The following is a 53,735-nucleotide window of genomic DNA, read 5'->3' on the forward strand; positions in this document are numbered from 1 at the left end:
AAACGATATACCATTACGGCGGCTCTGCCTTATGCCAACGGGCCGGTTCATATTGGGCACCTGGCGGGGGTGTACATTCCTGCCGATATTTATGCGCGCTACCTGCGCTCGCAGCAGCGCGATGTGAAATTTGTGTGCGGCTCCGATGAGCACGGCGTTCCCATTACGATCAGGGCTAAAAAAGAAGGCATTACACCACAACAGGCCGTAGACAAATACCACGAAATTATTCGCGACTCGTTCCAGAACTTCAACATCTCATTCGATATCTACAGTCGCACCTCCTCTAAAACCCATGCCGAAACAGCTTCCGGTTTCTTCAAAAAACTGTATGAAGACGGCAAGTTTATAGAGCAGACCACGCAGCAGTACTTCGACGAGAAGGCGCAGCAGTTCCTGGCCGACCGTTATATTGTGGGCACCTGCCCCAAGTGCGGCAACGAAAATGCCTACGGCGACCAATGCGAAAGCTGCGGCACCTCCCTCAACGCAACCGACCTGATTAACCCCAAAAGTACACTAAGTGGCCTGAAGCCGGTGCTGCGCGAAACAAAGCACTGGTACCTGCCGCTGAACGAGTATGAGCCCTGGCTGCGCGAGTGGATTGTGGAAGGCCACAAGCAAGACTGGAAACCGAACGTATATGGCCAGTGCAAGAGCTGGATAGACCAGGGCCTGCAACCTCGCGCCGTTACCCGCGACCTCGACTGGGGCGTGCCTGTGCCAGCACCTGGTGCAGAAGGCAAGGTGCTGTATGTTTGGTTCGATGCGCCAATCGGGTACATTTCGGCTACCAAAGACCTGACGCCTGACTGGGAACTCTACTGGAAAGACCAGGAGACTAAGCTGGTGCACTTTATCGGGAAAGATAACATCGTATTCCACTGCATCATTTTCCCGGCTATGCTGAAAGCCCATGGCGACTATGTGTTACCGGCCAACGTACCAGCTAATGAGTTCCTGAACCTGGAAGGCGACAAAATATCTACTTCGCGCAACTGGGCAGTATGGCTGCACGAGTACCTGCACGATTTTGAGGGCAAGAGCGATGTGCTGCGTTACGTGCTGTGCGCCAACGCCCCCGAAACCAAAGACAATGACTTTACCTGGAAAGATTTTCAGGCGCGCAACAACAACGAACTGCTGGCTATACTTGGCAACTTTATAAACCGGGCGGTAGTGCTCACGCAGAAATACTACGAAGGCGCAGTACCTGCACGCGGCGAACTAACCGATCTCGACAACGAGGTGCTGGCACAACTGCAGGCTTTCCCGGCTACGATTGCTGACCTGGTGGAGCGTTACCGTTTCCGCGAGGCCCTGAGCGAACTGATGAACCTGGCGCGCCTCGGCAACAAATACCTCGCCGACACAGAACCCTGGAAACTGATAAAAACAGATGCCGAACGTGTAAAAACCATCATGAACATCGCCCTTCAGATTTCTGCCAGCCTGAACATTCTGATGGAGCCGTTCCTGCCAACTTCCGCACAAAAGCTGTCGGATATGCTGCAGAAGCCTGTTGGTAAGTGGGCCGAGGCCGGTGCCGCTGATCTGCTGGCAGTTGGGCATGTAATAGGCAAACCGGAACTGCTGTTCGAGAAAATAGAAGACGCAGCCGTAGAAGCCCAGGTGCAGAAACTTCTCGATACTAAAAAGGCGAACCAAGCCGAAAATGCCGTGGTAGAGCCAGCCAAAGACAATATTACTTTCGACGACTTCAGCAAGATGGATATCCGGATCGGAACCATTATAGAGGCCGAGAAAGTAGCAAAAACCAAAAAGCTGCTGAAACTGAAAATCGACACGGGCCTGGACCAGCGTACCGTGGTGAGCGGAATTGCAGAGTTCTTCAACCCTGAAGAGATAATAGGGCAGCAGGTAAGCATTCTGGTGAACCTCGCCCCACGCGACATCAAAGGCATCACCAGCCAGGGCATGATCCTGATGGCAGAAGATGCAGACGGTTCTCTGGCCTTTGTGCAGCCTGGTAAGGCGGTGAAGAACGGAGGGAAAGTGAGTTAGGTAATTTCAGATAAAACAAAAAAGCTGCATCAGAAATAGTGCAGCTTTTTTTATGGCCTTAGCTGCCTATAAGAAGGCAACACATGTGGCTGTCGAATTAACTTACCAGAAACTCCTGGGTGCTAATTCCAGTAAACTTCTGCTTATCATATCTTTGTTTCTCCATGGCCTGCACTACCAGGTACAAGCCAGTTGCCGACAGTACAGCCATACCACCCATGGCCCACCACAAGGTAGAGAACCCGAAGGCGCTGATAATACTGGTGCCCAAAAGTGGCGCTACCACATGTGCCGCCGCATAAGATATGGTGTACAAACCCATATAGGCTCCGCGGTTGCTGGCGTTGGAGCGCTCCACGGTAATGGTCGTCATGTAAGGCATAGCCAGAATTTCGGCAATACTCAGGAGCAACATAGCTATAAACAGGATGCTGGTGTGTGCCATCAGGTTTAAGCTGATAAACGACAGGCCCAGCAGTAAAACACCAGATGCCACAACCATTTTTCTTGGGAACTTCTCGCCCAGCAGGTATACCAGAATCATCTCCAGCAAAAATACGATCAAGCCATTCATGCCCATCAGCAAACCGATTTTTCCTTCAGAGAGTGCATACACCTGCTTGTAGTATAGCGGTAGTGTGGCGAGCAACTGAAAAAAGATGATGGCAAAAGTGCTGCAGAGCAAAACGAACTGCAGAAACAGCCAATCGGTGTAAGGAGACCTGGCTGCGCCTGTTGCCTCTTTCAGCGGTTGCTGTTCCTGCTGGGGCTGTTTTGTTTGGTTGCCCGGCTTCTGCCGAAAGTACAGGTAAAAGAATAAACCGGCTCCCATGCAGGTAACGCCATCGGCTATAAATAACCACCTGTACGACAAAGCCGCTAGCAAACCTCCCAGCGCCGGACCTATAGAAAAGCCAAGGTTAATAGCCATGCGGTTAAGAGAGAAAGCCCGGGTCATGTTCTCTGGTTTGGCATAATGGGCAATAGAGGCTGAGTTGGCAGGGCGCAAGCAGTCGTTTACCAGGCTCAGGATAAAAACGCCTGCCGCCAGGTATTCGAACTGACGCAGGTTCAGGAGCAAAAAGTAGAGGCTACCTCCCAACGTCAGGCTCACGAACTGCACTTTAAAATGGCCAATGCGGTCGGTGAGCCAGCCACCCAGGAAGGAGCCGCAAACAGAGCCAAGGCCGTAGATGCTGAGAATGACACCCGCCTCCTGCAGGCTGTAATTAAGCTCACCGATCAGGTAGACACCCAGAAAAGGCGTAACCATGGCGCCACTCCGGTTAATAAACATCACCAGCGACATCATCCAGGCTGGTCTGGAAAGTCCGCCAAAAGCGTTGCGGTACAGGAGAATAACTTTTTTCATAGTTTTTGTAGAACATAGGTATCAGGATTCAGGACATTTTTCTGTTAAAAAATAGATCAAACACAAAAAAAGTGCTTGTTCGCTCTTCTTAAGTAGGTAAGGCATAAAAAAACCTCACTTGCCAACCAGACAAGTGAGGTTTTTAAAAACTCCTTTGTAAGTGGCTATTTCGTATTATAAACATTCATGGTGCGCTCCATACCAATCGTGCCGAACGATATAACAGCTTCTGCTGCTTTCTCGATAAGCGTTTGCAGTTCCGCCTGCTCGTCGGTGCTGAAGGTGCTGAGGACATAATCTACCTGCCTTCCTTTAGAGAAACCATCGCCAACGCCAAAACGCAGACGCGGGTAATTGTTATGTCCTAATGTTTGCTCAATGTGCTTCAGACCGTTGTGGCCACCAGCACTGCCTTTGAGGCGCATCCGGATCTTGCCAAACGGAATGGCAATGTCGTCGGTGATAACAAGCATCTGCTCTGCCGGCAGTTTCAGGCTGGTGAGGTAGTGGCTCACTGCTTTCCCGCTCAGGTTCATGTAGGTGGTAGGTTTAACCAGCACAAAGGTTCGGCCCTTAGTCTTGATCTCAGCCACAAAAGAATGCCTGCTCACATCAAAGCTGGCCTCGTATTTTTTAGCGAGGTAGTCGAGCACCATAAAGCCAATGTTGTGGCGCGTGTCGGCATATTCGGGGCCAATGTTGCCCAGCCCTACAATCAGGTATTTCATGGTTGTGTCTTCTTTTTCAGGAGCTGTTGCCGCTCCCAGCCCAAGCATTTCTTTAATTACTTTAAACATGATCGCGGCGAAAATTAACTGTTAAATGCTAGATGTTATTGAGAATTGAAAATACTTTATTCTCTGTTTATACTCTTCGGGAGATTCCTTCAGGACGTCAAATCCATAAATTCGATGCTCTCACTCTCTCATCAAAATTATAAGGCAGTCCGTTAACGATCAACAACTAACAACCAGCAATTATTCAAACGAAAATGGCCTTCAGAAGCTTTTTTGTGTGATTTGCTCCAAGGGTGCTAACGAGTGAAAAATGCGGTCAAAAAAAAATCCTGCCCTGCAACGTGGCAGGACAGGATTTTTTTCCGTTGGAAAGAGGAAGCTTATTTTTTGCCACGAGCTTCTTCCATCTGTGCACTCTTAAGAGCACGCGGAATGGTAACTGTTGCGATTGGGGCACTAGGGTTAGAAAGTATTTCGAAGTTGTTAGGAACAACTTTGTTTACTTTAATAGACTTACCAAGCTCCAGATCGGAGATATCTACATCAATTGCATCTGGCAGGTTAGCCGGAAGCGCTTTGATTCTTAGCTTACGTAATTTTGTAACTAGTTTACCACCAAGCAGCACACCCGGAGAGTTTCCTATGAACCTTACCGGAACGTCCATTTTAACTGGCTTGTCGTCTTGCAGTTCCAGGAAATCGACGTGCAGGAGCATTTCGTTTACCGGGTGGAACTGTAAATCCTGAAGGATGGCTCTGTAGTGCGTGCCTTCAACGTTAAGGTCTACTTCATATACTTCCGGAGCGTAAACCAAGTCTCTGAACAGGATAGCTGGCGCATAGAAGTGAACTTGCTCGCCACCGCCATATAATACACCTGGTACAAAAGACTCGTTTCGCAGCTCTTTCGTAGTCTGCTTGCCGAGATTTGCTCTTTTAAACCCTATAATCTCTAACTTTTGCATAATATTTTTTTAGATAAATGTTTTGTGGGTGCAAAGGTAGGGTTTTAATTGTTAAATTGTTACATTTTTTGATAAATTGTTGAATGGCTAAACTGTTTAATTGTTGTTTCCTTAATCATTCGGGTTCAACAGTTAAGCCATCTACCAATATAACAATCCGTAAGCAACAATTAAATAAACAGCGAGCTGATGGACTCGTGCGTTACCACATTGTTAATGGCTCTGGCGAAAAGCTCAGCAAACGAAAGCACTTTAATTTTGGAGCAAGGCTGCTTTAGCCTGATCGTGTCTGAAACCACCAGTTCTTCGAGCACCGAGTTTTCGATGCGCTCATAAGCCGGGCCGGAGAGGAGCGGGTGCGTAGCTACTGCTCTTACAGTTTTGGCACCTTTATCTTTCAGTAACTCAGCTGCTTTCGTCATTGTGCCTGCTGTGTCTACCATGTCGTCTACGAGTACTACGTCCATGCCTTCCACATCACCGATTACCTGCATCGAGGCAATTTCGTTGGCGCGTTTCCGGTGCTTGTCGCACACTACCATTTCGGCTCCGAAGTTTTTGGCAAACGAACGGGTACGTACCACACCGCCCACATCAGGCGAAGCAAAAATAAGATCGTTGCCCAGGTTGAGGCTGCGCAGGTACGGCACAAAAATAGCGGAACCATCCAGGTGGTCTACCGGAATGTCGAAGAAGCCCTGAATCTGGCCGGCATGCAGGTCGCAAGTCATCAGTCGGTCGGCACCCACCGATTGGATGGCGTTGGCCACTACTTTTGCTCCTATAGATACACGTGGCCGGTCTTTGCGGTCTTGCCGGGCATAGCCGAAGTAAGGCATTACCACAATAACTTTATGCGCCGATGCTCTCTTGGCCGCATCAATCATCAGCATCAGCTCCATCAGGTTATCGGCAGGCGGGATAGTAGATTGTACAATAAAAACCTCTGCGCCACGCACAGACTCATTAAAGTGTACTCCTATTTCTCCGTCGCTGAAACGTGATACAGAAAGGTCTCCGAGGGGTAGGCCATATGCTGTGGCTATTTTTTCAGCCAGGTAAGTGGTGGCGGTTGCTGAGAATATTTTTACTTGTGGCATACTACTACTAAACGCTGAGGTGTAAGTTAGTTTTAGATGATTATGCCTGCAAATCTACAAAATAAGTGGCACCTGTTTTTCAAAAGCACAAGATAAATAAAGTTTGTGCTGTCAGAATGGACTTATGCTCAAGAAATTGTGTCGGGTCATTAATTTTTAGTAGAAGTTTAAGAATCAGAAGGCTCCTGGACAAAAAACTTAATATCTTTTGCAAAGAAGCAGTTTGTAAACCTGTTTTCGGTATTCCTGAAAATTAACCTGCAATCTGCAAACTGACGTATGACCTTGCTCGGGCTATGTTGGTAGTAGTCTGAAATATTTTTCCGGATGCTATTAAGTTAAGGATTAAACTCATAATTTTGAAGATGGGTAATTTTGCCAAATCTGTTTTACTACTGTTTTTCGCCTTTCTGCTGCCTTGGGCAGAAGAAATGGAGGGTGCAGGCGCAGATACGGCTCAGGCAATTGCTGGTAACACGGGCGAGCAGGTTATTTCGGCCAGTGTTGCAGGAAATGAACTGCAAAAAGTGCAGTTTTCGCCCAGACCCGCCGAAAGTTTTGTAAGTGCTCCGAACACTCCGGCTGCTCCTGGTGCTAAAGCCCAGTGGAGTGGCCTGTTGGGTGCTTCGCCTGCCTTAGAGCATTACCTGTGCCACCTGACCCGGCAATACCTTGCACGTGCCTCGGGCATCTGCCTCAGCCTGGCCAGTTGTGACATTATTTTCCCCTTCCATTATTTCTGGTAAACCCATGCTTTGTTGTTGAGGCACCTTTTTATGTGCTGCTGTGCCTGCACCCGTTAAGGCTGTGCCCTTAAAAAAGCCGTTCTGCTTCTGTATAATAGCTGCTCACCTAGCTATTCGAGGCGATTTTGTATCCTGATAGAGAAGGGTGGCTATAAGCGCATAGGCAGGTTCTAAATTAGAGTTTTAATTATAATACAACACTTGCAGCTGAGGCCTCACCAGGTGCCACCTTTGGCATTGTGCCCGCTGCACAACAAAAAATAAGCATGGATGTAACATCAATTATAATCGGATTAGCAGCCGTGGCACTCTTTATTGTGCCCATACTATATGTACAACATACCCAGAAGGCTAAAAAACAGAAGCTCCTGCAGGACTTCGAAGCGCTGGCCGGGCAGCAGAAACTCACTATCTCGCAGCACGATTTCTGGGATCCCTACTACACCATTGGCATCGACAGTACTCAAAACATGTTGTTCTACACCCTCCGGAAAGAAGGGCAGGAGCAGCAGCAAGTGCTGATCGACCTGGCAGCTATCAGCGCCTGCACTGTTAGATGCACGCACAGGGAGGCCAACGGTGAAAAAATTATAGAACGCGTAGACCTGGTTTTTACTAACCCGAACAGCAGGCCTGCAGAGAAAACACTGGAGTTTTATAACAGGGAGGTAAACCTGAATTTCAATAACGAACTCATGCTTGCCGAGAAATGGAAAAGCCTGGTTGTAACAGATAACCTGGCAACGCCTGGAGCAGGCAGAGGCGAAGCCTATAAAGTAAAGGAGAGCATGTAGTAATGTTGCTTAAGAACCGGGGCTAGGTGCTCCGGTTTTTTCTTTTCTGGCGGCTATCCTTGCTGCAACATGGGGAGAGCAGTAGAAACAGGCTAAAAACAAAAAAGCCCTCAGATCAGATCTAAGGGCTTTTTATGTTGTCCGACCAGGTTTCGAACCTGGACTCTTCTGAACCAAAATCAGACGTGTTGCCAGTTACACCATCGGACAAGTTACCGCCCAACTTAGAGTGGAAGCCCCGTCGTTGTTTGGTGATGCAAAGATAGGCAGACGATTTTAAACTGCAAACATTTGCTCAAAAATATTTTTGAATTTTTAGTCTGAAATCTGCTTTAGCGCCGTGTTGTAGTGCTTTTTGGGCAGTAAGTTAACCTTGGTACACGGCTTTTATAGGCCATTCTATACCATATAACTCAGTTCTAAATTAGTGAAAATCATGTGGTTGTTTTCATGTTGTTTCTCCGGGAGCTATTTCTTGTAGCTGCTGCTTCGGGGTAAGAAATTTTTTTCAATAATTATAACGACCAGGGGGGCAGTAGCTAAATCTGGGTGCTTGACTCCACAAATAAAATGGTTAGGGCGACCTGCATACAAGAAACACTGGCGTCTGAAAGTGAAACTGAAATACGCAGGACACAATTATAAGGCATTTTAACTTTCCGGAATTCGAATTTAAATAGCTTCGGGAAGCAGGACAAAAGTATTAAGACACAGGATGCAGGACTTTTTTAACAGAATTAAGATAAAATCGTGTGTCCTGCTTCCTGTAACATGTGGCAGTATGATTCAGATCACGCTTCAATCGCTACATAGCCCATTAAACAATTAAACCATAAAGTAATCAGCAAATTATTCTAATCAAAAAAGCCTTCCAACGGGTTTTAAGCTTATTTGATCCAAGGGTAAGTGCCAGTGTCTGGATTGGCTGAACCTAGAAAAGGGCAGTAGGTTCAGCACAGGAAAGTGACCAGAATAAAACCTGTTAATGACATTTTTAAATAATTCGAACTTTAACTAAATTCTTCGCCTAACTTGTCACCTCCTGTCCTTTTTCCCGTAAAGTATAGCTCCTATATCTGATAATCTGTATGTATTCTACCACAACCAACAATACCGACTTGGTCACTACTACCTGTGGCCGCCAGCTTGATTTAAGCAAGACCGAGCTTGTTATCGAGAAGTCGAATAGCCTTTTTAGCTATAATGTACATAAACTCAGTACAGGCGAGTATGTTATTGCTGAGAAGTTTTACGCCAACCCGTTTAACAACAGGTATATTTTGCTCAACGACGACCAGATAGAGCTCCTGAAGAACCTGTAATTAAGTAAAAGTTAAAAGTTAAGAGTGATGAGTTGCTGCACTTGCTGGCCCAGTTTCAGCAGGAGGGACTGTGCAGTATTGCGCCTGCTTAAGTCCGTTCAAATTAAAAGTTTTTGTGCTGGTGAGTAAGTGGCCGAAAGGTTGACCAGTAAATATGCCTTATCTCTAGCCATTACAAGATCTTGTCGGTGAGGTACATCTCCTTGAAAATGTGTGAATTCTGTGTAAACACTTTTGTCCTGTTATAAATGTCGGTACAACTTGCCGGGAATCAAGATTTGACTTTCCATTCTACCAGGATGAAGATAAAGTCTCGTGTCATGTGCCTTCCAACAGATGGCAGTATCAGGTCGAATTGCGATAAGTTATGTTGCAGCCTATCATCATTAAAGTAGTTACCTTGCAAAGGTTCAGCATTACTTAGTTTACCCTTGGCTCTTTTTCTCAAAAAAACCTTCCGGAGGCCATTTCTATTTAAATAATTCGTGGTTTCTGCACTCTGTTTCTAAGGCAAGTTTCTGCTTTTAGTTAAATGTATAAACAGCTAAATGCTGGCCGGTTTAGTTATAACAGGCAAAATGGGCAAGTTGGCAACCTGTATCGGAAGTTAAAGCAAGTTGCTTTAGTTATTAAGCGTCAAAGAGTTAATTTTTTTAGGTTCTTGCGTGGATTTGATAGATTTATGGGTTAGTTTTGCACCTAGAATTAACTCCATTATCAATAGCTAATCATTTATAAAAAGTCAAATGGCGAATATTGGCAGAATTACCCAGGTTATCGGTCCGGTGGTGGACGTTAGCTTTGTGGGTGACAACATTAAACTTCCAAATATTTTGGATGCCCTCGAAGTGACGAAAGAAAACGGTCAGAGAATCGTGCTGGAATGTCAGCAGCACCTTGGCGAAGATCGTGTGCGTACCATCGCAATGGACTCTACCGAAGGTCTTTCTCGTGGCACTGAAGTAATTGACCTGGGTGGCCCTATTAAAATGCCTACAGGCGAGGGCATAAAAGGACGTCTGTTTAATGTAATAGGCGAAGCCATTGACGGTATTCAACAGCCAGTAAGCACAGGTGGTCTTCCAATTCACAGAGGTGCTCCGCGCTTCGAAGATCTTGCCACTTCCTCAGAAGTATTATACACAGGTATCAAAGTTATCGACCTGATAGAGCCTTACTCTAAAGGTGGTAAAATTGGTTTGTTCGGTGGTGCAGGTGTGGGTAAAACCGTACTTATCCAGGAACTGATCAACAACATTGCCAAGGCACACGGTGGTCTTTCTGTATTTGCCGGTGTAGGTGAGCGTACCCGCGAAGGAAACGACTTGCTTCGCGAAATGATCGAGTCTGGTATTGTGCGTTACGGCGATGCCTTTATGGAATCATTGGAGCACGGCGGTTGGGATCTTTCTAAAGTTGACCTCGAAGAGCTGAAAGAGTCTAAAGCTACTTTCGTGTTCGGACAGATGAACGAACCGCCAGGGGCGCGTGCCCGTGTGGCGCTTTCTGGTCTTACAATGGCGGAGTACTACCGCGATGGTGAGCCAGGATCAAGCGATGCCGGTCGTGATATCCTTTTCTTCGTTGATAACATTTTCCGTTTCACGCAGGCAGGTTCTGAGGTGTCGGCCCTTCTTGGCCGTATGCCATCGGCGGTAGGTTACCAGCCAACGCTGGCCACTGAAATGGGTGCCATGCAGGAGCGTATTACCTCTACCAAGCGTGGTTCTATTACATCGGTTCAGGCTGTTTATGTACCTGCCGACGACTTAACTGACCCTGCTCCGGCTACTACCTTTGCTCACTTAGATGCTACTACGGTACTTTCCCGTAAAATCTCCGAGCTTGGTATCTACCCTGCCGTAGACCCTCTTGACTCTACTTCCAGAATCCTGACTGCCGACGTAGTAGGCGATGACCACTACAATACAGCTCAGCGCGTTAAAGAAATTCTGCAGCGTTACAAAGAACTTCAGGATATTATCGCCATCCTTGGTATGGACGAACTTTCTGAAGAAGACCGTCTCGTAGTTCACAGAGCACGCCGTGTACAACGTTTCCTGTCGCAGCCGTTCCACGTAGCCGAGCAGTTTACTGGCCTTAAAGGTGTGTTGGTTGATATCAAAGACACCATCAGAGGCTTTAACGAAATCATGGACGGACTACATGACAACCTGCCGGAAGCTGCCTTCAACCTTGTAGGTACTATCGAAGATGCAGTTGCCAAAGGTCAGAAAATGATGGCCGAAGCACGTTAGTATCAGTTAAGAGTTAAAAGTTATGAGTTATGAGTTGTTAAGGCAAACCCAGACTTTTAACTTTTAACTCTTAACTCTAAACTCTTAACTAAAGAAGATGTATTTAGAGATAATCACACCAGATAAAAAGGTATTTGCCGGAGAGGTAGATGCAGCACAGTTCCCCGGAACCAAAGGTTCTTTTGAGGTGCTGGACATGCACGCGCCCCTCATCAGTACCCTCGAAAAAGGCCGTGTACGCATTACCACCAAACAAGGGCAAGAGTTCTTTACCGTAGAAGGCGGTGTGGTAGAAGTGCTGAATAACAAGATTATCGTACTTGCCGAATCAGTAAGCGCATAACGATCTGTTTCATAATCAAAAACGCCTTCTGTTCTTTTGGAGCAGAAGGCGTTTTTGATTTATATACCTTCTCTTCCAGTAGCAGGCAGTGAGCAGGCGTAAATCTAATGCTGTTTATTTATGCTCTCCTTAATTACTTTGTCGAGTTCGTGGCTGCTGGTTGTCAGCATCTGACAAATGTTTTTTAAATTCTGGTCCAGGTCCATTTTCTCCAGAATTCTTACCAGGCCTATAATATTGGCCAGCGGCTTTCTTATAACATGCGACTGGTACCAGCCAAGATCTCTCAGTAGCTGTTCTTTTTGAGTCAGAAGTTCTTTGGTGCCCTCCAACTGTTCCTTCTGTTCTATGTACTCTGTAATATCGTAACCGATACAAAAAACGCCTAGCGGTTCCTCCTGCTCGTTTAGCATAGCTCTGTACTCCCACTGCGTCATAAAAAAACCACCATGTCCATCGTGCTTCCGAATTGTAGCCGGAAACAAATGACCCGGGTTCGCAAAGCACTTGGCAGATACTTCTATACAAACATCTTTATCATCGGGGTGCATGGTTATGTCGTTAGGCATCCCTAGTATAGGACCATGAATAGGGCCAAAGATTTTGTCGTAATGCGGATTAATGTAAGTAAACTGCCCCTTCATATTAGTGGTGATAATATAAAAAAAGGAGGAATCTTCCAGTAAGGCTTTAGTTTCGGAGAAAATAGTCATATAATGTTTGTACAGCAATAGGCTACGAATAAAGTAAAATTTCAGCGGTTTTATGTTGCACGGTAACAGGAGGTGTGTGCTATAACCGGAAGGTGTGTTCTGCTACACGTTCAGCTTTAGCTTGTATGCTACTGATGTTTAATTCTTTAAATGAATAATAAAGTCCTTTCTTGAGTTTGCTATAGAACAATATATTTAGTTAATACACATTATTTAAGTGTAAATACGGAGGCTGCTAGAGCATAGTTTTAGCCATAAAATATATTTTACTGGCCTATGATCAGGTGAAAATCAGTTTTTTGTTTCTGCTGGAGCAGCCGGATATTTAAACTGCTGCACCTCTTTCCTGACTTCTGATTAGGACAGTTTGAAGAAACAGTAATTTGGCATTTTGCCATGTTGTTAGGCTACAAGAAAAAAAGGTTATAGTCTGAGAAGTTATGTGGCAATTTAGTAATGGGCTGTATAAGTGGAGTAGCAGCTTTAACAGTTTAGCAGGTACAGGTGCCCATTGCCAGTTACTGCTGTTCCTGATTTTTGGTCTCGTCTGTTGATGCAGCTACTCCGGTTTCTCAAGAAAATAAACAGTTGATTTAAATCTATAGTGGCAACTGCGAGTATAGTTTAAGCGCCAATATTTCTACTATTCTGTTTTCAGGCTTAAAGAAAAATACTGGTGAATCGTGAAATCGAGGCAGATGATTGAAGGTGGTTGCCGCAGCAGATCAAATTAAATTTAATGTGTGCTTTACATAAAAGTGAAAACCTGCTTAACTTCAACCGAAATAAAATTCTGATATGGCACAGTTTCATCCTAAAGTTACCCCGATCTACCAAACTTCTGTTTTTACATTTGAGGATCTGAACGAACTGGAATCCTATTTTGAGCAGCCCGGAAATCAGTATATGTACTCCCGGTTCGGTAACCCGAACACTGATGAATTGGCGGCTGAAGTAAGCAAGCTGGAGGGTGGGGCTGGGGCAGTGGTTACGTCTTCGGGCATGTCGGCTATTTTGGTGGCCGTGCTAACCTATTGCCAGGCGGGCGACCATGTGCTTTGTGCCGAAGAGATTTACGGAGGCTCTGCCACGCTGCTGTCGCAGGAACTGACACGCATTGGCATTGCTATTTCGTTTGTGCCGGGCGAGCAACTATATACTTTAAGTAACCATGTGCAGCCCAATACCAAAATGGTGCTGGCCGAGACCATTAGTAACCCACTGCTGCAGGTGTTGGACATTAACCGACTGGCGGAGGAGACAAAACAAGCAAATATTAAGCTGGTGATCGATAATACGTTTGCCTCACCGGTTATTACCAAACCCCTGGCACTTGGTGCTGATATGGTAATGCACAGTGTAACCAAATACCTGTCGGGCCACAGCGATGTAACAGCAGGGGTAGTAGTTTGCCAGGAGCAGGACCTGCAGCGGGCGAAGCAGGTCGTGATGACCTTCGGCGTGAACCTCAGCCCCTTCGAGAGCTGGCTTGCAGCCCGTGGCCTGAAAACTTTGAAACTGCGCATACGCCAGCACTCGCAGAATGCCCTGGCCATAGCCCAATTCCTGCAGCAACACCCGAAAGTGGAGCAAGTGTGGTACCCAGGGCTGGAACAGCACGAGCAGCACCTGCTGGCCAAAGAACAAGGCAACGGTCTTTTTGGCGGCATGCTCTCCTTCCGGATACAAGATAAGCTAGAAACTGTAAATGCGTTTATGCAGGCGCTGCAGCAGATGCCTTTTGCGCCATCTCTGGCAGGTGTAAGCACTTCCATTTCGCATCCGCTCCGTACCTCGCATCGCTCCTTTACTCCCGAGAGGCTCGATAAACTTGGTATTACCTTAGGCGTTATCCGGTTATCGGTGGGTATAGAAGAGGCAGAAGAACTAATCGCTGATCTGGGGCAGGCGCTGGAGAAGATATAGTAAGTGGAGCAGGAGAGGTTGGTTTATTACGATGATGGCCCCTATATAAAAATGAAAATTGTTACCTGGAATTGTAATGGAGCTTTAAGAAATAAATTTCGATTTCTTTTAGAACTCGAAGCTGACATTTTTATAATTCAGGAGTGTGAAAACCCAGAGCAAACACCACATTTAGAATATACAGAATGGTCTAAAAACCATCTTTGGATCGGAGGCAACAAGAACAAAGGCCTTGGAATATTTGCTGCAGAAGGCATTAAAATGGAATTGTTAGCCTGGAGCAATGTCTTTTCAGACCATGCTGTGAAGTATTTTTTACCTTGCTTAATAGATAATGACTTTCAACTTGTGGGGGTGTGGGCTCACCAAAACAACTCTCCTAATTTTGGCTACATTGGGCAAATTTGGAAATACCTTCTACTAAATAAGCAGAACCTAGAAAAGGTAATAATTGCAGGTGATTTTAACAGCAACGCTATCTGGGACCAGTGGGATAGGTGGTGGAATCATTCTGATGTGGTAAAAGATTTGCTTGGGCTTGGAATAGTAAGTATGTATCATAAGCATTTCAAGCAAAACCAAGGAGAAGAATCTAAACCTACCTTCTTTTTAAATAGAAATCTCTCAAAACCATATCACATAGATTATGTTTTTGGAAGCAGGGAGTTTGAAGCTGGCCTACTAAACGTAGATATCGGTGACACAGAGAAGTGGTTGAGAATTAGCGACCATTTACCACTAATTTGTAATTTTGAAGGAGGTGGAAAATAGCTCAATGAGTAGGATTTACAAAACCTATCATACAGCCAATTCCGACTTCAACACCTTCACTACTTTCTCCAGGTCTTCCTCTGCCAGGCTGCTGCTGGAGGGGAGGCAGAGGCCCTGCTCAAAAAGCTTTTTGCTTAAGCCATCGCCATAGTAGGGTGCATCCTTAAAGAGCGGCTGCAGGTGCATGGGTTTCCAGAGCCTCCGTACTTCTATGTTGTGGCCTTCTAATGCCAGCCGAACCTGTTCCGGGTTTTTGCCGGTATCAGGGTGAAGCAGCAGGGTCGTGAGCCAGCGATTCGAAAAGCAGTTTTTAGGCTCAGGCAGAAACGAAACAAATTCGCTCTCCAGCTGCTCCCGGTAAAAATTAAAGATTTCGCGACGTTGCTTTACACGCTTTTCCAGTACCTCAAACTGTCCGCGGCCAATACCAGCTGCAATGTTGCTCATGCGGTAATTGTAGCCCACCTGGGTGTGCTCGTAGTAAGGAGCCTCCTCTTTTGCCTGCGTGGCCAGAAAGCTGGCCTGCTTCGCCAGTTCCTCATTGGCTGTTACCAGGGCTCCTCCACCAGATGTGGTAATAATTTTATTCCCGTTAAACGAGAAAACGCCCACATCCCCAAAAGTGCCGGTCTGGTGGCCACCATAGCGCGACCCAAGCGATTCTGCAGCATCTTCTACTAAAGGAATATTGTAGTGATGCGCAATATCGAGCAGTTCTTTCATTTGGGCAGGCATGCCATAGAGGTGCACCAGCAGAATACAGGCTGGTTTTTTCCCAAGCTTCAGCCTGGCCTCAATGGTTTGCTTCAGCATGTCGGGGCACATGTTCCAGGTGGTAGGCTCGCTCTCTACGAATACTGGCGTAGCTCCTACATATAAAATAGGATTGGCAGTAGCCACAAACGTAAAGGTGGAACAGATAACTTCATCTCCTGCCTGCACGCCCAGTACCCGAAGGGCCAGATGAATGGCGGCCGTGCCGGAGTTTAACGCTACAGCAAAGCGAGCATTGGTATGTTGGCATACATCATGTTCGAAACCCGGGATGTTTGGGCCTGCTGTTGTTACCCAGTTGTCTTCAATTGCTTTCTGAACATAATTCTGCTCATGCCCCCCCATATGTGGTACCGATAAGAAAATACGTCCGGGCCTATAGTTCATGCTTCTTTATGATTTTTGCAGGTACTCCTACTGCTGTACAACCAGCGGGCAGGTCTTTGTTTACAACGGCTCCAGCTCCGATAGTGGTATGTGCGCCAACGCTAATACCCTGTAAAATAGTAGCATTTGTTCCCACATAAACAGCTTCTTCCAGCACAGTCGCACCCGAAAGGTTAACGCCGGGCATCAGCGAAGAAAAGTCACCCAAGGTGGCATCGTGCCCGATTGTGCAACACAGATTAATGAATACGTGCTTCCCTAGTTTGATGTTGGTTGTCAGCACCACACCTTGTGCCAGAATGGCGCCTGCACCCAGCGTAATAAACTGATAAGCTTTAATGGAAACAGAAGGATGAACCAGCACCGGAAAGTAAAGGTGCCGGCGCAGCTGCAGACGCGCTACGAGCTGTTGCTTTACCTTTGGCGACCCTATGCCTATGGCTACGGCCAGTTCCTGCTGCACCGCTTCCAGGTCGTTTATGGTGCCCAGGTAAGGGAGGTGGTTAATAGAGGTGCCGCTGAGGGAGGTGTCGTCGTCGTAAAAACCCAGGATGTTCCACGCTGCAGAAACATCGTTTAGCTGGTGCAGCAACACGAGCAGTTCGCGACCCAGGCCACCTGCACCTATAATTACAATGTCTTTCATGATATCTGTGCCTCCCCGGTAAACCGTGGGGCGGTTGCGTAGCCAGGTGCGTTAATGTCTGCTCTTTTAAGAACTTGCTTTAGGGTTTTCCGGAGTATGAGCAAATCGGTTTTTAAGCCCTGATGCTCCACATACCATAGGTCGAGCCTGAATTTCTCTTCCCAGGAAATGGCATTGCGACCATGCACTTGTGCCCACCCTGTAATGCCAGGCTTTACGTGATGCCTGCGGGCCTGCTCCGGGCTGTAAAGCGGCAGGTACTCCATCAGCAAGGGGCGCGGACCAATCAGGCTCATGTCGCCACGGAGCACGTTAAAGAGCTGTGGCAGTTCGTCCAGGGAGTTTTTTCGTACCCAGGTTCCTGCTTTTGTTAGGCGAAGTTCATCTGGCAGTGGCTGCCCCTGCGCATCATATTTGTCAGCCATGGTTTTAAATTTGTACAGGACAAAAGGCTTCTCCCGCCAGCCAGGCCGTTGCTGCCTGAAAAATACCTGACCTCTTTGAGAAACAGCCAGACACAGTATCACCAGCACCAGCACTGGCAAACTGATAAGCAGGGCCAGGCTTGCCAGCACAACATCCAGGAAGCGTTTCAGGTACTTTTGGTACATGGTTAATTTACGAATGAGCCCTAAGCTCCGGTTTTACCAGTAGAGCACTTTCACGAAAATACAACTTTATTTTATTCGCAACAGTAACCGGAACAGCATAATTCAAAAGCAGAAGGAGCGAAAGGCTGGGCAGCTGCCCTTATTTTTTTACCTTGCACCAATTTTTAAGAGTGTTCATTATCAGGAATTAGTTTTACCCTTGACCTTAAAAAGCAAATTTTACCTTCGGAAGGCCATTTTCATTAGAATAATTTGATTTCCTGTTGCTGAACAACTACATGGTTAAATTTTTTATTAATGATTTTATAACTATAATCTTCTTTTGCTGCTTTTTAGAAGCCTGAAGTGTGCGATCCTGCTTGTGCTTTAGTTCAGATGCAGAAAAAAAGTCTACCATCTATAATCTAACATCTAGTATCTATAAAATGCTTGATTTCCCGAATGCAAAGTTAAACCTGGGTTTGCTCGTTACTTCCAAACGGCCCGATGGTTTCCATAACTTAGAATCTTGTTTTTATCCGGTGCAATGGTGCGATGCGCTGGAGGTGCTGCCTGCCCCCGAAGAAAAATTTACCATGAGCGGGCTGCCTGTGCCCGGCAACCCCGACTCCAACCTTATCCTGAAAGCATACAAGCTCCTGCAGCAGGATTTTAACTTGGCGCCTGTGCACCTGCACCTGCACAAGGTTATACCTATGGGTGCCGGTTTAGGAGGAGGTTCTGCTGATGCTGCTTTTACTTTGAAGTTGCTGAACTCGCTTTTCGAACTTAACCTGAGCGAGAATGCGCTGGAAGAGTATGCGCGGCAATTGGGCAGCGACTGCGCTTTTTTTATCCGTAACAAGCCGGTGTTGGCTGTAGAGAAAGGCGACGAGTTTAAACCAATCGCGCTTGATTTAAAAGGCTACAGCTGTGTAGTGGTGTACCCCGGTATTCATATTACCACCGCCGAAGCCTATGGCAATATCATACCTAAAGAACCTGAATTTAGCTTAGAAGAACTGGTGCAGCAGGATGTAAGCACCTGGCGCCACAACCTGAAGAACGATTTTGAAGAAGCGCTATTCCCAAAGTATCCGGCGCTGGCAGCCCTGAAAGAAAACCTGTATGAGGCAGGTGCTGCCTATGCCGCCATGACTGGTTCCGGCTCGGCTGTGTATGGCTTGTTTAAAGGCGATATCTCTGTAAACTTAATCTTTCCCGATAATTACCTGGTCTGGAAGGGGCTGCTTTAGTTTTTTGCGGCGTACGACATAGGCATCCAGCACAGGGTAAATAAACACACTCAGCAAAATAATGCCTGTTCCGTAATAAAAGCCGTCAGATACCTGCTTGTGCTCGTTAAAAATTATCCAGGCTAGAATAATGCCATACACCGGTTCCAGATTCACCGTCAGGTTCATGGTGTAGGCTGTAATGCGCTGCATGAGCCGCACACCAGCTGTGTAGGCATACACGGTGCAAGCCAGCGAAAGTATGAGCAGGTACAGCCAGTCCATAGCCGTTAATCCAAAATCAAGGGTGCCACCTTCTGCAAAAAAAGTGGTATAGATCGGGAAGAAAATAACAGTGCCCAGGCAGGCTCCGGCCATTTCGTAGCAGGTGATGGTAGTGGAAGGCATTTTTTTTGCCAGCCCTGCATTTATGATCGTGAAAATAGAGGCCAGAAGGGCAGAAGTAACGGCCATGAGAATGCCAACGATGTTGTTGAACTCTGTTTCATGCTGAAAGATGACGTAAAGCCCCAGAATAATGAGCAGGCCAAGCAATATTTCATGGGCTTTTATGCGACTCTTGGTAAACAGCGGTTCCAGAAAGGCTGTCCATAGGCTGCAGGTAGCCATGCCTACCAAACAGATAGAAACGGAGGCTATGCGGGCAGAGGCAAAAAACAGCATCCAGTGCGCTGCGATCAGGAAGCCAACGCTAAACACGATGAGCCCCTGCCGGTTACCTAACCAGAACCTGGTGCCGCGATTGTAAATAATAAGGCCCAGTGCCAGTGCCGTGATAATGGTGCGCAAAGCCACCAATTCCACAGCCGGAATGGTGATCAGTTTCCCCAGGATGGCCGTAAAGCCCCAGAGAAAGATGATGAAATGCAGTTCGAAATAATCGCGGAGGCGAGGCATTAGCGAGGTATGTAGCGATAAAGTATAAACCCGATTCCTGTAAAAATAACAGTCGGGATCCAGGCCGCGATCATGGGGTCCATGTTGCCGACCTGGGCAAGGCTGCGGCTGGCAATTACAAAGATGATGAAGATAAAGGCCAGCACAAACCCGAGCGCAATCTGCACACCCACTCCGCCTCTGGCCTTACGGGCACTTACAATTACGCCGATTACGGTTAAAATAATAATAGCAAAGGGGTAGGTAAAGCGTTCGTACTTCTCTACCAGGTACAGCTCAATGTCGTCGGCACCACGTTCCTTTTTCTGGTTGATAAAAGCGTTCAGCTCCGGTAGCGTCATGGTCTGCTCCAGTTTATAGGTACTCTCAAAATCTTTGGGCCGCATGTTCAGCGTGGTATCGAGCTGGCCGCCTTTAAATATGGTTTCCTTTTCGCCATCGAAGGTGCGGAGGGTGTAGCTGTCCATGTGCCATTTCTCCTTTTCCACGTTCCATGAAATATAATTGGTGGTGAGTTTTTCGGTTAGATTGGTGCCGGTAATTCTTTCCAGGGCAAAGTTGTAGCCTATGTTGGAGTTGTTGTTGTAGTTCTCCATATAGGCGTAGGTGTCTGGTGCAATTTTCATATGAATATTACGACCATCGTATGTAAAGGGGCTCTTTACATACTTTACCTGAAAAGCCACCGTTTTTTTATTTGCATTCGGGATAACCCAACCAATAAGGGCAAACGTCATGGCGGCAATAAGGGCAGCCCCCATAGTATAAGGTACCAGCAACCGTCTGAAACTAACCCCACTGCTCAGAATAGCCACGATCTCGGTATGCGACGCCAGTTTAGCGGTAACGAATACGGTAGCAATAAACACCGTAATCGGGCTGAGCATGTTGGCATAATACGGGATCAGGTTTACATAATACTCCAGGATTTCGGATACAGGCAGTTTGTGCTTAATAAAGTCGTCGTTTTTCTCTGTAAAATCAATCACACAGATTATAGCCACCAGTATCAGCACCACGAAAAAGAACGTGGTCAGAAATTTCTTCAGTATATACTTATCGAGAAGCTTCACTTTCTTTTAATTAAAAATTCAAAATTAGAAATTAGAAATTAAGCGGTAATGGTAGAATCAGATTAGGGCATGTCTAAATTCATAAAGCACTTAATGAATTAGGATCTGTAGTCTCAGTTTCCACCATTTCTAATTTCTAATTCATTTTTACAAACGTGTCATCAGTTTCTTTACCATCAGGTCTTTCCAGTCGCGGAAAGTTCCTTTCAGAATCTGCTCGCGGGCCTGCTTTACCAGCCACAGGTAAAAAGTAAGGTTGTGCACGCTCGATATCTGAGCACCCAGCATCTCGGTGGAGTGCACCAGGTGGCGTAAATAGGCCTTACTGTAAAACGTACTCACATAGCCGCCTAGTTCCGCATCTATCGGGCTGAAGTCGTCGGCCCATTTTTTATTGCGAATGTTCACGATTCCTTGTGTGGTAAATAACATGCCGTTGCGGGCGTTTCGGGTGGGTAGTACACAATCGAACATATCTACACCCAGGGCTATGTTTTCGAGTATGTTGGCCGGAGTGCCTACGCCCATGAGGTAACGCGGCTTGTCGGCAGGCAGTATGTCGCATACCAGTTCCGTCATTTCGTACATCATCTCAGCGGGTTCGCCTACCGATAAGCCGCCAATAGCGTTGCCTGCGCGGCCAAAAGAAGCGATTGTTTCTGCTGACTTTACCCGCAGGTCTTTGTAGGTGCTGCCCTGCACAATTGGGAAAAGCGTCTGGTTATAACCGTATTTCGGTTCGGTGCTGTCGAAACGGTCTACACAGCGCTGCAGCCAACGGTGCGTGCGGTCCATCGAGTTTTTGGCGTAGGTGTAGTCGCAGGGGTAGGGAGTACACTCATCAAAAGCCATAATAATGTCGGCCCCGATGGTACGCTGCGTGTCCATTACGTTTTCCGGGGTGAAGTTAAGGGTAGAGCCGTCTATGTGCGACTTAAACTTTACGCCTTCTTCTTTGATCTTGCGGGTGCCTGCCAGCGAGAAAACCTGGTAGCCGCCACTGTCGGTAAGTATTGGCCCGTTCCAGCCATTGAACTTGTGCAGGCCGCCTGCCCGCTCCAGCACATCGAGGCCGGGGCGCAGGTACAGGTGGTAGGTGTTGCCAAGTATGATCTTGGCTTTTATATCGTCGGTGAGTTCGCGCTGGTGCACCGCCTTTACGGTTCCTGCTGTACCAACCGGCATAAATATGGGCGTCTCGATGGTGCCGTGGTCGGTTTGCACCACACCCGCACGTGCCTTGGACTGTGTATCGTTTGCTACTAAAGTAAATTGCATAAGAAAAAGAATGTAGGCGTATACTCACAAAAACAACGCCACATAGCGGCAAAAGCAAAAGCCACTGCCTGGTTAAATAAAAAAACAGAACCGGCAAAGATACGAAGTAGCAGCGCAGGCACAAGGCGCAAAACACAAGTTACCTCACTTTTTTAATCAGGCTGAAAAGTAGCGTGCGCCTAAATTTAAAATGCAGGGAGAAGTGCTGGCGCAAGTAAACTTATGTAAGGTGGCGCTTCGGAAATGGCAGGAGAATAGCTACTTTTGAGGATGAAAAGGTTGAGTTGTTAAATGGTTGCATGGTTGATCTGTGCTTTAAAAGGATTAACCATTTAACAATTTAACCATTTAGCAATTTAACCATTCAGCCATTTAACAATTCAACCATTTAACCAATAACAAGTATTGATTCCACTAATACTCCTGGCGGTACTGGCAGCCTGCGTGCTGGTGCAGTTTTACTTTGCCTACTTCTATTTTATGCCGCTCGTAAGGCACAACGACCCTGAAACCAGTCAGAAGGTGCCTGTTTCTGTTATTGTGGCAGCGCATAACGAGCTGGAGAACCTAATGGCGCTGGTGCCGATGCTGCTGGACCAGGACTACCCTGAATTTGAGGTGCTGGTGGTAAACGATCGGTCTGAAGACGATACCGAGTTTTACCTCTACGAACTTGAAAAGCAATTTCATAACTTCCGGGTCGTTACTATTAAAAAAACACCCGAATACCTCAATGCTAAAAAGTATGCCTTGGCGCTTGGCATCAGGGCTGCCAAATACGAGCACATTCTTTTTACCGATGCCGACTGCCGCCCGTGCAGCCTGCACTGGATCGATAAAATGCAAAGTGGCTATGGCACAGGCGCTGATGTGGTGCTGGGTTATTCTCCGTATTTAAAAAGTAAAGGATTTTTAAATCATCTTATCCGATATGAAACCTTACTGACCGGAATTCAGTATCTGTCTCATGCAAACAAAGGGTACGCTTACATGGGAGTAGGACGAAATTTGTCTTATACCAAGGCGTGTTTTTTTAGAAACAAAGGATTTGCATCGCATATCAGAACACTAGGCGGTGACGATGATCTGTTTGTTCGCGATGCTGTCAGAAACAGTAAAGTAGGCATTGTAATCGATAAAGAGGCCCACACAGAAAGTATTCCCAAAAAGACGTTTCGGGAGTGGCTAACGCAGAAGAGAAGGCACATGGCGGCAGGCAGGCAGTACACAGCCGGCACCAAAAGAAGAATTGGATCTTTTTTGGCTGCTAACATCCTTTTTTACGTACTGTCTATTATTGTTCTTGCTTTGAGCAACCAATTACTTATATTGGCTGCCATTGTTGGCCTGCGGTACGCGTTTCTTATACCGGTTTACATGCTTTCTGCACGCAGGCTGCAAGAAAAAATTTCATTGCCACTATTACCTGTTTTGGACCTAGTCTATTTTTTCAACTACCTGCTCCTTGGGGTATCTGTATTACTGTATAAAAAGATCAGATGGAAGTAAATAAACAATTCTCTGCAAAAGCTAAACACGATTTCAAGCTAATTCAGGCAGCTGTAGAAGAAAACGATGAGAAAGCATATGCCGAGTTAATGAGTATCTATAAAAAGCCTGTTTACCACGTGGTGCTCAAAATGGTACGTAACGCCGACGATGCCGAAGACCTGACGATAGAAGCCTTTGCCAAAGCGTTTCGGAATCTGCACAAGTTTAACCCGGAGTATGCCTTCAGTACCTGGTTGTTCCGGATCGCCACCAACAACTGCATCGACTTTATTCGCAAGAACAGGATTAAAACGATGAGCATCGACTCGGCCATAAAAATCGACAACGGCGACGAGATCACAATCGACTTCAAAGACAAGAACCTTAACCCACAGGAAGAGGCTATCAAGAACCAGAAGATCGAGATTATGCAATATGTGGTAGCCAAGCTGCCAGAAAAATACCAGCGCCTGGTAACATTGCGCTACTTTAACGAGCTGAGCTATGAAGAAATTGCTACGGAACTAAACGCGCCACTCGGCACCGTAAAAGCCCAGCTGCACCGTGCCCGCGAACTGCTCTACGACATGGTTAAAAACAAAAAACATCTTATTTAGATTAGATGTTAGATAATAGATTTTAGATAGTAGACATTCAGGGAAAAGCATTTGAACTTTCCTGCTGTTTTAAAGATTTTGGATTAAGGTTGATTATTGGTTAGAAGCCCCTGCCGCACTCGTTGTGGTAGGGGCTTTGCCTTTTGTGCCCATAAGAGGCTTCGAACCCTTGACACTTTTAGTTCTGAAACTCTTCGGAAGGCCATTTTCATTAGAATAATTGCTGGTTGCTGGTTGTTAAATGGTTGATATAGCTATAATTCTATGAAACCGCCAAATTTATAAATCCTAATTCAGACAAGAAATCCTAATTCAGACAAGAAGTCTAGTATCAAACATCTAGCGTCTAAGATCTTTAAAAGTCTCCGGAAGGCTAAAATCGTTACATTAATTTGGCGCTGCCCCAGAGTTTATCGTGGCTGCTGCGTAACATCAATCAGGAAGTATTAGTACTTTTGCAACTGACAGTTTAACTACAAAACTATAGAAAGATGCCCCACACTACCGCCATCCGTACCTTGCTTTCAGGTTATTTCCCGGAACTGACAGAAGACCAGTTGGCTAAATATGAACAGTTAGGAGAGCTGTACCAGGAGTGGAATGAGAAGATTAACGTGATCTCGCGCAAAGACATGGAGCAACTGGGGGTGCATCATATGCTGCACTCGCTGGGTATTGCCAAAGTAGTGCAGTTTCCGGCCCATACGCATGTGCTCGATGTGGGTACGGGAGGCGGTTTGCCCGGCTTGCCGCTGGCTATCATGTTTCCGGAGGTGCGGTTCCACCTGGTAGATTCAATCGGTAAAAAGATACACGTGGTGCAGGAAATTGCCCGTGAACTGCACCTGCAGAACGTAACGGCCGCACACACCCGCGCCGAGCAGGTGCGCGAGAAGTTCGATTTTGTAGTGAGCCGCGCCGTAACCCGACTAGCCAACTTCTACCCCTGGATCGCCAACAGCTTTAAGAAAAACGACTTGCCCACCAAAGGCCTCTACTACCTGAAAGGTGGCGACCTGGCAGAAGAGATTGCAGAATCCGGGCTGATAACAAATGTGTATGACCTGAAGGCTTATTTCAGCGAAGAGTTTTTCGAAACCAAGAAAGTAGTTTACGTGCCACTGCCGTAGGCTTCGCCAAATTAAAAATTAGAATTATGTCTGGTGGTTGCAGAGGAAATTACCCTTCAGCAGCCAGCCGCATAATAGCTTTACCCTGACAGATCAACTATCTTTTAACCTGCTAAGGTAAGCATTTATCATAGCACAAGCTTTTTTTTGCAGCATAAGGGAGCATCTTTGATCTTCATAATTTACCCATCTCCAAATCTCCAAATCTAAAACCTTTCTTCCAGCAGAAACTGCACTGCCCTGATCTCTGAATAATAGATATTGTTGCGGAAGTCGATGGCGAAACCAACATGGCCACCAGTAGCAGGAGCTTCGAAATGGAAGTTCGGGTTCAGCTCTGCTTCCTGCACCGGGAAACAGGAGTTTGCCAGAAACGGGTCGTTCTTGGCATTAACGAGCAGAGTAGGTATTCGGATGTTCTTCAGGAACTGCTTGGAGCTGGAGCGGGCATAGTAATCGTCGGCACTCTTAAAGCCGTGCAGGGGTGCCGTAAAGCGCTCATCGAACTCCGGGAAAGACCACAAGGGGTTATAGCCGCTCAGATCTACTTTGTCTGGAAACAACTCACGTTTCTGTGCCAGCTTTAGCTCCAGCGATTTCAGGAACCTGCGGCTGTAGATTTTTGAGATCCGTTGGGCAGAGCTTTTGAGGTCTACAGGTACCGAAAACACAGCAGCCCGCTTTACCTGCTCCGGCACCTGGTCTGGCGCTTCGCCCAGGTACTTCAGGGTAATGTTGCCGCCTGCGCTAAACCCGACCAGGAAGATGGTGCTGTAGCGGCCGGTCCCGAGGGCATAGTTCACGACAAAGTCAAGATCGTCGGAGGCGCCGAGGTGGTAGGAGCGGAGCAGTTTGTTGGGCTCCCCGCTACAGCTCCTGTAGTTCCAGGCCAGGGCATCTACACCTTTTTGGTTAAAAGCTCTTACCATGCCTTTTATATAAGAACGCTCCGAATCTCCTTCCAGCCCATGCGATAAAATAACTACTGCTTCAGCGCCTACCACCGACCAGTCCAGGTCTATAAAATCGTTGTCGGGTGTTGGTACCCTTTCCCGTTTATAGTGCACGCCCGGCACCTGCCGGAACAAGCCGGGTAGTATAGTTTGTAAATGCCCATTAAGAAGATAGAACGGAGGCTTATAAAGAGACGGAACAAGAGGCATAGGAAATAATCAAATAAATCTAAAATTGTATTTATTTATGAAATACGGCTATATTGACTTTATGAGCACAATTAGTATATCAATATTTTGTTTTAATCGTATCTTAATGAACACTAAAAGCTACATGAACTTATGAAAATAGAAGCCATATTTAAAACCATATTTTTTGCACTTGCATTGGGTGCTTTCATGTTCTCCTGCGAGCAGGAAAACAGTAACCAGACTGCTTCGGAAGCAGAAGTGGTTAAAGTAGAAACCGATACAGACGTATCATACAACCAAGGAGAAGCTGAGAGAGAATACAACGATTTTTCTGCCTGGGTTAATAACTCTTCTTCCAGAGCCGAAAATGCTACTGAAGCAGAGTGGAAAGAGATGAAGCAGGAGTACAAAGATAAGGAAGCGGAACTGGAAACAAAAAGCGCCTCCTGGGACGATAAAACCCGGCAGGAATGGAAAGACCTGAAAGATAGTTGGAAACAAACAGAAGAGAAGGCGGAGGCACGGTTGAAAAAGAACCGTTGATAGTGCTCACATTTGCGTACAGACCAGAGCTGCTGTGGCCATAGAGCTGTAGCAGCTCTGTTTTGTTTATAACGCTTGTTTTTGCCAAAACATCTTGTTTTCTTTGTACCAGCAAACTGCAAAGGACGTTTGGAATTTTATCCGGTAAAAGCTTTGCATTTTAGTTGAAAACATAATACCTTTGCAAACTCATTTACGGATAGGAACAAAGAATTTAATTTTATATTTGAAATAATATGGCTAACCATAAGTCGGCATTAAAAAGAATCAGAGCGAACAACGCTAAACGTCTTCGTAACAGATACCAAGCGAAAACAACTCGTACTTTTATCAAAAGGTTGAAAAACACAACTGACCAGGCCGAGGCGCAGGAACTTTACAAGACAGTTGCTTCTATGATTGACCGTCTTGCCAAGAAAAACATCATCCACAAAAACAAAGCTTCTAACAACAAGTCTAAGTTAGCGAAACACGTTAACAGCTTAGCTGCAGCAGCTTAATTTTTGTAGATCCCCTTTCTGGAAGCCTTGCACTACCCGTGCAGGGCTTTTTGTGTTTTGTATGACTTTTTGCTAGAAAAGTTTTGCTTCCCAGAACAGAAGCGATTGTTGTGGATGGAAGAGACATGCTGCACAACTATTTGTATCGAGTTGGAAAATCATCAGGTTAACCCTTGATAAGAAGTTTGCTTACATAGCTTCGGAAGGCTAATTTCATTAGAATAATTGGAATTGTTGGGTAGAAAATAGTTCGTAGTATTTACTCTCACCGCCACACTTTTGTCATTGGGAAGGGATCTTGTGAGCAAGACTCATCAGCAAAGGCAACAGTGTTAAAACAACCTGCTCCTGAAATTGAGCCGTTTGTGTCGCAGTGGAACTTGAACCATAAAGCCAGTAGCTTCTGCTTATGGCTCTCGCCCACAAGATCTTTACAAGATGACGAAAGCGAGATGGTGCAGAAGCAACAAACCAGAGTGACAAGATGGAAAGGATGTAGCTAAATCATAGCAGAAGGTAAATAAATTTTTATTAAGCCATATAAACAAGAAAGCCTGAGGTCATGCAGATCTCAGGCTTTCTTGTTTATAGCAGTTCCGAACTAGGCTACGCTCAACTTAATCATGTTGGTGCGTCGGTCCTGGCTCATGGGCATGCTGGCTGTGTTTACAAACACATCGCCTGTCTCCAGGAAACCGCCGTCTAAGAGCGTTTGCTTAATGTCGGCAATGGTGGCGTCAGTAGATTCGAAGGTCTCGTAGTAGAAGCCTCTGATACCCCACACGAGGTTCAGTGTGTTCAGGAGCTGCTTGTTCTCCGTAAATACAAAGATGTCGGACTTCGGACGGTGCCTGGCCAGGCGCAGTGCCGTGTAGCCAGAGCGGGTAATGCCGATAATGGCGCGGGCATTGGTATCGCGGGCAAGGCCACAGGCATTGGCAACAAGGCTATCGCTCAGGAACGTTGGCGAATCGGGGCGCAGGCCGTATGTTTTGTCGAACACATTGGCGTTGCGCTCCACATTTAATATAGTAGATACCATGCTGCGGATGGTTTCGAGCGGGTAAGCTCCTACAGCAGTTTCTGCACTTAGCATTAGTGTGTCGGCTCCATCTATCACGGCATTGGCTACGTCGTTTGTCTCGGCGCGGGTAGGGCGTGGGTTCACGATCATGCTCTCGAGCATCTGGGTTGCTACAATTACCGGTTTAGCGGCCTTGTTGCATTTCTCAACCAGCATTTTCTGGATCATCGGAACTTCTTCCATGCCTACTTCCACCCCCAGGTCACCACGGGCCACCATTATAGCATCAGTTGCCTCTATAATCTCATCTATGTTACGAATGGCTTCCGGTTTCTCAATTTTCGCAATTACACGGGTGTCTTTGCCGCGTTCTTTAATAATGCGCTTAATTTCATGAATGTCTTCTACACGGCGCACAAACGAGAGCGCAACCCAGTCTATGTTGTGGTCCAGACCGAAGTGCAGGTCTTTCAGGTCTTTCTCTGTTAAACAAGGAGCAGATACAGAAGAGTCGGGCAGGTTAATGCCTTTACGTGGTTTCACGATACCGCCATATACCACTTCTGCTTCCACCTCAAGGTCGCCATCCGTAGATATAACCTTCAGCTCCAGTTTACCATCGTCTAATAAAATGGCATCGCCTGGTTTTACGTCTTTGGCAAGTTCTGTGTAAATAGTAGAGAGGCGGCCGGGTATAGTAAGAGAGCCATCGCACACCAATTTAATAATCTGGCCTTCTTCTATCTCGATGCCACCGTTTTCAACATCGCCCAATCTTATTTTTGGTCCTTGTAAGTCCTGCACCAGGCTCACGTTGGTATTTAGCTCGCGGTTCACCTCCCGCACAAATTTTATAACCTCCAGGTGCTCTTCGTGGGCACCATGAGAAAAGTTAAGACGGAAGGCGTCAACACCTTCTTTCACCAATGCCTGAAGACGCTCATAGCTGTTGCTGGCTGGGCCAACAGTGGCGAGTACTTTCGTTTTGTTAAAGAATTCCATATTAGAAGATCAGATTTTCCTTGATTTTAAAATGACTGATTGTAAAATATTTTTTTGCTTGGTTTGAGAAAGAAAAGACTCAATAAGGTACGACTCAGGCGAAAAGAAGTGCTTTGCGTTTCCGGGTGGCTTTGGTGTAGTGTCATACGCTATACTATTATAAAGGAGGCTGGCGAGGGCAGCTTGTTGCTGCCAGTCTGTTTCTGCCTGCATGAGTGTTCTGGTTTGTGCGCATCAGAACACTTATTATTATTTATCAAACTCTTGTTCCTACTAATCAGGAGGTTATTGCCTGCCTGATGTTACATATAAATGTACGTTAGTTTCGAAAACTGCGCGAAACGGGTGTTCTGCTGTACCAAGTCGCGTTTGTTTTGCTTACACGATAAAGCTACGCAGAATAGCTTTAATTTCTAGCTATATTTTTTGCCTGAGCGCCATTTTTTTATGCAATTTCCAAACAATCCCAAAAATAAGATTCTTCGTCCGTAAAACTACATATAAGGTATAAAACTTTTCAAAAGAGACGAATGCCGTAATTTTTTTTGATATTGTCTGCTGAAATATATTTCTTTGCACTGTGTTTTAATTAACTATAAGAAAAAATGTCGGAAATCGCAGAAAAAGTAAAGGCTATCATCATTGATAAGCTTGGTGTTGAAGAATCAGAGGTAACCCCGGAAGCAAGCTTCACGAACGATCTTGGCGCTGATTCATTAGATACTGTTGAGCTTATCATGGAATTCGAGAAAGAGTTCAACGTATCTATTCCAGATGATCAGGCTGAAAATATTGCAACTGTAGGTCAGGCGGTAAGCTACCTGGAAGAACACGCAAAATAGTGCCCCAATCATCACGCTATTATTTTAGTTAAACATTTCTACTATCTATCCTCTACTAACAGCTTATGGAGCTTAAGAGAGTTGTAGTTACTGGGCTAGGCGCACTCACGCCAATCGGAAACACTGTTGCAGATTACTGGAACGGTCTTTCTAATGGCGTGAGTGGAGCTGCGCCTACTACACGTTTCGATGCCGGTAAATTCAAGACGCAGTTTGCGTGTGAAGTGAAGGGATACGTGCCAGAGAACTACTTCGACCGTAAGGAGGCCCGCAAAATGGACCTCTTTTCGCAATTCGCAATGGTTGTGGCTGATGAAGCTGTAAAAGATGCCAACCTCGTGGAAGGCACTTACGACCCGGGCCGTGTTGGCGTTATCTGGGGTTCAGGTATTGGCGGGCTGCGCACTTTTCAGGAAGAATGCGTGAACTTTGCCAATGGCGACGGAACCCCCCGCTTCAACCCGTTCTTCATCCCGAAAATGATTGTCGATATCAGCGCCGGCCATATTTCAATAAAGTATGGTTTCCGGGGTCCGAACTTTTCTACAGTCTCTGCCTGTGCTTCTGCCACAAACGCCCTCATCGACTCCTTTAACTATATCCGCCTGGGTATGGCCGATGTGATCGTGAGCGGAGGTTCTGAAGCAGCTGTAACAGAAGCAGGTATAGGTGGTTTTAACGCCCTGAAAGCCCTTTCGGAGCGTAACGACTCTCCTGAAACAGCCTCCCGCCCCTTCGACAAAGACCGCGACGGTTTTGTGTTAGGTGAAGGTGCCGGTGCCCTGATTTTAGAAGAGTATGAGCATGCCAAAAAGCGTGGCGCCAAAATCTACGCCGAAATCATCGGTGGCGGTATGTCAGCAGATGCTTACCACATTACAGCACCTCACCCTGAAGGCCTTGGAGCCCTGAACGTGATGCAGAATGTACTGCGCGATGCCAACATCAAACCAGAAGATGTTGATTACATAAACGTGCACGGTACCTCTACACCACTGGGCGATGTGAGCGAGGTAAAAGCGATCCAGACGGTGTTCGGAGAGCATGCCTACAAACTCAACATCAGCTCAACCAAATCGATGACCGGCCACTTGCTCGGTGCAGCTGGAGCCATAGAGGCTATTGCCTGTATACTGGCAATTCAGCACCAGGAGGTGCCGCCTACCATCAATCACTTTACCGACGACGAGAGTTTCGACCCGGGCCTGAACTTCACGTTCAACAAAGCCCAGAAACGCGATATAAAGGTAGCGCTTAGCAATACCTTTGGATTTGGTGGCCATAATACATCTGTTTTATTCCGTCAACTGAACGATTAGTGTTTGGTCCTATTAAACCGGTACGGCGCTTTTACCAACGTATTTTTACTAAGGATAAAGAATTAGTGCGCGCTGTTGCCGGCATAATAGGTGTTACGCCGGACAACATTCGCCTTTATAAGCTTGCCCTGACCCATACTTCGTATGCCCGGCAGGCATCTGGCAGCAAGCACGACACAAACGAGCGACTGGAGTTTTTAGGCGATGCTATACTAGGCGCAGTGGTGGCGGAACTGCTGTTTAAAAAATTCCCCTACGAAGACGAAGGCTTTCTGACAGAAATTCGCTCACGCATCGTAAACCGCGAATCGCTGAACCAGATGGCCTTAAAGATCGGCCTGAACCTGCTTATTAAAGTAGATTTGGCAGGGCAGGGGCCACGGCACAAATCGGTTAACGGTAATGCCCTGGAGGCATTAGTAGGTGCTATTTACCTCGATAAAGGCTACGACAAAACGCGGCACTTTATACTTGGTAAACTCATAAAACCGCACATAGACCTGCACCAACTGGTAAACACGGTGTCGAACTTCAAGAGCAAACTTATTGAGTGGGCGCAGAGCCAGAACATGGAAATCAGGTTCGAAATTGTGAAGCGTAAGCAGCAGGGCAATACAACCGAGTTTACCTGCGAGGTATACATAGATGGCAAACCCATTGCCATTGGTGTAGGCCTTTCTAAAAAGAAAGCCGACCAGGCAGCTGCTGAAAAATCGCTGGCTTTGCTAAATATTAGTTAAGGCTTCTACTTTCCTTTTTAAGTCAACTGTACCTTCTGTTTCTGGAATGGAGCAGTTGGTTTGGAAGAGGAACACCGGCTGCGCTTGGTAATAATCCTATCCTGCACAGGCAGCTCAGCTACTCCACTACCAATTATTCTAATGTTTTTGCCCTTCCAAAAGATTTTTGGCTCATTTTAGCCAAGGGTTGGCAGGATTTGCCTTTTTCCATTAGTCCTTTACTTGCTTTCAGGCTTAGCTAAACGGAGCTTACATCTTGGTATGGAGGCTTCTGTCTGGCTTAATTCTCATGTCTACCTGGCGTCTCATTTGTTTCTTTATATAGTAAAAAGTCTATCTTTTTGCTAGTTTTTTAATGGCAGCGCTTAACTTGCCAGGGCATAGTTGCGTTAGAAAACCCGATATGGAAGATACAAGACTTATACTGGCTGGTGCCGCGCTTAACCAGACACCACTAGACTGGGAGGCAAATCTCCTGAATATAAAAAATGCCATCGACGAGGCTACATCTCATAACGTTCACATCTTGCTGTTGCCGGAGCTCTGCATTACCGGCTACGGCTGCGAAGACCTGTTCCTGAGCCCCTGGCTGGCCGATAAAGTCTTTGAAAAGCTGCTGGAGGTAAAAGAGTGGTGCGATGGGTTAACGGTGTGCCTGGGAGTGCATATTATCCATAAGCGCGATGTGTACAATACGGCCTGCGTCATTAAAAACAGGCAGATTGTCGGCTTTACGGCAAAGCAGTTCCTGGCCCGGGACGGGGTGCACTATGAGCCGCGCTGGTTTACGCCATGGCCCGCTAACCAGGTAGAGGAGTTCGAGATGCTGGGGCAACGGTATCCCATCGGCGATATAATTTACCAGGAACAGGGCGTAAAATTTGCCTTCGAGATTTGTGAGGATGCCTGGCGACCCGACCGCCCTGCAGAGCGCCATATGCCCAAAGGTGTGCAACTGATTCTGAACCCGAGCGCCAGCCACTTTGCCTTAAGTAAAACCGATCTGCGGCACCGGCTGGTGGTGGAGGCCTCTAAAAAATACCAGTGTGCGTACCTCTATGCGAACCTGCTTGGCAACGAAGCTGGCCGCATGATTTACGATGGCGAAGTGCTGATAGCCCAGAACGGCAAGTTGATCAGGCGCAACGAGCTGCTGTGCTTTAAAGATGTAGACCTGGAGTTTGCAGAAGTATGCTTTGGCCAAGATCCGGAGATAGCCGAAACCATTGAATACCTTCCGCCCATAGATGAGATTAAAGAAGTAATTGCGGCCCTCTCGCTGGGCTTGTTCGATTATATGCGCAAAAGCTACAGCCGGGGCTTTGTACTCTCGCTGAGTGGTGGCGCAGACTCCTCGCTTTGTGCCGTGGCCGTGGCCGAAATGGTGCGCCGTGGTATCGAGAGTTTAGGTGTAACGCTGTTTGTAGCCAAAACCCGCATGTTCGGTATTCCGGAGCTTTCGCATTTCGACTCTATTCTGGAGGAGCAGGCACGTAAAGAACTGGTGGGGCACCTGCTGACCTGTGCATATCAGGGTACTGTCAATTCTTCCGACGATACCTATATTTCTGCCAAAGAGCTGGCGGCCTCTATTGGTGCCAAATTCCATAGCTGGACCATTGATGACGAAGTAGCAGGATATTCCTCTAAAATAGAAAATGCCATAGAACGCCCGCTTACCTGGGAGCAGGACGATATTACGTTGCAGAATATACAGGCCAGAGTACGTGCCCCTGCCATCTGGATGCTGGCCAATATCAACAATGCGCTGCTCATGGCAACCTCTAACCGAAGTGAGGCTGCCGTAGGCTACGCAACCATGGATGGCGACACGGCCGGTAGTATATCGCCGATTGCCGGCATCGACAAGGCTTTTCTGCGCCAGGTCCTCATCTGGATGCAGACGGAGTTAGGCTATGAAGGACTGCAATATGTAAACAAGCTGCAGCCAACCGCCGAACTGCGTCCTGCCGAAGAGGCCCAGACCGACGAAAAGGACCTGATGCCCTACGAGATTCTGAACCAGATTGAGCGACTGGCTTTTTACGAGCGCGTTTCGCCGCAGCAGGTGCTGGATAAACTGGTTGCCGATGGTATTGCTCCTGAAACAGCCCAGGAATATATTCAGAAGTTCTACAGGCTCTGGACCCGTAACCAATGGAAACGCGAGCGCTATGCCCCAGCCTTCCACCTCGACGATTATAACCTCGACCCGCGCAGCTGGCTCCGCTTTCCGATTCTGAGTGGTGGCTACCGCGATGAGCTGCAGCAGCTAAAGTCTTAAGTGGCACAGGCAAGCATAAGACCCTTGACCTAAAAAAGCCTGAAAACCTTCTGAAGGCTGTTTTCATTCGCATAATTTACGCGGCACTGGCTGTACTAAACCAGCAGGTGCCGCGTTTCGCTTTATTAAGAGGTAGCCACGGGCTAAGTGGTTACACCTATTTTTTACCTTTCTGATTTATTGTAACTTTGGCAGGTCTATCCTTAGCTCTATGAGTATACTGAACTATATTACCTGGAACGTAGATCCAGAGATCTTTTCTATCGGCCCGCTTTCTATCCGTTGGTACGGCTTGCTTTTCGCCCTGGGCTTTGTAATCGGGCAACGCATCCTCACTAAAATTTATGTTGCCGAAGGCCGCACCGAAGGCGACGTAGATGTGATAACCCTCTACATGATTATCGGCACTGTAATAGGAGCGAGGCTCGGCCACACCCTTTTCTACGACCCAGCCTACTACCTGAGCAACCCTATAAAAATTCTGATGATCTGGGAAGGCGGACTTGCCAGCCACGGTGCTACCATCGGTATTTTGCTGGCGCTCTGGTTTTTCAGCCGCAAGCAAAAGCTCGATTACATGTGGGTGCTCGACCGGATTGTAATAGTCGTAGCCTTAGGTGGTGCCCTTATACGCCTCGGCAACCTCATGAACTCCGAAATTATCGGGCAGCCAACTAATGTGCCCTGGGCGTTTTTGTTTGAGCGCAACAACGAGGTAATAAACGGCGTGCGTGCCTCTGCAGACCCTCGACACCCAACACAGCTCTACGAATCGCTATCGGTTTTTTTGCTGTTTGTGCTTTTGTATTGGTTATGGAACAAATACAGAAGCCATTTGCCAAAAGGCCTGTTGTTCGGCATCTTCGTTACGGCGTTATTTTCGTTCCGTTTCCTGGTAGAATTCCTGAAAGAGAATCAGGTGGACTTTGAAGACACGCTTGCCCTGAACATGGGGCAGATCCTGAGCATTCCGCTCATTCTGGCTGGAATCGTTATCCTGATTCGGGTATGGCAAAAGCCTGTAGCTGTGCAACCCGACGGGAAGAGGCTCGAAGCGCATCCCGTTGGCAGCAGTAAGTAAGACCCTTGACTAAAAATAAAGGAATTCGCTTTGGAAGGCCAATTTCATTTGAATAATTCAACATGCACAGACAAGGCCGGCACTAGTTGCCGGCCTTGTCTGCTATAAAGTATTTCTAAAACAGGAGTGGGTTTTACTAGAGCGTGTATTTGTAGAGATTACCGCCCTCGCTCGTAATAACCAGCATTTTGTCTGTTTCAAAAGCCACAGCCTCTGTCTGTCCGGCACCTCGCAGACTTACCTCTTTGTATTTGCCATCGTAGAATTTCTCCGGGTTCTTTACCTGCTGAAATATATGTAGTTTTTCTTTGCTGATGAGCACCACTTCTTTACCGCTCGGGCTAATGGCGGCACCCGTAATGGCAGCTGGTATTTTGTGGCTCCCGATCAGCTTGGCCTGTTGCTTTCCGGCTTTAGCAGTTACTCTGTAAATTTTGGCCGTCTGTTTTTGCCCTCGGTCTTTAGAGATAAGGTAAAGGTTGCCACCGTGCCAGAAAATAGCCTCACAATCGAAGTTCATATCTTGTTTGGCTGGCGGAAAATCTTTCTGGTCTTCGTAGCTGAACCGGATGGCCTCTGCCTTAGTATAGTCTTTTGGATTTACTTTATAAATAGCCAGCTCTTTCCGCTTGTTTTTATTGTTGCCGGTATCGGCTATATAGATGTTCCCTTTGTCGTCGCGGGCAAGGTCTTCCCAGTCTACATTCGGCAGGCCCAGTTTAATGGTTTTGGTAAGTTTCCCGCTCTTGTCGAGCTGGTAAAGGTAAGGTTTATTGCCGGCATCGTTGTGGGTCAGGTAGCCCGAGCCGTTGGGTAGTACCTCAATACCGGAGCTTTCTGAAACCTCGTCAGGCAGTGCCGCCACTTTTTCGAGAGCAGCCGGTGCGGCGGTGCTTCGCAGGAGCGGTTCGCGTAAAAAATAAAAGCTAATAGCCAGAATTGTAACAAAAGCAAAAAATATCTTGATCATAAGTTTCATAGTAAATTTTACAACGTTGCCGGGAGAGGAACGGCTACTGTAGTACGCATAGAAAATAGAAAAAGGCTGTCCTTTCTTAGAGAATTCGTAAATAGAGGTATACCTAAATAGAAATATGGTCCTAAAAATAGAAAAAGCATGGATATTCTGAAAATAAAGGAAACCTGCCTGTACGTTACCGACCTGGAGCGTACAAAAGCTTTCTATAGCCAACAGTTAGGCTTTGCCGTGATAGGAGAAGTAACAGGGCGGCACGTATTTTTCAGGGCAGGAGCTTCGGTGTTGCTCTGTTTTATAGCTGCCGCCTCAGAACAAGCCGGAACATTGCCGCCCCATTTCGGAGAAGGCCAGCTGCACCTTGCCTTTGAGGTGGAGAAAGAGCAATACGAACCCTGGAAACAGAAAATAATAAGCCAGGGCATTGCGCTGGAGCAGGAATATGACTGGGGCAACGGCTACCTCTCGTTCTACTTCCGCGACCCCGACCAGCACCTGCTGGAGGTGGTAATGTCGGGCATGTGGGAGAGAGGATGAATTTTGAGTGAATGAATGATTGAGTGAATAATTAGTTTTAGCCAAATGAGGCTTCTGCACCTACTGCTTTGCCTGCTACTTATAAAAACTAAAATTAAAGTAAATCATTTTCAAAATTCTTGATTTCCACAGCTTTAAAGCATTCACTCAATCACTCAATCAAAATTCATAACTTCAAAAGACTGTCTTTGGTGAACTGTAGCGGGAGCAGGTCCTGTACGGAGCGGCAGCGGTAAAAGGTGCCATCGGGGCCATGCAGAAGCACCGGTATAGCCTCCTGCTGCTTAAACTCGTACTCAGACATAACCTGCCGACAGGCACCGCAAGGTGTAACCGGGAGGTAGTGGAGCTGGTGTTGCCTGCGGGCGGCAACAGCAATTAATTTTACTTTCTGTTTTGGGAAATGTGCACTCATGGCAAAAAGAGCCGTACGTTCGGCGCAGAGGCCAGAGGGGTAAGCGGCGTTTTCCTGGTTGCTTCCTTTAAACAGCGAGCCGTTTTCGAGTAGCAGGGCAGCACCTACATAAAAGTTCGAATAAGGAGCATAAGCATCGTTGGCAGCTTCTTCGGCCATTTGCATGGTTTGTTGTTCTAGTTCGCTGAGCTCGTGTGCTCCGGTCAGTACATCAATTTGAATTGTAATCTGTAGCGCAGTCGCCATGTAGGTGCTTAAAGTAAAAATTAGAAAAAGGCTATAAATATAGCTTAATATCTCCTTATTAGCTAACCTGCAGGTATAATTGGCTGAACCAGGTTATAAATTTTGTAGGGTATGACCAAAAAAATACTTTTACTTGGAGCCGGAAGATCAGCTACGGTACTTATAAGCTATTTACTCGAGCATGCAGCTGCAGCGGGTTGGGAGCTTACCATTGGCGATGTGGAGGTGCAGCATCTGCAGCCAGTTTTAGCAGCTAAGGCCTTTGCCAAGGCAATAGTTATAGATGTGCAGGAGCCAACACAGCGTGCTGCCGAAGTAGAAAATGCCGATGTAGTCATTTCGCTTTTGCCTGCAGCTTTTCATGAGGTGGTGGCACGAGAATGCCTGCAGCAGGGCAAGCACCTGCTAACAGCCTCTTATATGAGCCCCGCCATACAGAGTTTGCATGAAGAAGCGCTTCAAAAAGACATTCTGATTTTGATGGAAGCCGGCCTGGACCCTGGCATCGATCATATGTCGGCTATGGCTGCACTGCACCAGATCAGGGCAAAAGGTGGGGAATTGCTGTCGTTTAAATCGTTTACAGGTGGTTTGGTGGCTCCTGAGAGTGATAACAACCCCTGGCACTACAAATTTACCTGGAACCCGCGCAATGTGGTGCTGGCAGGGCAGGGCACTGCGCGCTACATAGAAGCCGGAACCTACAAATACATTCCGTACCACCAGTTATTTACCCGCACCGAAAAAGTGGAAGTGGCAGGCTACGGCGTGTTTGAAGGCTATGCTAACCGCGACTCCCTTAGCTACAGAAAGCTGTACGGCCTGCAGCACATTCCGACCATGTTGCGGGGTACCTTGCGCAAAGAGGGCTTTTGTGAAGCCTGGAACACTTTTGTGCAACTTGGCATGACCGATGATACTTACCTGCTAGACAGCACCATAAACCTGACCAAGTGTAGTTTCCTGGAATCGTTTCTACCTCCTGCTGCAGTGCCCGGCTTACCAGTACAGCAGCGTGTAGCAAGCTACCTGCAGCTGCCCCAGGAGCACGAAGTGCTGCAAAAGCTGGCATGGCTGGGCCTGTTTTCCGAAGAACCGCTTCAAGTACAAAATGCCACACCAGCCCAAGTGCTGGAGAAGTTACTGAAAGAGAAATGGAGCCTTTCTCCCGGCGACAAAGACATGATCGTGATGCAGCACCAATTTGTGTACGAGTTGGCAGGTGAGCAGCATGAGCTGGTGTCGTGGTTGGTAGTGCAGGGCGAAGATGAGGTGCAGACGGCGATGGCGAAAACGGTAGGCCTGCCTGTGGGCATACTGGCGAAGTTGTTGCTGCAAGGTAAAATTACAAAGCGTGGCGTGGCAATTCCTACAGATAAAGAACTGTACAAACCGGTGCTGCAGGAGCTGCAGGAGTTCGGCGTTAAGTTCTCAGAAAAGGAGCAGGTTAAGTAAAGGTGCTACTTCAGAAAATGAGGTAGAAAGGCTGCAGCAGCCTGCTAAAGGCTACCGTGTACGTAACCGCATCAGCTTCCCGAATGCAGATGCTGGCAGTTGCCGGGGCAGCGGCCGCTACTCTGGTGTAAGTCTGGATGTGCCGGATGCATTTGCCACCAACACGCGTAAATACCTCCAGCCGGTGCCCCATAAATAACCCAAAGCGGGTTGCCAGTTCTTCAAAATACTGTGCTTCGGCAGGAGGGAGCAGCAGGTGCAGCTTGCCATCAGGTGTAAGTTGTGCTGCGGCAAAGGCCAGAATCTCCTCAAAAAGCAAATCGCCGGTGTGCTTGGCTGTGTCTTTTGCCTTGTCTCCTGATTTTAAGGAACTCAGAAAGAACGGCGGATTCGATAAGATAACATCATACTGGTGCTGACAAGTTTTGGCAAACTCTTGCAAACTCTGCGGGTGCAAGTGTAGCCGGTTTGCCCAGGGGCTGGCGGCAAAGTTCTCCGCTGCCTGCTGCTGAGCCTCCGGGTTAATTTCTACCGCATCAATCTCTGCTCCTGACCGCTGTGCCACCATCAGGGCCAGTAGTCCGGTTCCGGTGCCAATATCCATTATCCGTTGCGCTCGCTCCACCTCCACAACTGCTCCAAATAAGCAAGAGTCCGTGCAAACCTTCATAGCGCACTTCTCCTGCTCCACTCGAAACTGCTTAAACTGAAAGTAGGTGTTAGGCATTCTTTTAATTTTGAATTTTGAGTGGAAATTGATTTGAAAATTTGGAAATCTGAAGATTTGAAAATGTCAGGTATTTATTCGAATTTATATGCAGCAGCGGGTGCCGAAAGGAATTTTATTGGAAATTTCTACTCACTCACTCATTCACTCAATCTCTCAATCTCTCATTCAAAATTACTTAGAATTAAACTGGCCTGATTCGAAGCCTTCATCTATGAGCAGGTTAGGGGAGAGGGCGCTGGCAACGGCTAGTTGGTCGCAGCGTTCGTTTTCGGGGTGGCCGGCGTGGCCTCTTATCCAGACAAACTTTACGTTGTGCTTGGCATATACGCGCAGAAACCTGGCCCACAGATCGCCGTTGGCTTTACCGGAAAAACCTTTTTTCTGCCAGCCAAATACCCAGCGTTGTTCCACGGCATCTACCACATATTTAGAGTCGGAGTAAATGGTAACCGGTATGCCTGGCTTGGTAATAGCTTCGAGACCTACAATAACAGCCAGCAGTTCCATGCGGTTGTTCGTGGTTTTCCGGTAACCGGCAGTCAGTTCTTTTTCATGCTGCTTCCAGCGCAGAATCGTTCCGTAGCCTCCAGGCCCAGGGTTACCACGCGAAGCTCCGTCTGTAAATAGCTCGATCATAGTTTAAATTTTGAATGAGTGAAATGTAATTTTGAATGAGTGGATGAGTGATTGAGTGAATAGATATTTTGGATGAAAGTGCTTTTCTGTAGCTGCTATATGTAGGGTTAAATAAATAGTAAGCATTTTCAAATCTCCAAATTTTCAAATCATTTTCACTCATTCAACATTCAAAACTAAAGAGGCAGGTTGCTTTTGAAAAGTTTGATAGCGATAGCCAGCAGTATAATGCCGAAAACTTTCCTGAGAACATTTGCCCCGTCTTTACCAAGTTTACGCTCTATCCAACTCGATGATTTGAGCACAATGTACACAAACAGCAGGTTGATAACGATGCCTACCAGCACATTGGGCAGCGAGTAAGCCGCACGCAAAGAAAGCAACGTGGTCATGGTGCCAGCTCCTACAATAAGCGGGAAGGCGAGTGGCACGATGGAACCGCTTCTGGTTTCGGGGTCGGTGTGGAAAAAGTTCTTTCCCAGAATCATCTCCAGCCCGATCAGGAAAATAACAATGGCGCCTGCCATGGCAAACGACTGAAAATCGATGCCAAATAACTGCAGGATAGACTGGCCCAGAAAGAGGAACGCAATCATGAGTATGCCCGAAACAATGGTTGCCTTCTCCGATTCTATATGGCCTTCGCGTTTGCGCAGGTCTATAATTATCGGGATGGAGCCCAGAATATCGATAACGGCAAATAAAGTGAGGGTAACGGAGGCGATTTCCTTCAGGCTGAACATATGAAAATAGCTAGGTGGTGGAGCAGGTGCTAAATAAGAGGTTATACTCTGGCGCTAAGGCTCAGATCCAGCTATAGTTTTGCAGGAAAAAACGCTTCAGCTCCTCGTATTCCTCGTCTTGTATGGCCGGGAAGTTGGCAATCCGGAACGTGTTGCGCTGCCAGGGGCCGTAGCCGTTGCCCAAGCGGATATCCTGCTGCATGGCTTTTTTCTTGATATCGTCTACCAGCCGCTCGTTTGCTTGCAGCGTTATAACGGTTTTAGAACGCACCTCTTCGTTCTCTACCAGCGGCGATATTTCCGTAAACTGACTAAAGAAAGTGTATAGGTCATTGGCTCGTGCGGTCAGGTGCTCATCAAGTAGCTTTACCACCGGGCGCTCCTCCAGCAGGCGCTTCAGCAGGTAAATGTTGAGCACGTTGGGGGTGTGGGTGGTCTGGTAGTTGAGCATTTTCTCGTACATGGCCAGCAGGCTGTTGTAGTGGGCACGCTCTGCTTTCTGCTTCGCCCTGAAAATAACCCGTGGCGAGCAGGCCATAACGGCCAGACCTGCCGGCAAGCCAAAACATTTCTGCACGGAGGCAAACCAGATATCGGCTTTTATCAGTTTCAGGTTCAGGCCAGCCATAGAGGAGGTTGCATCAACGGCTATCAGCTTGTCGCGGTAGCGGTTCTGCAGGTTCAGGATGGGGGTGGCTGTTACGTGCGTGCCATTAGAGGTCTCGCTTTGGGTAAAGCAGATCAGTTCTGTATCGGAAGAAATGTTCAGGTCCTCAACCGGCATTTGCTCATTTAAATCGAAGCGGAAACTCTCTGCTTTGGGACGCAGCTTTTTGGCATAGTTATACCAGTTCTCCCCAAAAGACCCATTAAAAATATGAGAGCTTTTGTTAACAGTAAGACTCTGAATCAGGATTTCCCAGCACTCGGTGGCCGACGAGGCAAAGTAGATGTGGTAGTCCTGCGGAATATTTATTTTCTGCTTGAGTAAGCTCACTACCGTCCGCGAAAGCTGCACAAACTGGTCTCCGCGGTGCGGTGTTCCCAAAAAGCCTTCGTCGTACGCATCGGTAAGGTATTGGCGCACTTCGGGGTACACTTTGGATGGACCAGGATAAAAATTGAGCATAAAAATTCTGTTCTGAAATATCGTGTTTAGTCTATCTTTAGAGCTTAGTCAGACGTGGTTTAGCAGGCTTTGTTACGATGTTTTTGCGCCGAAGCCAATTTGCTTTGGTTTTAAACGCATAAAGTACTCCAGGGCAAGCCGGTAACTATCGAGCCCGAACCCACTGATGCTGCCTGTGCAGTACGGTGCAATCATGCTCCTATGACGATAAGCTTCGCGGGCAAACACATTAGAAATGTGCACTTCTACAACGGGCGTTTCTATGGCTTTTATGGCATCTGATAAGGCTATAGACGTGTGCGTATAAGCACCGGCATTCATTACAATGCCTTTGTAGCTGAAGCCGACTTCGTGCAGTTTGTCAATCAGAATGCCCTCGGTGTTCGATTGGAAATAGGAAAGTTCCAGGTCCGGGAATGCCGCTTTCAGCTCTTCAAAGTAAAGTTCAAAAGACTGTGTACCGTAAATGCTTTTTTCCCGGACACCCAGCAGGTTTAAGTTGGGGCCGTTCAGGATCAGTATTTTCATATGCTGGTGTTTTTGTGCCTATAAGGCTGTAATTTCAAACTTGCTCTAAACTGCAAAGGTAAGATTAACTATCTTTGCTTTATCATAGTGTAGTCAAAATAATGTGCTTATTGATTCTTGTGGTAATTGCCTAATATGCTGATGTAATACCTTTGTCTATGGTTAAATGGCTTAATTGTTAAATTGTTGATTTGTAGATGTGAAGAATCGAAGATGAATAACCGGAGCAGCCTTTTAAATTTGATCAGGAGGCTATACCCGAAACTTTTAACTACCAAGTGCCCTATTACAGAAAAGAGAGTCTAACATCTAGCATCTACAATCTAACATCTAAACATGAACTGGCCTATCTGCATAAAACAATTTGAACAGTACCTGCAGCTCGAGCGTTCGCTCTCCGGCAACTCAGTGGAGGCCTATATGCGCGACATCCGGAAGCTGACAGAGTTCTTGCAGCTAAAAGGCTATAAAGAGAGCCCGGAGCAGATGACCCCCGCCCTTGTGCGCGAGTTTCTGCAGTACGTGGCAGAACTGGGCATGACACCGCACTCGCAGGCCAGAACTTTATCGGGTGTTCGGGCATTCTACAAGTTCCTGATTATGGAAGACATGCTGGCTCACGACCCCACCGAGACCGTGGAAGCACCCAAGCTGAACCGCAAGCTCCCCGATACGCTCGATTTTCATGAGATAGAGCAACTGCTGAACGCTATCGATATGTCTACGCCGGAAGGTACGCGCAACCGGGCCATACTCGAAACGCTTTATAGCTCCGGGCTGCGGGTATCGGAGCTGCTGGACCTGAAAATGAGCAACCTTTACGAAGACATGGGCTTTCTGAAAGTGGCAGGTAAAGGCGACAAAGAGCGGCTGGTGCCCATCGGGCGAGATGCCCTGAAGCACATCAAGCTCTACCGCGAAGGCATCCGGTGCCACCTAACAGTAAAAAAAGGCCACGAAGATGTGCTGTTCCTGAACCGGCGCGGCGCCAAACTGACCCGTGTGATGGTGTTCACGATAATTAAAGACCTGGCTGCCAGGGCCAATATTCAGAAACAGGTAAGTCCGCATACCTTTCGCCACTCCTTTGCCACCCACCTGATAGAAGGCGGAGCCGACCTGCGGGCAGTGCAGGAGATGCTGGGGCACGAATCCATTACCACGACCGAAATTTACACGCACCTCGACCGCGATTACCTGAAGCAGGTGATAAAAGACTATCATCCGAGGAGTTAAGCCGCCGGAGTAGTAGATAAGCCGGTGTAAGACTCAGAAGCAATTATTCTAATAAAATAAGCCTCTAAAAGCTTCGGAGGCGATTTTTCGCCAAGGGTAAGTCTGGTAAATTAGAAGTTCTGCAGCTGTGGGCCATTTTTGTTTGTACCTCTAAAGCCACACGGCCTCTGGCTGCTTTATAGGCTTATGCAGGCACATGCTGTCGTTGCAGTTGTATAGGTTTCTCTACAGCAATTTTGCCTGAAAAACAGGTTGTGCCGCAGTTCTATCAAAAAAAGCTATCTTTAAAGCATATTAGCCAATAACTGAGCACGGTTTTCAGGTCCGATCTTTCATCATAAAAACATCTATATATGAGTATGCTTACTATCCGTAATTTTGAAGAGTTCGCGCAGCACGAAGGCGCTGAGTTGGGCGTATCAGACTACCACACCATTACGCAGCAGCAGATAAACCAGTTTGCCGATGCCACCCTCGATCACCAGTGGATTCACCTCGATGCTGAGCGCGCCAAAACAGAGTCGCCATTTAAGAGCACCATCGCCCACGGCTACCTCACCGTATCGCTGCTGCCTTACCTGTGGGGCAAAATTATAACTGTGGAGAACCTGAAAATGCAGGTGAACTACGAGATAGAAAGTCTGCGCTTTAAAGAGCCGGTGCTGGTAGAGAACCAGGTGCGCCTCAAAGCAAAACTGCTCTCCCTCAAGAACCTGCGCGGTATTGCCAAAGCCCAGATCGAGGTAACGCTGGAGATAAAAGACAGCAAAAAGCCAGCTTATACCGGTGTGGTTACTTTTCTGTACCACTTCAACGATTAGGCATCAAATTATTTGAATGAAATTAGCCCTCTGGAGGCTCTGCTGCTCCTGCTGCTGTTTTGGTGGCAGGAACAGCAGCCAACCAAGACCTCACAGTGTCTCAGGTAATAGCAGTAGTTATAATCTAATTAAAATCAAGTCGTTTTTTCTGTAATATTAGAAACTAGTAAATAATATGCCTGAAAATCTAATGCCTGGCTTTATTGATACACTCTGCTCTTCCGGACTTCTCAGTCCGGAAGTTTTCTGAAGCGGATTTCCTAATCCGCATTTATGAACATGGGGATTAGGAAATCCCCACCAGAGAGCATTCGGACTGAGAAGTCCGAATGAGCGGTGTGTTTATTAGCTCATCAGCACATTTAACCATCAGCACATTAATCAAATTATTCCAATCAAAAAGCCCTTCCGAAGGCAAAAATCGTCCAGAGAACCCTAGGCTTGGCGGCCTTTCAGCAGGAGCAACAAAAACATGCCGGCATGTCGTGCTAATTACCCCTGCCTTTCTATCTTTGCTTACCTGAAACCAACGCCCAAGCTGCCGTGTACAAAACCCTGATTCGCCCGCTCCTTTTCAAAATAGATCCCGAAAAAGTTCACTACCTGATTGTGGATGTCCTGAAAACGGGGTACAAATTGCCACTTTCTAAAACGATCAGCAACAGCCTGTTCCAGGTAACGGACCCGCGGCTGGAGCGGGAGCTGTTTGGCATTAAGTTTCCGAACCCGGTCGGGCTGGCAGCAGGTTTCGATAAAGATGCCCGGCTTATAGATGAGTTTGCCAACCTTGGCTTTGGCTTTATCGAGATCGGTACGCTTACGCCCAAGCCGCAGCCGGGCAACCCGAAGCCACGCATTTTCAGGCTCCCTCCCGATGGAGCGCTCATAAACCGGATGGGATTTAACAATGGTGGCGTAGATGCGGCCGTAGAGCGCCTGCGCAACCGGAAGAGCAAGGTGATTGTGGGTGGCAACATCGGCAAAAACAAAGTAACGCCCAACGAAGACGCTACCTCCGACTACCTCTACTGCTTTAAGGCGCTCTACGACGTGGTCGATTATTTTGCCGTAAACGTAAGCTCGCCCAACACACCCGACCTGCGGGCGCTGCAGGAAAAGGAACCACTAAAGCAACTGCTGCTGGCCCTGCAGGAGCAGAACAGCAAAATGCCGAAGGCAAAGCCTATTCTGCTTAAAATTGCCCCCGACCTGAACGAGGCCCAGCTCAACGACATCATAGAAATAGCCATAGAAGCAAAGCTGGCCGGCATTATCGCCACCAACACCACCATCAGCCGCGATGGACTAACCACGCCAAAAGCAACCGTAACCGACCTCGGCGCAGGCGGCCTCAGCGGAAAACCACTCACCAAACACTCCACCGAGATTATACGGTACCTGCGCCAGCACCTGCCGCCACACATAAAGCTCATAGGGGTAGGCGGCATTATGTCTGCAGACGATGCGCTCGAAAAGCTGCAGGCCGGAGCTGACCTGGTGCAGCTTTACACCGGATTTATCTACGAAGGCCCCGCCCTCATCAGCCAGATCAACAAGAAATTGCTTGCCGGATAATTTTTGAAATCATGCGTTTTTTGCTGAAAGGTTTCAACTGAAAAATTGTAAATTTGAAATCTTAACTTGTAGAGGGTATGGCAAAGAACACTTACAGAAACGATGCAGTTAACGCAGGGCGGGCAAGAAATGAGGTACGAGGACGCAACGAACCACGTAAAGCTAATGTTCCTTTAGGCGCTAAACCGAAGAAGGAAAAGAAGAAGTTTTCGATTAAACTGCCAAAAATCCGACTTCCGCACTTTGAGTTTGCTTTCTTAAAAGACAGGCGGCTAAAGCTTTTTGTCGGGTTCTTCTTTCTGCTTCTCTCCGTTTTCTTTACTATCGCTTTTGTGTCGTACCTCTTCACGGGGCAAGCCGACCAGAGTGTGGTGGAATCGGTAAACGGCACCACCATGAAAGAGTCGGGGCAGGAGGCGGAGAACTGGCTCGGGCTGTTCGGGGCTTATGTGTCGCATTTGTTTATTTATGAGTGGCTGGGTATCGGAGCCTTTTTCATTATCCCGATTACCTTCTTCACAGGTTGCCGCATTGTGTTTAAGCAGGTTACCATTTCTCTATCGCATGTGCTCAACTTCTGTTGCTTCTCCATGTTGTGGCTCAGTCTGGCGCTGGGTTATGGCGTGCTTGTTACCGATAAGGTTGATGCGCTTGGCTTTTTGGCCGGGGGCATCGGCATAGAATCTTCCATTTGGCTTACCAGCCTCATTAATTGGGGAACCGGCCCTCTGCTGGCTTTTCTGCTGGCAGCCTTCCTTATTTTCTTCTTTAACATCACCAGCATTAACTGGAGCAAAGTTATCATGTCTGATAACGACAAAGTGGATGTGGACAGAGGCAATGCCTCTTCGCTGGGTGATGTGCTCAACTCTAAAACACGCGGCGTAAACCAGTATGCAAACCCAACTGCCTCGCTTCATGAGCAGGAAGAGGAAGAAATGGAAGAAGAGGAACTGTTTGATGAGGAGGAGCAGTACCAGGAGGAGGAGTACGAGGAAGAAGAAGACCTGGATGAAGAGGAAGAAGCAGCCATTAACCGGGCGCTGGAAATAGAACTAAGCACCCTGAAACCGGAGCCACGGCCTGCACTGGCTAAACCAAGCGGTCCGCCAACGCTGGAGCTCGAAATAAACACGCCGCTGCCTGAGGAGCCTGAGGTACCAGTCGTGCCTTTTGTGAAGCCTGCTGCCGAACATGTAGACCTCGAAGTGGACGAAGGACCGGAGGAGGTGTTTGGTTCAGAAATGGAGAATTATGATCCGACGCTGGACCTGGCACGCTACCAGTACCCGACCATCGATCTGTTGAACGACTATGGCGCCAACAAAATTCAGGTAACCAGCGAAGAACTCAAAGCCAATTCCGATAAGATTGTGGAGACGCTGGGCAATTACAACATCGGAATCGCCAGCATTAAAGCCACCATTGGGCCAACTGTTACGCTCTACGAAATTGTGCCGGATGCCGGCGTGCGTATCTCCAAAATTAAGAACCTGGAAGACGATATTGCCCTAAGCCTTGCCGCCCTGGGTATTCGTATTATCGCGCCGATTCCAGGTAAAGGTACTATTGGTATTGAGGTGCCGAACACCAAAAAAGAAATGGTGTCGATTAAATCCATTCTCTCTACCGAAAAGTTCATGAAGAGCGACATGGACCTGCCGATTGCTTTTGGTAAGACCATCACGAACGAAGTGTTTATTACCGATTTAGCCAAAATGCCGCACTTGCTTATGGCAGGTGCTACGGGTCAGGGTAAGTCAGTGGGTCTGAACGCCATCCTTACCTCTTTGCTCTACAAGCGCCACCCTTCGCAGCTCAAGTTTGTGCTCGTAGACCCGAAAAAGGTGGAGCTCTCGCTGTTCAACAAAATAGAGCGGCACTTCCTGGCTAAACTCCCCGACACCGACGAAGCCATTATTACCGACACCAAAAAGGTTGTTAACACGCTCAACTCGCTCTGTATGGAGATGGACCAGCGTTACGACCTGCTCAAAGATGCCGGCTGCCGTAACCTGAAAGAGTATAACCGCAAGTTTGTGGAGCGTAAGCTGAACCCGAAAAAAGGCCACAAGTTTATGCCCTTTATCGTGCTGGTAATAGACGAGTTAGCCGACTTGATGATGACGGCCGGAAAAGAAGTAGAAACGCCGATAGCCCGACTCGCACAGTTGGCACGTGCCATCGGTATTCACCTGGTGGTGGCTACGCAGCGGCCATCTGTTAACGTAATTACGGGTATTATTAAAGCGAACTTCCCGGCACGTATCTCCTTTAAAGTAACCTCTAAAATCGACTCCCGCACTATTCTCGATGCCGGTGGGGCCGACCAGCTTATTGGTCAGGGCGATATGCTCTTCTCTATTGGGTCGGATATGGTGCGTATTCAGTGTGCTTTTGTGGATACACCAGAAGTAGATCGTATTTGTGATTTTATAGGGAACCAACAAGGCTACGACGATGCCTACCTGCTGCCTGAGTTTGTAGGCGATGAGAGCGGCACCGAGAAAACCGACTTCGATCCGTCGCAGCGCGATGCCATGTTCGAAGAAGCTGCCCGCATAATTGTGCAACACCAGCAGGGTAGTACCTCGCTCTTGCAACGCCGCCTGAAGCTTGGCTACAACCGCGCAGGCCGCTTAATCGACCAGTTAGAATCGGCCGGAATTGTAGGACCTTTTGAAGGTAGCAAGGCCCGGGAAGTTTTAATTACAGATGAATACAGTTTGGAACAGTTATTGAATACGATGGGTTAAGTAACAAAACCGAAATTTCTGTCATGAAAAAATTATTCTCTGTTCTGCTGGTTGTATTAACGTTAGTGAATTTGGCGAGCGCACAGCAGGACCCACAGGCTGGCAAGATTCTGAACCAGATGAGTGCCAAGTACAAGAGCATGAAAGCCTTTAAGGCTACTTTTGCTCAGACCCTGGAAAACCCATCTTCCAAAGTAAAAGAAACGATGGAAGGCGATATACTGGTAAGCGGACCAAAATACCACCTCAGCGTTAGCGGCCAGCAAATTATAAACGATGGCAAGCTGATGTGGACTTTCCTGCAGGATGTAAATGAAGTAACCATAACCGAAACAGATGCAGAGGCAGAAGCTATGTCGCCGAGCAAAATTTTCGATATGTATAAAAAAGGCTACAAATACTCGTATGCCGGTACCGAAGCTGAAGGTAACATAAAATACGATGTAATTGAGCTGGCCCCGGAAGACCGCAGCAACCCAATTTTTAAAGTGCGGCTTTACATTAACCAAAAAGACAGCACGCTTAAAAAATGGCAGATGTTCCGTAACAATGGCAACCGCTATACCTACGCCATCACTAACTTCCAGGCAAACCCTGAACTAGCCTCCGATGCTTTCACGTTTAACAAGGCAAAGCATAAAGGAGTAACTGTAGTAGACTTAAGATAAGCTTTTAACAAGTACATAAACAGGAAAGGCTGCCCCATGTGAGGCAGCCTTTCCTGTTTTAAGACCTTACAGCCCTTGACCCTTTTAAGCCATAAAAGCCTTTGGAAGGATGTTTTCCTTAGAATAATTAGTGCTGCTTGTTAGTTGTTGACTGTTAAATGGGTGAATTATTTTAAAGAGTAAATTGGAGGGGCAGCAAGCATAAACGGGTAAATTATGTTAAGTGGACCCTCGACCTACCTTAGCTGAAATTCCTTTGGAAGAGCGTTTTCATTAGAATAATTACATCTCCATTCAACACAGCTTACTTGCATGTGCTATTCTATGGTGATGGTGCGTGTTACGTACTGGTCTTGCGCCTGCCAGAACCGGAAGGTGTAAGTGCCCTTGATGGTAGGGATAAAGGTGTAGTTCGCTTTTCGGGTTGGCATATCCATGGTGCAGGCTTCTCCAACGTACACCGGATGCACAGCAATAGTGAAGGTGTTGCCTGAACGGGATTCAGAAAATTCGCCAAAACGACCGCAACCATTATTCACGGTAAAAAAAACCTCTATCGTAACAGGCTCGCCTAGTGAAGCACGTTCCGGCATAGTAAACTGCGTAACAGGAGCTGGCGTTGTGGCAGGCAGAATCACTTCGTCTTCAGAACACTGAAAGGCAGAAAAAAGAAGCAATACAAAAATCCATCGGATAGGTTTCATAGTTTTATGGGATCTGGTTCATTAAGAAGAGCCAGTTGCCACGGTAGTAGTTGCACGGCATCTTAAAAATAATAGGACCCGGAGGCAAAGCTTCTGCTTTAAAACTTTTTGGGGCAAGCCTAAACATGTAAATTTGCCAACCGATACTAACCTTTGCAGCGCATGACTAGAGCCCAGTTATTTGAACAGATTCTTCAGAAAAAGTCGTACTTGTGTGTAGGGCTCGATACTGACCCCGAAAAACTGCCAGAGCACCTGCTTGATACCGAAGATCCTGTTTTTGAGTTTAACCGCCAGATAATTGATGCCACCGCCGACCTGTGTGTGGCCTATAAACCGAACATCGCCTTTTATGAGGCACAGGGACCGGTAGGCTGGATGAGCCTTTCTAAAACGCTGCAGCACATTCCTGACAACATCTTCACCATTGCAGATGCTAAGCGCGGAGACATCGGGAACACCTCTGAGCTTTATGCACGTGCCTTCTTCGATACCATGTCTTTCGATTCTATTACCGTGGCACCGTATATGGGCTCCGATTCTGTAACGCCTTTTCTGCGGAAAGAAGGGAAATGGGTGATCCTGCTTGCCCTCACCTCCAACCCCGGCAGCCAGGATTTCCAGATGCTCCCGCTAAAGAACGGAGAACCGGAGTACTTGTTCGAGCAGGTGCTGAAAACCAGCGCCACCTGGGCAACACCAGACAATATGATGTATGTAGTAGGTGCCACCCGTGCCGATTTTGTAGAACGCGTGCGTGCCATCGTACCCGATAGTTTTCTGCTCGTACCGGGTGTAGGTGCACAGGGAGGTAGCCTGGAAGACATTTCGCGTCTGGGCATGAACAAAGAGTGTGGGCTGCTGGTAAACTCCACCCGCGCTATTATCTATGCCTCCTCCGGCCGCGACTTCGCCGAAAAAGCCCGTGAAGCCGCCCTGGAAGTGCAGCAGGAAATGGCGCAGTACCTGGAGAAGTTCCTGTAGGAGTGGAGGTTGTTGTTTAATCCTACTCTGTTTTATGAAGGATTTTAGCTTGAACCGGGAATAAGATATTCCGTTTATTTGAATATCAGAAATAAAGAAATGGAAGCAGAAGATATCAAAAATGAAATTCAAAAGGTTATAGATCAGGTAGGTACCTGAAGCTCAGCTAGACGATATGCTCCTTTATCTGAAGGAGTTTCAGGTAAAAGACAAAGGGCATAATAATGTAAACCAGCACCTTAAGAAGATATTAGAAGAAAATAAAGAGTTGTTAAAAAAAAGGTTTGCTCAATGATCACGGTTAAAGTGGTTGAGGAAATACATAATCTTCTTATTGATTAGTTTGGAGGTGCACAAAGCATAAGAGATTTTGGTGCGTTAGATGCTGCCTTGAAAAGGCCTTACGCAACTTTTAATAAAATGGAGCTGTACCCTGCTTCCATTGGAAAAGCTGTTGCAATCATTTAAAGCATTCTTACTAAATCATCCAGTTTATTGACGGAAATAGAAGAACAGGATATGTATTAATGAGACTCCTTCTATTACAAGACAATCAGGATATAGTAGCTGATCAGGATCAAAAATTTAATTTCGTGATATCTATTGCAAAAGGCGAGCTTTCTATAGAGTGTATAACAGAATGGATAAGGGCAAGGGCAAAGAAGATCCAATAAGTCCCTAAACATTTTTTCTAAAGAAATTTGAAAGACATCTGCCCATAACTTCCATTTCCACTTTTCCGTCTTTTGCTGTATTATTAACTACACAATTTGCACCTGCTACAGCATGAAAGAAGATTTTTTGTCTTACCTCTGGCAGTACCAGTACTTTGAGAAAACAGCTTTAAGCACGGCTGCAGGTGAGCAGCTGCAGGTGCTGCGGGTAGGATTTGCCAATTCCGATGCCGGACCCGATTTTCTGGAGGCGCGCCTGTGGGTGGGAGAGGTGGAGTGGTCTGGCAGCGTGGAAATCCATATTCGGGCATCAGACTGGCACCGCCACCAGCACCAGCAGGACCCGCGATACGACCAGGTAGTGCTGCATGTGGTGTGGGAGGCCGATAAACCTGTTCACCGCCGTGACGGCACCCTGGTGCCTGTGCTGGAACTGAAAAGTAAGGTAAAACCAGAAATACTGCAAACCTATCAGCAGCTGCAGAAATCCAATGATACTATTCCGTGTGCTGTCTTTTGGCCTGCAGTACCCGAAATTACTAAAACCGCCATGATGGAACGAACACTGGTGGAGCGCCTGGAGCAGAAGGGGGCAACTATTCTTCAGAACCTCACGCAGAATGGCAACGACTGGGAGCAAACGGCTTACGAGCTGCTATGCAGAGGTTTCGGCTTTAAAATAAATCAGGAGCCTTTTGAACGACTGGCCCGGGAGCTGCCGCTGGCGGTGGTACGGAAGCATCAGCAGTCGTTGTTTCAGGTGGAGGCGCTGCTGTATGGGCAGGCAGGTTTTCTGGAGCAGGAGATGCCGGAGGAGGAGTATCCACAAAAATTAGCCAAAGAATTCAGCTTTTTGAAACACAAGTACCAGCTGCAGCCCAGACTGCAGCGGCAGCATTGGAACTTCCTGCGTATGCGTCCGGCTAACTTCCCGACAGTGCGGCTGGCACAGTTGGCTGCAGTGCTGTCGGGGCATCAGCAGCTGTTTTCACGGTTCCTTTCTGCCAACGATATTAAGGCTTACGAAAAACTTTTTATGCAGCCTATGTCGGCCTACTGGCAACAGCACTACATGTTTAGCCGCGAAAATAGTACGGTGCAAACTGGCATCGGGAAGAGCAGTGCACATAACCTTATCATTAATGTGGCTGTTCCGCTGCTGGCAGCCTTTGCACAATACACACAGGAGCGGGCCTACCTGGAGAAAGCTGTAGCCTTGCTGGAGAAGGTG

The 53,735-nt window shown here is 47.2% G+C and carries 49 protein-coding genes and 1 tRNA gene; 28 read left to right on the top strand and 22 right to left on the bottom strand.

Annotation, left to right across the window (positions count from 1 at the left end; all coding sequences use genetic code 11):
* A partial coding sequence (gene metG, locus FVR03_RS11315; RefSeq protein ID WP_147921866.1) for a methionine--tRNA ligase occupies positions 1 to 2,025 on the top strand: 2,025 nt, incomplete at its 5' end.
* Positions 2,026 to 2,122: 97 nt separating this feature from the next.
* Here metG and FVR03_RS11320 read toward each other — a convergent pair.
* The 4 genes from FVR03_RS11320 to FVR03_RS11335 form a co-directional block, all read right to left on the bottom strand.
* The gene (locus FVR03_RS11320) at positions 2,123 to 3,397 is read right to left on the bottom strand and encodes an MFS transporter (RefSeq protein WP_147921867.1); all 1,275 of its coding nucleotides are present in this window, start codon (positions 3,395 to 3,397) and stop codon (positions 2,123 to 2,125) included.
* Between the two features lie 164 nt (positions 3,398 to 3,561).
* The gene (gene pth, locus FVR03_RS11325) at positions 3,562 to 4,125 is read right to left on the bottom strand and encodes an aminoacyl-tRNA hydrolase (protein WP_147921912.1); all 564 of its coding nucleotides are present in this window, start codon (positions 4,123 to 4,125) and stop codon (positions 3,562 to 3,564) included.
* A 389-nt stretch (positions 4,126 to 4,514) separates the two neighbouring features.
* Complete coding sequence (locus tag FVR03_RS11330) at positions 4,515 to 5,099, bottom strand: 50S ribosomal protein L25/general stress protein Ctc (protein WP_147921868.1); 585 nt, start codon at positions 5,097 to 5,099, stop codon at positions 4,515 to 4,517.
* Positions 5,100 to 5,269: 170 nt separating this feature from the next.
* Complete coding sequence (locus tag FVR03_RS11335) at positions 5,270 to 6,199, bottom strand: ribose-phosphate pyrophosphokinase (RefSeq protein WP_147921869.1); 930 nt, start codon at positions 6,197 to 6,199, stop codon at positions 5,270 to 5,272.
* A 365-nt stretch (positions 6,200 to 6,564) separates the two neighbouring features.
* On the opposite strand from FVR03_RS11335, the gene FVR03_RS11340 reads away from it, so the two are divergent.
* Positions 6,565 to 6,945, top strand: a complete 381-nt coding sequence (locus FVR03_RS11340; RefSeq protein ID WP_147921870.1) for a hypothetical protein — start codon at positions 6,565 to 6,567, stop codon at positions 6,943 to 6,945.
* A 266-nt stretch (positions 6,946 to 7,211) separates the two neighbouring features.
* Positions 7,212 to 7,739, top strand: a complete 528-nt coding sequence (locus FVR03_RS11345; RefSeq protein WP_147921871.1) for a hypothetical protein — start codon at positions 7,212 to 7,214, stop codon at positions 7,737 to 7,739.
* A gap of 137 nt (positions 7,740 to 7,876) precedes the next feature.
* Here the strand turns inward: FVR03_RS11345 and FVR03_RS11350 are convergent.
* A tRNA-Gln gene (locus FVR03_RS11350) sits at positions 7,877 to 7,949 on the bottom strand.
* Positions 7,950 to 8,827: 878 nt separating this feature from the next.
* Here FVR03_RS11350 and FVR03_RS11355 point away from each other — a divergent pair.
* The 3 genes from FVR03_RS11355 to atpC all read left to right on the top strand — a co-directional run bounded on the left by FVR03_RS11355 (position 8,828) and on the right by atpC (position 11,662).
* Entirely contained in the window at positions 8,828 to 9,061 is a 234-nt protein-coding gene (locus FVR03_RS11355; RefSeq protein ID WP_147921872.1) for a hypothetical protein, read from the top strand.
* A 746-nt stretch (positions 9,062 to 9,807) separates the two neighbouring features.
* On the top strand, positions 9,808 to 11,319 hold the full coding sequence (atpD, locus tag FVR03_RS11360; protein WP_147921873.1) for a F0F1 ATP synthase subunit beta: 1,512 nt from the start codon (positions 9,808 to 9,810) through the stop codon (positions 11,317 to 11,319).
* 97 nt (positions 11,320 to 11,416) lie between these two features.
* Positions 11,417 to 11,662: an ATP synthase F1 subunit epsilon gene (gene atpC / locus FVR03_RS11365; RefSeq protein WP_147921874.1), complete on the top strand. Its 246-nt coding sequence runs from the start codon at positions 11,417 to 11,419 to the stop codon at positions 11,660 to 11,662.
* Positions 11,663 to 11,766: 104 nt separating this feature from the next.
* On the opposite strand, the gene FVR03_RS11370 is transcribed toward atpC, so the two are convergent.
* Positions 11,767 to 12,375: a PAS domain S-box protein gene (locus FVR03_RS11370; RefSeq protein WP_147921875.1), complete on the bottom strand. Its 609-nt coding sequence runs from the start codon at positions 12,373 to 12,375 to the stop codon at positions 11,767 to 11,769.
* Between the two features lie 798 nt (positions 12,376 to 13,173).
* Here FVR03_RS11370 and FVR03_RS11375 point away from each other — a divergent pair.
* Positions 13,174 to 14,301, top strand: coding sequence for a trans-sulfuration enzyme family protein (locus tag FVR03_RS11375; RefSeq protein ID WP_147921876.1), 1,128 nt, complete (start codon positions 13,174 to 13,176; stop codon positions 14,299 to 14,301).
* 51 nt (positions 14,302 to 14,352) lie between these two features.
* Positions 14,353 to 15,072 carry an endonuclease/exonuclease/phosphatase family protein gene (locus FVR03_RS11380; protein ID WP_147921877.1) on the top strand — a complete coding sequence of 240 codons (720 nt, stop codon included), beginning with the start codon at positions 14,353 to 14,355 and terminating at the stop codon, positions 15,070 to 15,072.
* A 27-nt stretch (positions 15,073 to 15,099) separates the two neighbouring features.
* Here FVR03_RS11380 and FVR03_RS11385 read toward each other — a convergent pair whose 3' ends face one another.
* Genes FVR03_RS11385 through FVR03_RS11395 form a run of 3 tightly spaced genes read right to left on the bottom strand, consistent with a single transcriptional unit; the run spans position 15,100 to position 17,490 of the window.
* Entirely contained in the window at positions 15,100 to 16,233 is a 1,134-nt protein-coding gene (locus tag FVR03_RS11385; RefSeq protein ID WP_147921878.1) for a DegT/DnrJ/EryC1/StrS family aminotransferase, read from the bottom strand.
* A complete protein-coding gene (locus tag FVR03_RS11390) occupies positions 16,223 to 16,879 on the bottom strand; it encodes an acetyltransferase (protein ID WP_147921879.1) in 657 nt (218 codons plus the stop codon). The genes FVR03_RS11385 and FVR03_RS11390 overlap by 11 nt, the downstream gene beginning before the upstream one ends.
* Entirely contained in the window at positions 16,876 to 17,490 is a 615-nt protein-coding gene (locus FVR03_RS11395; RefSeq protein ID WP_147921880.1) for a sugar transferase, read from the bottom strand. Before FVR03_RS11395 ends, FVR03_RS11390 begins: the two co-directional genes overlap by 4 nt.
* 425 nt (positions 17,491 to 17,915) lie before the next feature.
* On the opposite strand from FVR03_RS11395, the gene ispE reads away from it, so the two are divergent.
* Positions 17,916 to 18,725: a 4-(cytidine 5'-diphospho)-2-C-methyl-D-erythritol kinase gene (gene ispE, locus FVR03_RS11400; protein WP_147921881.1), complete on the top strand. Its 810-nt coding sequence runs from the start codon at positions 17,916 to 17,918 to the stop codon at positions 18,723 to 18,725.
* On the opposite strand, the gene FVR03_RS11405 is transcribed toward ispE, so the two are convergent.
* The 3 genes from FVR03_RS11405 to tgt all read right to left on the bottom strand — a co-directional run bounded on the left by FVR03_RS11405 (position 18,681) and on the right by tgt (position 21,973).
* A complete protein-coding gene (locus FVR03_RS11405) occupies positions 18,681 to 19,622 on the bottom strand; it encodes a DMT family transporter (RefSeq protein WP_147921882.1) in 942 nt (313 codons plus the stop codon). The genes ispE and FVR03_RS11405 overlap by 45 nt on opposite strands.
* Positions 19,622 to 20,695 (bottom strand): LptF/LptG family permease, encoded by a 1,074-nt coding sequence (locus FVR03_RS11410; RefSeq protein ID WP_147921883.1) that lies wholly within the window; start codon positions 20,693 to 20,695, stop codon positions 19,622 to 19,624. The genes FVR03_RS11405 and FVR03_RS11410 overlap by 1 nt, the downstream gene beginning before the upstream one ends.
* Before the next feature lie 147 nt (positions 20,696 to 20,842).
* A complete protein-coding gene (gene tgt, locus FVR03_RS11415; RefSeq protein WP_147921884.1) occupies positions 20,843 to 21,973 on the bottom strand; it encodes a tRNA guanosine(34) transglycosylase Tgt in 1,131 nt (376 codons plus the stop codon).
* A gap of 405 nt (positions 21,974 to 22,378) precedes the next feature.
* Here tgt and FVR03_RS11420 point away from each other — a divergent pair, with 405 nt between their 5' ends.
* The 3 genes from FVR03_RS11420 to rsmG all read left to right on the top strand — a co-directional run bounded on the left by FVR03_RS11420 (position 22,379) and on the right by rsmG (position 25,211).
* Entirely contained in the window at positions 22,379 to 23,482 is a 1,104-nt protein-coding gene (locus FVR03_RS11420; protein WP_147921885.1) for a glycosyltransferase, read from the top strand.
* Positions 23,473 to 24,081: an RNA polymerase sigma factor gene (locus FVR03_RS11425; RefSeq protein ID WP_007659731.1), complete on the top strand. Its 609-nt coding sequence runs from the start codon at positions 23,473 to 23,475 to the stop codon at positions 24,079 to 24,081. The genes FVR03_RS11420 and FVR03_RS11425 overlap by 10 nt, the downstream gene beginning before the upstream one ends.
* A 491-nt stretch (positions 24,082 to 24,572) precedes the next feature.
* Entirely contained in the window at positions 24,573 to 25,211 is a 639-nt protein-coding gene (rsmG, locus tag FVR03_RS11430; RefSeq protein WP_147921886.1) for a 16S rRNA (guanine(527)-N(7))-methyltransferase RsmG, read from the top strand.
* 206 nt (positions 25,212 to 25,417) lie between these two features.
* Here the strand turns inward: rsmG and FVR03_RS11435 are convergent, their stop codons facing one another.
* Positions 25,418 to 26,374 (bottom strand): YheT family hydrolase, encoded by a 957-nt coding sequence (locus FVR03_RS11435; RefSeq protein WP_147921887.1) that lies wholly within the window; start codon positions 26,372 to 26,374, stop codon positions 25,418 to 25,420.
* Between the two features lie 132 nt (positions 26,375 to 26,506).
* Here FVR03_RS11435 and FVR03_RS11440 point away from each other — a divergent pair, with 132 nt between their 5' ends.
* The gene (locus tag FVR03_RS11440) at positions 26,507 to 26,899 is read left to right on the top strand and encodes a hypothetical protein (RefSeq protein WP_147921888.1); all 393 of its coding nucleotides are present in this window, start codon (positions 26,507 to 26,509) and stop codon (positions 26,897 to 26,899) included.
* Between the two features lie 236 nt (positions 26,900 to 27,135).
* Complete coding sequence (gene rpsT, locus FVR03_RS11445) at positions 27,136 to 27,399, top strand: 30S ribosomal protein S20 (protein ID WP_147921889.1); 264 nt, start codon at positions 27,136 to 27,138, stop codon at positions 27,397 to 27,399.
* Between the two features lie 601 nt (positions 27,400 to 28,000).
* Here rpsT and pyk read toward each other — a convergent pair.
* On the bottom strand, positions 28,001 to 29,425 hold the full coding sequence (gene pyk / locus FVR03_RS11450) for a pyruvate kinase (RefSeq protein WP_147921890.1): 1,425 nt from the start codon (positions 29,423 to 29,425) through the stop codon (positions 28,001 to 28,003).
* Between the two features lie 605 nt (positions 29,426 to 30,030).
* Between pyk and FVR03_RS11455 the strand changes: the two genes are divergently transcribed.
* The 5 genes from FVR03_RS11455 (at position 30,031) to lgt (ending at position 35,691) form a co-directional block, all read left to right on the top strand.
* Positions 30,031 to 30,267, top strand: a complete 237-nt coding sequence (locus FVR03_RS11455) for an acyl carrier protein (protein WP_018477241.1) — start codon at positions 30,031 to 30,033, stop codon at positions 30,265 to 30,267.
* A 65-nt stretch (positions 30,268 to 30,332) separates the two neighbouring features.
* Positions 30,333 to 31,586: a beta-ketoacyl-ACP synthase II gene (gene fabF, locus FVR03_RS11460; protein ID WP_147921891.1), complete on the top strand. Its 1,254-nt coding sequence runs from the start codon at positions 30,333 to 30,335 to the stop codon at positions 31,584 to 31,586.
* A 65-nt stretch (positions 31,587 to 31,651) separates the two neighbouring features.
* Positions 31,652 to 32,326: a ribonuclease III gene (gene rnc, locus FVR03_RS11465; RefSeq protein WP_255474180.1), complete on the top strand. Its 675-nt coding sequence runs from the start codon at positions 31,652 to 31,654 to the stop codon at positions 32,324 to 32,326.
* A 403-nt stretch (positions 32,327 to 32,729) separates the two neighbouring features.
* Positions 32,730 to 34,610: an NAD(+) synthase gene (gene nadE / locus FVR03_RS11470; protein ID WP_147921893.1), complete on the top strand. Its 1,881-nt coding sequence runs from the start codon at positions 32,730 to 32,732 to the stop codon at positions 34,608 to 34,610.
* Between the two features lie 211 nt (positions 34,611 to 34,821).
* Positions 34,822 to 35,691 (top strand): prolipoprotein diacylglyceryl transferase, encoded by an 870-nt coding sequence (gene lgt / locus FVR03_RS11475; RefSeq protein ID WP_147921894.1) that lies wholly within the window; start codon positions 34,822 to 34,824, stop codon positions 35,689 to 35,691.
* A 136-nt stretch (positions 35,692 to 35,827) separates the two neighbouring features.
* Here the strand turns inward: lgt and FVR03_RS11480 are convergent, their stop codons facing one another.
* Positions 35,828 to 36,661, bottom strand: a complete 834-nt coding sequence (locus FVR03_RS11480) for an NHL repeat-containing protein (protein ID WP_255474181.1) — start codon at positions 36,659 to 36,661, stop codon at positions 35,828 to 35,830.
* 147 nt (positions 36,662 to 36,808) lie between these two features.
* Between FVR03_RS11480 and FVR03_RS11485 the strand changes: the two genes are divergently transcribed.
* Positions 36,809 to 37,204, top strand: a complete 396-nt coding sequence (locus FVR03_RS11485) for a VOC family protein (protein ID WP_147921896.1) — start codon at positions 36,809 to 36,811, stop codon at positions 37,202 to 37,204.
* A 166-nt stretch (positions 37,205 to 37,370) separates the two neighbouring features.
* Here the strand turns inward: FVR03_RS11485 and cdd are convergent, their stop codons facing one another.
* Positions 37,371 to 37,865 carry a cytidine deaminase gene (gene cdd / locus FVR03_RS11490; protein WP_147921897.1) on the bottom strand — a complete coding sequence of 165 codons (495 nt, stop codon included), beginning with the start codon at positions 37,863 to 37,865 and terminating at the stop codon, positions 37,371 to 37,373.
* A 111-nt stretch (positions 37,866 to 37,976) separates the two neighbouring features.
* Between cdd and FVR03_RS11495 the strand changes: the two genes are divergently transcribed.
* On the top strand, positions 37,977 to 39,320 hold the full coding sequence (locus FVR03_RS11495; RefSeq protein WP_147921898.1) for a saccharopine dehydrogenase family protein: 1,344 nt from the start codon (positions 37,977 to 37,979) through the stop codon (positions 39,318 to 39,320).
* Between the two features lie 10 nt (positions 39,321 to 39,330).
* On the opposite strand, the gene FVR03_RS11500 is transcribed toward FVR03_RS11495, so the two are convergent.
* The 5 genes from FVR03_RS11500 to aroQ form a co-directional block, all read right to left on the bottom strand.
* A complete protein-coding gene (locus FVR03_RS11500) occupies positions 39,331 to 40,047 on the bottom strand; it encodes a tRNA1(Val) (adenine(37)-N6)-methyltransferase (RefSeq protein WP_147921899.1) in 717 nt (238 codons plus the stop codon).
* 174 nt (positions 40,048 to 40,221) lie between these two features.
* Positions 40,222 to 40,686, bottom strand: a complete 465-nt coding sequence (gene rnhA / locus FVR03_RS11505) for a ribonuclease HI (RefSeq protein WP_147921900.1) — start codon at positions 40,684 to 40,686, stop codon at positions 40,222 to 40,224.
* Between the two features lie 176 nt (positions 40,687 to 40,862).
* Positions 40,863 to 41,429, bottom strand: a complete 567-nt coding sequence (locus tag FVR03_RS11510; protein ID WP_147921901.1) for a MarC family protein — start codon at positions 41,427 to 41,429, stop codon at positions 40,863 to 40,865.
* 61 nt (positions 41,430 to 41,490) lie between these two features.
* A complete protein-coding gene (locus FVR03_RS11515) occupies positions 41,491 to 42,558 on the bottom strand; it encodes an aminotransferase class V-fold PLP-dependent enzyme (protein ID WP_147921902.1) in 1,068 nt (355 codons plus the stop codon).
* A 72-nt stretch (positions 42,559 to 42,630) separates the two neighbouring features.
* The gene (gene aroQ / locus FVR03_RS11520; protein WP_147921903.1) at positions 42,631 to 43,086 is read right to left on the bottom strand and encodes a type II 3-dehydroquinate dehydratase; all 456 of its coding nucleotides are present in this window, start codon (positions 43,084 to 43,086) and stop codon (positions 42,631 to 42,633) included.
* Between the two features lie 336 nt (positions 43,087 to 43,422).
* Between aroQ and xerD the strand changes: the two genes are divergently transcribed.
* The 5 genes from xerD to lolA1 all read left to right on the top strand — a co-directional run bounded on the left by xerD (position 43,423) and on the right by lolA1 (position 50,142).
* Positions 43,423 to 44,322, top strand: coding sequence for a site-specific tyrosine recombinase XerD (gene xerD, locus FVR03_RS11525; protein WP_147921904.1), 900 nt, complete (start codon positions 43,423 to 43,425; stop codon positions 44,320 to 44,322).
* 353 nt (positions 44,323 to 44,675) lie between these two features.
* Positions 44,676 to 45,143 carry a MaoC family dehydratase gene (locus FVR03_RS11530; RefSeq protein ID WP_147921905.1) on the top strand — a complete coding sequence of 156 codons (468 nt, stop codon included), beginning with the start codon at positions 44,676 to 44,678 and terminating at the stop codon, positions 45,141 to 45,143.
* Positions 45,144 to 45,686: 543 nt separating this feature from the next.
* Positions 45,687 to 46,718 carry a quinone-dependent dihydroorotate dehydrogenase gene (locus FVR03_RS11535; protein ID WP_147921906.1) on the top strand — a complete coding sequence of 344 codons (1,032 nt, stop codon included), beginning with the start codon at positions 45,687 to 45,689 and terminating at the stop codon, positions 46,716 to 46,718.
* A gap of 77 nt (positions 46,719 to 46,795) precedes the next feature.
* Complete coding sequence (locus FVR03_RS11540; protein ID WP_147921907.1) at positions 46,796 to 49,474, top strand: FtsK/SpoIIIE family DNA translocase; 2,679 nt, start codon at positions 46,796 to 46,798, stop codon at positions 49,472 to 49,474.
* Between the two features lie 23 nt (positions 49,475 to 49,497).
* The gene (gene lolA1, locus FVR03_RS11545; RefSeq protein WP_147921908.1) at positions 49,498 to 50,142 is read left to right on the top strand and encodes an outer membrane lipoprotein periplasmic chaperone LolA1; all 645 of its coding nucleotides are present in this window, start codon (positions 49,498 to 49,500) and stop codon (positions 50,140 to 50,142) included.
* 317 nt (positions 50,143 to 50,459) lie between these two features.
* On the opposite strand, the gene FVR03_RS11550 is transcribed toward lolA1, so the two are convergent.
* A complete protein-coding gene (locus FVR03_RS11550) occupies positions 50,460 to 50,846 on the bottom strand; it encodes a hypothetical protein (protein ID WP_147921909.1) in 387 nt (128 codons plus the stop codon).
* 162 nt (positions 50,847 to 51,008) lie between these two features.
* On the opposite strand from FVR03_RS11550, the gene pyrF reads away from it, so the two are divergent.
* Positions 51,009 to 51,830, top strand: coding sequence for an orotidine-5'-phosphate decarboxylase (pyrF, locus tag FVR03_RS11555; RefSeq protein WP_147921910.1), 822 nt, complete (start codon positions 51,009 to 51,011; stop codon positions 51,828 to 51,830).
* A 786-nt stretch (positions 51,831 to 52,616) separates the two neighbouring features.
* A partial coding sequence (locus tag FVR03_RS11560) for a DUF2851 family protein (protein WP_147921911.1) occupies positions 52,617 to 53,735 on the top strand: 1,119 nt, incomplete at its 3' end.

The sequence above is a fragment of the Pontibacter qinzhouensis genome (assembly GCF_008017455.1).
Classification (GTDB): domain Bacteria; phylum Bacteroidota; class Bacteroidia; order Cytophagales; family Hymenobacteraceae; genus Pontibacter; species Pontibacter qinzhouensis.

Coding starts and splice junctions, on each gene's coding strand:
- FVR03_RS11380 (WP_147921877.1), top strand. CDS start 14,353: ATGAAAATTGTTACCTGGAATTGTAATGGAGCTTTAAGAAATAAATTT.
- nadE (WP_147921893.1), top strand. CDS start 32,730: ATGGAAGATACAAGACTTATACTGGCTGGTGCCGCGCTTAACCAGACA.
- FVR03_RS11495 (WP_147921898.1), top strand. CDS start 37,977: ATGACCAAAAAAATACTTTTACTTGGAGCCGGAAGATCAGCTACGGTA.
- fabF (WP_147921891.1), top strand. CDS start 30,333: ATGGAGCTTAAGAGAGTTGTAGTTACTGGGCTAGGCGCACTCACGCCA.
- lolA1 (WP_147921908.1), top strand. CDS start 49,498: ATGAAAAAATTATTCTCTGTTCTGCTGGTTGTATTAACGTTAGTGAAT.
- FVR03_RS11330 (WP_147921868.1), bottom strand. CDS start 5,099: ATGCAAAAGTTAGAGATTATAGGGTTTAAAAGAGCAAATCTCGGCAAG.
- FVR03_RS11395 (WP_147921880.1), bottom strand. CDS start 17,490: ATGTACCAAAAGTACCTGAAACGCTTCCTGGATGTTGTGCTGGCAAGC.
- rnhA (WP_147921900.1), bottom strand. CDS start 40,686: ATGATCGAGCTATTTACAGACGGAGCTTCGCGTGGTAACCCTGGGCCT.
- FVR03_RS11335 (WP_147921869.1), bottom strand. CDS start 6,199: ATGCCACAAGTAAAAATATTCTCAGCAACCGCCACCACTTACCTGGCT.
- FVR03_RS11540 (WP_147921907.1), top strand. CDS start 46,796: ATGGCAAAGAACACTTACAGAAACGATGCAGTTAACGCAGGGCGGGCA.
- aroQ (WP_147921903.1), bottom strand. CDS start 43,086: ATGAAAATACTGATCCTGAACGGCCCCAACTTAAACCTGCTGGGTGTC.
- FVR03_RS11485 (WP_147921896.1), top strand. CDS start 36,809: ATGGATATTCTGAAAATAAAGGAAACCTGCCTGTACGTTACCGACCTG.
- pyk (WP_147921890.1), bottom strand. CDS start 29,425: ATGGAATTCTTTAACAAAACGAAAGTACTCGCCACTGTTGGCCCAGCC.
- FVR03_RS11435 (WP_147921887.1), bottom strand. CDS start 26,374: ATGCCTCTTGTTCCGTCTCTTTATAAGCCTCCGTTCTATCTTCTTAAT.
- FVR03_RS11500 (WP_147921899.1), bottom strand. CDS start 40,047: ATGCCTAACACCTACTTTCAGTTTAAGCAGTTTCGAGTGGAGCAGGAG.
- cdd (WP_147921897.1), bottom strand. CDS start 37,865: ATGGCGACTGCGCTACAGATTACAATTCAAATTGATGTACTGACCGGA.
- pth (WP_147921912.1), bottom strand. CDS start 4,125: ATGAAATACCTGATTGTAGGGCTGGGCAACATTGGCCCCGAATATGCC.
- FVR03_RS11480 (WP_255474181.1), bottom strand. CDS start 36,661: ATGATCAAGATATTTTTTGCTTTTGTTACAATTCTGGCTATTAGCTTT.
- FVR03_RS11550 (WP_147921909.1), bottom strand. CDS start 50,846: ATGAAACCTATCCGATGGATTTTTGTATTGCTTCTTTTTTCTGCCTTT.
- FVR03_RS11455 (WP_018477241.1), top strand. CDS start 30,031: ATGTCGGAAATCGCAGAAAAAGTAAAGGCTATCATCATTGATAAGCTT.
- rsmG (WP_147921886.1), top strand. CDS start 24,573: ATGCCCCACACTACCGCCATCCGTACCTTGCTTTCAGGTTATTTCCCG.
- FVR03_RS11385 (WP_147921878.1), bottom strand. CDS start 16,233: ATGAACTATAGGCCCGGACGTATTTTCTTATCGGTACCACATATGGGG.
- FVR03_RS11510 (WP_147921901.1), bottom strand. CDS start 41,429: ATGTTCAGCCTGAAGGAAATCGCCTCCGTTACCCTCACTTTATTTGCC.
- FVR03_RS11340 (WP_147921870.1), top strand. CDS start 6,565: ATGGGTAATTTTGCCAAATCTGTTTTACTACTGTTTTTCGCCTTTCTG.
- xerD (WP_147921904.1), top strand. CDS start 43,423: ATGAACTGGCCTATCTGCATAAAACAATTTGAACAGTACCTGCAGCTC.
- FVR03_RS11440 (WP_147921888.1), top strand. CDS start 26,507: ATGAAAATAGAAGCCATATTTAAAACCATATTTTTTGCACTTGCATTG.
- FVR03_RS11530 (WP_147921905.1), top strand. CDS start 44,676: ATGAGTATGCTTACTATCCGTAATTTTGAAGAGTTCGCGCAGCACGAA.
- FVR03_RS11370 (WP_147921875.1), bottom strand. CDS start 12,375: ATGACTATTTTCTCCGAAACTAAAGCCTTACTGGAAGATTCCTCCTTT.
- FVR03_RS11375 (WP_147921876.1), top strand. CDS start 13,174: ATGGCACAGTTTCATCCTAAAGTTACCCCGATCTACCAAACTTCTGTT.
- lgt (WP_147921894.1), top strand. CDS start 34,822: ATGAGTATACTGAACTATATTACCTGGAACGTAGATCCAGAGATCTTT.
- ispE (WP_147921881.1), top strand. CDS start 17,916: ATGCTTGATTTCCCGAATGCAAAGTTAAACCTGGGTTTGCTCGTTACT.
- rpsT (WP_147921889.1), top strand. CDS start 27,136: ATGGCTAACCATAAGTCGGCATTAAAAAGAATCAGAGCGAACAACGCT.
- FVR03_RS11405 (WP_147921882.1), bottom strand. CDS start 19,622: ATGCCTCGCCTCCGCGATTATTTCGAACTGCATTTCATCATCTTTCTC.
- FVR03_RS11390 (WP_147921879.1), bottom strand. CDS start 16,879: ATGAAAGACATTGTAATTATAGGTGCAGGTGGCCTGGGTCGCGAACTG.
- FVR03_RS11345 (WP_147921871.1), top strand. CDS start 7,212: ATGGATGTAACATCAATTATAATCGGATTAGCAGCCGTGGCACTCTTT.
- FVR03_RS11425 (WP_007659731.1), top strand. CDS start 23,473: ATGGAAGTAAATAAACAATTCTCTGCAAAAGCTAAACACGATTTCAAG.
- FVR03_RS11320 (WP_147921867.1), bottom strand. CDS start 3,397: ATGAAAAAAGTTATTCTCCTGTACCGCAACGCTTTTGGCGGACTTTCC.
- tgt (WP_147921884.1), bottom strand. CDS start 21,973: ATGCAATTTACTTTAGTAGCAAACGATACACAGTCCAAGGCACGTGCG.
- atpC (WP_147921874.1), top strand. CDS start 11,417: ATGTATTTAGAGATAATCACACCAGATAAAAAGGTATTTGCCGGAGAG.
- pyrF (WP_147921910.1), top strand. CDS start 51,009: ATGACTAGAGCCCAGTTATTTGAACAGATTCTTCAGAAAAAGTCGTAC.
- FVR03_RS11355 (WP_147921872.1), top strand. CDS start 8,828: ATGTATTCTACCACAACCAACAATACCGACTTGGTCACTACTACCTGT.
- atpD (WP_147921873.1), top strand. CDS start 9,808: ATGGCGAATATTGGCAGAATTACCCAGGTTATCGGTCCGGTGGTGGAC.
- FVR03_RS11515 (WP_147921902.1), bottom strand. CDS start 42,558: ATGCTCAATTTTTATCCTGGTCCATCCAAAGTGTACCCCGAAGTGCGC.